Annotated in this window: 62 protein-coding genes, 2 pseudogenes and 1 riboswitch (1 of these 65 running past the window's edge); of the genes and pseudogenes, 19 read left to right on the forward strand and 45 right to left on the reverse strand. The window is 31.1% G+C overall.

All coding sequences use genetic code 11. The annotated features are described in order from the left end of the window. Positions 1 to 439 (reverse strand): hypothetical protein (locus CD135_RS08410; protein WP_142382248.1); only part of this gene is annotated, 439 nt, incomplete at its 3' end. Positions 440 to 457: 18 nt separating this feature from the next. Next, the gene (locus CD135_RS08415) at positions 458 to 982 is read right to left on the reverse strand and encodes a GNAT family N-acetyltransferase (RefSeq protein WP_103269235.1); all 525 of its coding nucleotides are present in this window, start codon (positions 980 to 982) and stop codon (positions 458 to 460) included. Positions 983 to 1165: 183 nt separating this feature from the next. Between CD135_RS08415 and CD135_RS08420 the strand changes: the two genes are divergently transcribed. Further along, entirely contained in the window at positions 1166 to 2449 is a 1284-nt protein-coding gene (locus CD135_RS08420; RefSeq protein ID WP_017000987.1) for a homocysteine synthase, read from the forward strand. 225 nt (positions 2450 to 2674) lie between these two features. Continuing rightward, positions 2675 to 3430 carry an oxygen-insensitive NADPH nitroreductase gene (nfsA, locus tag CD135_RS08425; RefSeq protein WP_103269236.1) on the forward strand — a complete coding sequence of 252 codons (756 nt, stop codon included), beginning with the start codon at positions 2675 to 2677 and terminating at the stop codon, positions 3428 to 3430. A gap of 91 nt (positions 3431 to 3521) precedes the next feature. Here the strand turns inward: nfsA and CD135_RS08430 are convergent, their stop codons facing one another. Continuing rightward, positions 3522 to 4199 (reverse strand): ABC transporter ATP-binding protein, encoded by a 678-nt coding sequence (locus tag CD135_RS08430; RefSeq protein ID WP_103269237.1) that lies wholly within the window; start codon positions 4197 to 4199, stop codon positions 3522 to 3524. A 2-nt stretch (positions 4200 to 4201) separates the two neighbouring features. After that, entirely contained in the window at positions 4202 to 5254 is a 1053-nt protein-coding gene (locus tag CD135_RS08435) for an ABC transporter permease (protein WP_103269238.1), read from the reverse strand. A 202-nt stretch (positions 5255 to 5456) separates the two neighbouring features. Here CD135_RS08435 and CD135_RS08440 point away from each other — a divergent pair, with 202 nt between their 5' ends. Further along, entirely contained in the window at positions 5457 to 5873 is a 417-nt protein-coding gene (locus CD135_RS08440) for an OsmC family protein (RefSeq protein ID WP_103269239.1), read from the forward strand. A gap of 150 nt (positions 5874 to 6023) precedes the next feature. Here the strand turns inward: CD135_RS08440 and CD135_RS08445 are convergent, their stop codons facing one another. Further along, positions 6024 to 6929 carry a DNA-3-methyladenine glycosylase family protein gene (locus tag CD135_RS08445; RefSeq protein WP_103269240.1) on the reverse strand — a complete coding sequence of 302 codons (906 nt, stop codon included), beginning with the start codon at positions 6927 to 6929 and terminating at the stop codon, positions 6024 to 6026. Positions 6930 to 7031: 102 nt separating this feature from the next. Between CD135_RS08445 and CD135_RS08450 the strand changes: the two genes are divergently transcribed. After that, entirely contained in the window at positions 7032 to 7931 is a 900-nt protein-coding gene (locus tag CD135_RS08450; RefSeq protein ID WP_016998407.1) for an ABC transporter substrate-binding protein, read from the forward strand. 194 nt (positions 7932 to 8125) lie between these two features. Here CD135_RS08450 and CD135_RS08455 read toward each other — a convergent pair whose 3' ends face one another. The 3 genes from CD135_RS08455 to CD135_RS08465 form a co-directional block, all read right to left on the reverse strand. Continuing rightward, the gene (locus CD135_RS08455) at positions 8126 to 8452 is read right to left on the reverse strand and encodes a hypothetical protein (protein ID WP_016998408.1); all 327 of its coding nucleotides are present in this window, start codon (positions 8450 to 8452) and stop codon (positions 8126 to 8128) included. A 78-nt stretch (positions 8453 to 8530) separates the two neighbouring features. Next, positions 8531 to 9964: a sucrose-specific PTS transporter subunit IIBC gene (locus CD135_RS08460; RefSeq protein ID WP_064210837.1), complete on the reverse strand. Its 1434-nt coding sequence runs from the start codon at positions 9962 to 9964 to the stop codon at positions 8531 to 8533. A gap of 203 nt (positions 9965 to 10167) precedes the next feature. Beyond that, positions 10168 to 11019: a hypothetical protein gene (locus CD135_RS08465; RefSeq protein WP_103269241.1), complete on the reverse strand. Its 852-nt coding sequence runs from the start codon at positions 11017 to 11019 to the stop codon at positions 10168 to 10170. Between the two features lie 136 nt (positions 11020 to 11155). Between CD135_RS08465 and CD135_RS08470 the strand changes: the two genes are divergently transcribed. Together CD135_RS08470 and CD135_RS08475 are read left to right on the forward strand one after the other, a co-directional pair. Beyond that, the gene (locus tag CD135_RS08470) at positions 11156 to 12097 is read left to right on the forward strand and encodes an agmatinase family protein (protein WP_103269242.1); all 942 of its coding nucleotides are present in this window, start codon (positions 11156 to 11158) and stop codon (positions 12095 to 12097) included. 77 nt (positions 12098 to 12174) lie between these two features. After that, the gene (locus CD135_RS08475; protein ID WP_064210835.1) at positions 12175 to 13347 is read left to right on the forward strand and encodes an Nramp family divalent metal transporter; all 1173 of its coding nucleotides are present in this window, start codon (positions 12175 to 12177) and stop codon (positions 13345 to 13347) included. A gap of 400 nt (positions 13348 to 13747) precedes the next feature. On the opposite strand, the gene CD135_RS08480 is transcribed toward CD135_RS08475, so the two are convergent. Further along, a complete protein-coding gene (locus tag CD135_RS08480; protein WP_064205333.1) occupies positions 13748 to 14269 on the reverse strand; it encodes a GNAT family N-acetyltransferase in 522 nt (173 codons plus the stop codon). Between the two features lie 109 nt (positions 14270 to 14378). Here CD135_RS08480 and CD135_RS08485 point away from each other — a divergent pair, with 109 nt between their 5' ends. Beyond that, complete coding sequence (locus tag CD135_RS08485; RefSeq protein ID WP_016998414.1) at positions 14379 to 14822, forward strand: YtoQ family protein; 444 nt, start codon at positions 14379 to 14381, stop codon at positions 14820 to 14822. A gap of 58 nt (positions 14823 to 14880) precedes the next feature. Here the strand turns inward: CD135_RS08485 and CD135_RS08490 are convergent, their stop codons facing one another. Together CD135_RS08490 and CD135_RS08495 are read right to left on the reverse strand one after the other, a co-directional pair. Continuing rightward, positions 14881 to 15336, reverse strand: coding sequence for a threonine/serine exporter family protein (locus CD135_RS08490; RefSeq protein WP_064205335.1), 456 nt, complete (start codon positions 15334 to 15336; stop codon positions 14881 to 14883). Between the two features lie 13 nt (positions 15337 to 15349). Beyond that, positions 15350 to 16108 carry a threonine/serine exporter family protein gene (locus CD135_RS08495; protein WP_016998416.1) on the reverse strand — a complete coding sequence of 253 codons (759 nt, stop codon included), beginning with the start codon at positions 16106 to 16108 and terminating at the stop codon, positions 15350 to 15352. Positions 16109 to 16332: 224 nt separating this feature from the next. Here CD135_RS08495 and CD135_RS08500 point away from each other — a divergent pair, with 224 nt between their 5' ends. After that, positions 16333 to 16770: a MarR family winged helix-turn-helix transcriptional regulator gene (locus CD135_RS08500; protein WP_070045511.1), complete on the forward strand. Its 438-nt coding sequence runs from the start codon at positions 16333 to 16335 to the stop codon at positions 16768 to 16770. A 117-nt stretch (positions 16771 to 16887) separates the two neighbouring features. On the opposite strand, the gene CD135_RS08505 is transcribed toward CD135_RS08500, so the two are convergent. The 3 genes from CD135_RS08505 to CD135_RS08515 form a co-directional block, all read right to left on the reverse strand. After that, entirely contained in the window at positions 16888 to 17013 is a 126-nt protein-coding gene (locus tag CD135_RS08505; RefSeq protein ID WP_070045510.1) for an alcohol dehydrogenase, read from the reverse strand. 14 nt (positions 17014 to 17027) lie between these two features. Beyond that, on the reverse strand, positions 17028 to 17915 hold the full coding sequence (locus CD135_RS08510; protein WP_082894565.1) for a permease: 888 nt from the start codon (positions 17913 to 17915) through the stop codon (positions 17028 to 17030). An 82-nt stretch (positions 17916 to 17997) separates the two neighbouring features. After that, entirely contained in the window at positions 17998 to 18318 is a 321-nt protein-coding gene (locus CD135_RS08515) for an ArsR/SmtB family transcription factor (RefSeq protein ID WP_016998420.1), read from the reverse strand. Positions 18319 to 18521: 203 nt separating this feature from the next. Here CD135_RS08515 and arsC point away from each other — a divergent pair. Continuing rightward, positions 18522 to 18924, forward strand: a pseudogene (gene arsC, locus CD135_RS08520) (arsenate reductase (thioredoxin)). A gap of 44 nt (positions 18925 to 18968) precedes the next feature. Here arsC and CD135_RS08525 read toward each other — a convergent pair. Next, positions 18969 to 19319, reverse strand: a complete 351-nt coding sequence (locus tag CD135_RS08525; protein ID WP_064205337.1) for an ArsR/SmtB family transcription factor — start codon at positions 19317 to 19319, stop codon at positions 18969 to 18971. Positions 19320 to 19337: 18 nt separating this feature from the next. Next, a complete protein-coding gene (locus tag CD135_RS08530; RefSeq protein WP_070045508.1) occupies positions 19338 to 19955 on the reverse strand; it encodes a CadD family cadmium resistance transporter in 618 nt (205 codons plus the stop codon). Between the two features lie 246 nt (positions 19956 to 20201). Here CD135_RS08530 and CD135_RS08535 point away from each other — a divergent pair, with 246 nt between their 5' ends. Next, on the forward strand, positions 20202 to 21491 hold the full coding sequence (locus CD135_RS08535) for an oligosaccharide MFS transporter (protein ID WP_016998422.1): 1290 nt from the start codon (positions 20202 to 20204) through the stop codon (positions 21489 to 21491). Positions 21492 to 21625: 134 nt separating this feature from the next. On the opposite strand, the pseudogene CD135_RS08540 reads toward CD135_RS08535, so the two are convergent. The 4 genes and pseudogenes from CD135_RS08540 to CD135_RS08555 form a co-directional block, all read right to left on the reverse strand. Continuing rightward, positions 21626 to 22186, reverse strand: a pseudogene (locus CD135_RS08540) (DNA-3-methyladenine glycosylase I). 133 nt (positions 22187 to 22319) lie between these two features. Next, positions 22320 to 22682, reverse strand: a complete 363-nt coding sequence (locus CD135_RS08545) for a DUF1648 domain-containing protein (RefSeq protein ID WP_245942530.1) — start codon at positions 22680 to 22682, stop codon at positions 22320 to 22322. Positions 22683 to 22777: 95 nt separating this feature from the next. Beyond that, positions 22778 to 23992: a NupC/NupG family nucleoside CNT transporter gene (locus tag CD135_RS08550; RefSeq protein ID WP_070045517.1), complete on the reverse strand. Its 1215-nt coding sequence runs from the start codon at positions 23990 to 23992 to the stop codon at positions 22778 to 22780. Positions 23993 to 24178: 186 nt separating this feature from the next. Further along, on the reverse strand, positions 24179 to 24397 hold the full coding sequence (locus CD135_RS08555) for a hypothetical protein (protein ID WP_016998426.1): 219 nt from the start codon (positions 24395 to 24397) through the stop codon (positions 24179 to 24181). A gap of 233 nt (positions 24398 to 24630) precedes the next feature. Between CD135_RS08555 and CD135_RS08560 the strand changes: the two genes are divergently transcribed. The 3 genes from CD135_RS08560 to CD135_RS08570 all read left to right on the forward strand — a co-directional run bounded on the left by CD135_RS08560 (position 24631) and on the right by CD135_RS08570 (position 27762). Then, a complete protein-coding gene (locus tag CD135_RS08560; protein WP_070045503.1) occupies positions 24631 to 25461 on the forward strand; it encodes an aldo/keto reductase in 831 nt (276 codons plus the stop codon). Positions 25462 to 25605: 144 nt separating this feature from the next. Beyond that, entirely contained in the window at positions 25606 to 26538 is a 933-nt protein-coding gene (locus CD135_RS08565) for an aldo/keto reductase (protein ID WP_103269244.1), read from the forward strand. A 183-nt stretch (positions 26539 to 26721) separates the two neighbouring features. Continuing rightward, the gene (locus CD135_RS08570; RefSeq protein ID WP_103269259.1) at positions 26722 to 27762 is read left to right on the forward strand and encodes an NAD(P)/FAD-dependent oxidoreductase; all 1041 of its coding nucleotides are present in this window, start codon (positions 26722 to 26724) and stop codon (positions 27760 to 27762) included. A 122-nt stretch (positions 27763 to 27884) separates the two neighbouring features. On the opposite strand, the gene CD135_RS13005 is transcribed toward CD135_RS08570, so the two are convergent. The 3 genes from CD135_RS13005 to glpT form a co-directional block, all read right to left on the reverse strand. Next, positions 27885 to 28055: a hypothetical protein gene (locus tag CD135_RS13005; RefSeq protein ID WP_016998430.1), complete on the reverse strand. Its 171-nt coding sequence runs from the start codon at positions 28053 to 28055 to the stop codon at positions 27885 to 27887. A gap of 15 nt (positions 28056 to 28070) precedes the next feature. After that, complete coding sequence (locus CD135_RS08575; protein ID WP_070045500.1) at positions 28071 to 29000, reverse strand: AraC family transcriptional regulator; 930 nt, start codon at positions 28998 to 29000, stop codon at positions 28071 to 28073. Between the two features lie 200 nt (positions 29001 to 29200). After that, entirely contained in the window at positions 29201 to 30559 is a 1359-nt protein-coding gene (glpT, locus tag CD135_RS08580; protein WP_016998432.1) for a glycerol-3-phosphate transporter, read from the reverse strand. A gap of 277 nt (positions 30560 to 30836) precedes the next feature. Here glpT and CD135_RS08585 point away from each other — a divergent pair, with 277 nt between their 5' ends. Continuing rightward, entirely contained in the window at positions 30837 to 31379 is a 543-nt protein-coding gene (locus tag CD135_RS08585; RefSeq protein WP_070045496.1) for a hypothetical protein, read from the forward strand. 213 nt (positions 31380 to 31592) lie between these two features. Continuing rightward, positions 31593 to 32237, forward strand: a complete 645-nt coding sequence (locus CD135_RS08590; protein ID WP_064211160.1) for a FusB/FusC family EF-G-binding protein — start codon at positions 31593 to 31595, stop codon at positions 32235 to 32237. 284 nt (positions 32238 to 32521) lie between these two features. On the opposite strand, the gene CD135_RS08595 is transcribed toward CD135_RS08590, so the two are convergent. The 9 genes from CD135_RS08595 to CD135_RS08630 form a co-directional block, all read right to left on the reverse strand. After that, positions 32522 to 33124 carry a response regulator transcription factor gene (locus CD135_RS08595; protein WP_103269245.1) on the reverse strand — a complete coding sequence of 201 codons (603 nt, stop codon included), beginning with the start codon at positions 33122 to 33124 and terminating at the stop codon, positions 32522 to 32524. Positions 33125 to 33130: 6 nt separating this feature from the next. Next, entirely contained in the window at positions 33131 to 34228 is a 1098-nt protein-coding gene (locus tag CD135_RS08600; RefSeq protein WP_084819078.1) for a sensor histidine kinase, read from the reverse strand. Next, positions 34229 to 34960: an ABC transporter permease gene (locus CD135_RS08605; RefSeq protein ID WP_103269246.1), complete on the reverse strand. Its 732-nt coding sequence runs from the start codon at positions 34958 to 34960 to the stop codon at positions 34229 to 34231. A 6-nt stretch (positions 34961 to 34966) separates the two neighbouring features. After that, on the reverse strand, positions 34967 to 35827 hold the full coding sequence (locus tag CD135_RS08610; protein ID WP_103269247.1) for an ABC transporter ATP-binding protein: 861 nt from the start codon (positions 35825 to 35827) through the stop codon (positions 34967 to 34969). Positions 35828 to 35998: 171 nt separating this feature from the next. Continuing rightward, a complete protein-coding gene (locus tag CD135_RS13200; RefSeq protein WP_239738752.1) occupies positions 35999 to 36436 on the reverse strand; it encodes an FTR1 family protein in 438 nt (145 codons plus the stop codon). Beyond that, a complete protein-coding gene (locus tag CD135_RS08615) occupies positions 36403 to 37692 on the reverse strand; it encodes an FTR1 family protein (protein ID WP_245942532.1) in 1290 nt (429 codons plus the stop codon). Before CD135_RS08615 ends, CD135_RS13200 begins: the two co-directional genes overlap by 34 nt. Next, positions 37667 to 38866 carry an iron uptake transporter deferrochelatase/peroxidase subunit gene (gene efeB, locus CD135_RS08620; protein ID WP_103269248.1) on the reverse strand — a complete coding sequence of 400 codons (1200 nt, stop codon included), beginning with the start codon at positions 38864 to 38866 and terminating at the stop codon, positions 37667 to 37669. The genes CD135_RS08615 and efeB overlap by 26 nt, the downstream gene beginning before the upstream one ends. A 44-nt stretch (positions 38867 to 38910) precedes the next feature. Continuing rightward, positions 38911 to 39762, reverse strand: a complete 852-nt coding sequence (efeO, locus tag CD135_RS08625; RefSeq protein WP_070045488.1) for an iron uptake system protein EfeO — start codon at positions 39760 to 39762, stop codon at positions 38911 to 38913. Positions 39763 to 39946: 184 nt separating this feature from the next. Next, positions 39947 to 40591 (reverse strand): PepSY domain-containing protein, encoded by a 645-nt coding sequence (locus CD135_RS08630; RefSeq protein WP_103269249.1) that lies wholly within the window; start codon positions 40589 to 40591, stop codon positions 39947 to 39949. A 130-nt stretch (positions 40592 to 40721) separates the two neighbouring features. Further along, positions 40722 to 40822, forward strand: a riboswitch (SAM riboswitch). A 74-nt stretch (positions 40823 to 40896) separates the two neighbouring features. On the opposite strand from CD135_RS08630, the gene CD135_RS08635 reads away from it, so the two are divergent. Then, entirely contained in the window at positions 40897 to 41106 is a 210-nt protein-coding gene (locus CD135_RS08635; protein WP_103269250.1) for a hypothetical protein, read from the forward strand. A gap of 96 nt (positions 41107 to 41202) precedes the next feature. Here CD135_RS08635 and CD135_RS08640 read toward each other — a convergent pair whose 3' ends face one another. Both CD135_RS08640 and CD135_RS08645 read right to left on the reverse strand, forming a co-directional pair. Further along, positions 41203 to 42114, reverse strand: a complete 912-nt coding sequence (locus CD135_RS08640; protein WP_103269251.1) for an NAD(P)/FAD-dependent oxidoreductase — start codon at positions 42112 to 42114, stop codon at positions 41203 to 41205. Between the two features lie 72 nt (positions 42115 to 42186). Continuing rightward, positions 42187 to 42567, reverse strand: a complete 381-nt coding sequence (locus tag CD135_RS08645) for an RrF2 family transcriptional regulator (protein WP_064204800.1) — start codon at positions 42565 to 42567, stop codon at positions 42187 to 42189. 238 nt (positions 42568 to 42805) lie between these two features. Here CD135_RS08645 and CD135_RS08650 point away from each other — a divergent pair, with 238 nt between their 5' ends. Genes CD135_RS08650 through CD135_RS08660 form a run of 3 tightly spaced genes read left to right on the forward strand, consistent with a single transcriptional unit; the run spans position 42806 to position 45807 of the window. Further along, positions 42806 to 43798, forward strand: a complete 993-nt coding sequence (locus CD135_RS08650) for an ABC transporter substrate-binding protein (protein ID WP_070045481.1) — start codon at positions 42806 to 42808, stop codon at positions 43796 to 43798. 18 nt (positions 43799 to 43816) lie between these two features. After that, on the forward strand, positions 43817 to 44812 hold the full coding sequence (locus tag CD135_RS08655; RefSeq protein WP_070045480.1) for a FecCD family ABC transporter permease: 996 nt from the start codon (positions 43817 to 43819) through the stop codon (positions 44810 to 44812). After that, entirely contained in the window at positions 44809 to 45807 is a 999-nt protein-coding gene (locus tag CD135_RS08660) for a FecCD family ABC transporter permease (protein WP_070045478.1), read from the forward strand. The genes CD135_RS08655 and CD135_RS08660 overlap by 4 nt, the downstream gene beginning before the upstream one ends. Before the next feature lie 106 nt (positions 45808 to 45913). Here the strand turns inward: CD135_RS08660 and CD135_RS08665 are convergent, their stop codons facing one another. The 11 genes from CD135_RS08665 to adcA form a co-directional block, all read right to left on the reverse strand. Further along, positions 45914 to 47638: an ABC transporter ATP-binding protein gene (locus CD135_RS08665; RefSeq protein ID WP_026023582.1), complete on the reverse strand. Its 1725-nt coding sequence runs from the start codon at positions 47636 to 47638 to the stop codon at positions 45914 to 45916. A 368-nt stretch (positions 47639 to 48006) separates the two neighbouring features. Continuing rightward, positions 48007 to 49362: a PTS cellobiose transporter subunit IIC gene (gene celB, locus CD135_RS08670; RefSeq protein ID WP_016998448.1), complete on the reverse strand. Its 1356-nt coding sequence runs from the start codon at positions 49360 to 49362 to the stop codon at positions 48007 to 48009. Between the two features lie 20 nt (positions 49363 to 49382). Continuing rightward, positions 49383 to 49886: a hypothetical protein gene (locus tag CD135_RS08675; protein WP_016998449.1), complete on the reverse strand. Its 504-nt coding sequence runs from the start codon at positions 49884 to 49886 to the stop codon at positions 49383 to 49385. Between the two features lie 13 nt (positions 49887 to 49899). After that, positions 49900 to 50223 carry a PTS cellobiose transporter subunit IIA gene (locus CD135_RS08680; protein ID WP_016998450.1) on the reverse strand — a complete coding sequence of 108 codons (324 nt, stop codon included), beginning with the start codon at positions 50221 to 50223 and terminating at the stop codon, positions 49900 to 49902. 16 nt (positions 50224 to 50239) lie between these two features. After that, entirely contained in the window at positions 50240 to 52231 is a 1992-nt protein-coding gene (locus CD135_RS08685; RefSeq protein WP_016998451.1) for a BglG family transcription antiterminator, read from the reverse strand. A gap of 35 nt (positions 52232 to 52266) precedes the next feature. Further along, positions 52267 to 52584: a PTS cellobiose transporter subunit IIB gene (locus CD135_RS08690; protein WP_016998452.1), complete on the reverse strand. Its 318-nt coding sequence runs from the start codon at positions 52582 to 52584 to the stop codon at positions 52267 to 52269. Positions 52585 to 52602: 18 nt separating this feature from the next. Continuing rightward, a complete protein-coding gene (locus tag CD135_RS08695; RefSeq protein WP_064204794.1) occupies positions 52603 to 54033 on the reverse strand; it encodes a 6-phospho-beta-glucosidase in 1431 nt (476 codons plus the stop codon). A 295-nt stretch (positions 54034 to 54328) separates the two neighbouring features. Beyond that, a complete protein-coding gene (locus CD135_RS08700; RefSeq protein ID WP_103269252.1) occupies positions 54329 to 55243 on the reverse strand; it encodes a DUF7916 family protein in 915 nt (304 codons plus the stop codon). A 64-nt stretch (positions 55244 to 55307) separates the two neighbouring features. Continuing rightward, on the reverse strand, positions 55308 to 56039 hold the full coding sequence (locus tag CD135_RS08705) for a class I SAM-dependent DNA methyltransferase (RefSeq protein ID WP_103269253.1): 732 nt from the start codon (positions 56037 to 56039) through the stop codon (positions 55308 to 55310). A gap of 108 nt (positions 56040 to 56147) precedes the next feature. After that, on the reverse strand, positions 56148 to 56906 hold the full coding sequence (locus tag CD135_RS08710; RefSeq protein ID WP_070045469.1) for a class I SAM-dependent methyltransferase: 759 nt from the start codon (positions 56904 to 56906) through the stop codon (positions 56148 to 56150). Between the two features lie 133 nt (positions 56907 to 57039). Then, positions 57040 to 57671, reverse strand: partial view of a zinc ABC transporter substrate-binding lipoprotein AdcA gene (gene adcA / locus CD135_RS08715; protein WP_103269254.1) — the final stretch only. Its footprint extends 964 nt past the window's final position; only the last 632 of its 1596 coding nucleotides appear in the window; the start codon falls outside the window, past its right edge; its stop codon occupies positions 57040 to 57042.

The raw sequence follows: 57671 nt of genomic DNA on the forward strand, positions 1-57671 counted from the left end.
AGATGTGTATAAGAGACAGACTTATTAATATAATGATGCCTAATAATATATTAGCATTTTGAATTACGGTGATGCCTAACAATAATAACCATATTACTTTAAATATATTTGCAATCATTTCTATAGGATCTGATGCGATTTTAAATATTTTTTCTATATACTTTTCACTAACAAGTTGCGTGTTAGACAATATATTACATATAACTTGAATAAACATCGAAAAACTAATCAGAAATATAAAGACTAAGCCGATAGTTAATGCGGCGGTATTTAATGTGCTATTTAATTTTTCATAATACATAATTGGCACTTGGCTGAAACTAAGAAATATAAGAACAAATGTAAAATGTATCGTTGTATATTTCTTTTTCTCAAGTAAAAATTTATATGTTGCAAACAGCATCAAGTATAATATCAAACCAATTAATACAATATTCAATATGTTTCTATCCCTTCCTTAAAACTTATCGTTGACGATAGCGTATAAATAATGATCTTTCCATTCACCTTTAATACGTACGTTAGCTCGGTTTAAACCTTCTCTTTTCATTCCTATTTTTTCTACCACTCTGACTGAAGCGATATTAGATGGTTGGACGCCCGCTTCAACACGATGAAATCCTAATTCTTCAAATGCGATTCTTATAACTTCTTTTGCAGCATATGTCGTATAACCTTTGCCACTATATGCTTCATCAATTGCATACCCTATCATACAACTTTGAATATTATGTCTGACCACGCTAAATAAATCAATAGTCCCTATAACCTCATCTTCGTCACTAACAATGACATAGTGATACCCTTCGTCATTTTTCATATTTTGTAATTGCTTATCAACCTTTTTTCTATAGTTATATAAACGATAATCCGAGTCTTTTTTATCTGCTGCTGAAAATGTTTCAAACAAAGTTCTATTTCTATAATCCATATTCAAAATTTCTTCTGCATCATGGATTTCAACCCTTCTAATGGCTACCATATACTCTCCCCTTCAATCACTACATTTATAATTATTATACACTTGTTAATATAAAATCTAAAAAATTAACCTATCTATAAATTATTAATATTTTGTTATTTTCTTATCTTTTTACTCAGAATTGATTGAAACTTTTGAATTATCTGATTATAATGGCAGATATAACTAAAGGAGGTTAACACAATGACTCAAGAAAATTGGAATAAAGAAACATTAGCAATTCATGGGGGTCAAGAACCAGATCCTGTTACAGGCTCAACAGCCGTTCCTATCCATCAAACGACTTCATTTACATTTAAATCTACAGAACACGCTCAAAATTTATTTGCGTTAGCTGAAGAAGGCAATATATATTCTCGTATTATGAATCCAACAAATGATGTATTCGAAAAAAGAATCGCACTTTTAGAAGGTGGTGTTGGTGCGCTAGGTGTTGGTAGTGGACAAGCTGCTATTACATTAAGTATTTTAAACATCGCTGAAAGTGGTTCTGAAATTATTGCTTCTACTAATTTATATGGTGGTACTTATAATTTATTTGCAGTTACATTCAAAAAATTAGGCATCAAGGTTAATTTTGTAAATCCGGATGATCCTGAGAACTTTAAAGCTGCAATTAATGAAAATACAAAATTAATTTTCGCCGAAACAATTGGTAACCCTCGTATAGATGTTTTGGATATAGAAGCTGTATCTAACATCGCGCACGAGAATGGCATTCCTTTAATTGTTGATAATACATTTGCTACACCACATTTATTACAACCTATAAAACACGGTGCTGATATCGTAGTTCATTCTGCAACAAAGTTCATTGGTGGACATGGTACTTCAATTGGTGGAGTTATCGTAGACAGTGGTCAATTCAATTGGGACAACGGTAAATTCCCAGGTTTAGTTGAACCTGATCCTAGTTATCATGGTGTTTCATATGCAAGAGATGTAGGTGCAGCTGCATACATAACAAAAGCACGTGTTCAATTGTTAAGAGACTTAGGACCTGCTTTATCACCTTATAATGCACATCAATTTTTATTAGGTTTAGAAACATTACACTTAAGAGTAGAACGTCATTCTGAAAACGCTCAAAAAGTAGCTGAATTTTTAGAAGCACATGACAAAGTAAGTTGGGTTAATTATCCTGGATTAGAATCTAATCCATATCATGAATTATCCAACAAATATTTACCAAAAGGACAAGGCGCTATTCTAACATTTGGTGTTAAAGGCGATGTTGATTCCATAGCTAACTTTGTAGAATCATTACAATTATTCTCACACTTAGCTAATGTTGGAGATTCGAAATCACTAGTCATTCACCCAGCGAGCACAACACATCAACAACTCTCAGACGAAGATCAAATAGCTTCAGGAGTAACGAAAGACTTAGTACGTTTATCAATAGGTACAGAATCTGTTGATGACATCATTAATGACTTGGAAAAAGCATTAAATCAAGTTTCATAATCAATATTTAAGGGTGGGACATTGAATGATGTCTTACCCTTATTTCAATTTTGCGGTTCGATAATTTCATTTTATCGACCTGTATTTTTCATTTGCGGTTCGATAATTTCATTTTATCGAACCGCATTTACCTATCTACAAAAAACGCTGAGCTACTTAGTATGAGTTTCTTTATTATTTTTGCTAAAATTTAATTATATAAAATATTAAAGGAGTAACTTACGTATGAAGCAATCAGTGTATGATTTAACACAACAACATCGTTCTATTAGAAACTTTAAAGATGAACCATTATCAGATGAAACAGTAAAACAATTAGTAGAAGCTGGGCAAATGGCTTCAACTTCAAGCTATGTTCAAGCTTATTCAATTATAGGTATTCGTGACCCAGAAATTAAGAAATCTTTAAAAGAAGTATCCGGACAACAACACGTAATAGACAATGGCTATTTATTTGTATTCGTCATAGATTATTATCGTCATAGCCTAATTAATGAAGAAGCAGAAGAAAATATGCAAGATAGTTTTGAATCTGCTGAAGGTTTATTGGTCGGCACAATTGATGTTGCTTTAGCTGCTGAGAATGTCGCATTAACCGCAGAAGATATGGGCTACGGCATTGTATTCTTAGGTTCTTTAAGAAATAACGTTGCACGTGTAAGCGAAATTTTAGACTTACCTGAGCATGTCTTCCCTCTATTTGGAATGGCAATCGGTGTACCTTCTGAAGATGATCAAGGTTCACCTAAACAAAGATTACCTTTTGAACATGTGTTCCATGAAAATAAATACAACGCAGATAAAGTTCAACAGTTGAATCAAATTAAAAACTACGACAAAGATATACAAACATATTATGAACAACGTACGAATGGACAACGTTCTGAATCATGGTCACAACAAATTGCTAAAATGATGAGTAAAAAATCACGCCCAGATATTTTAGAACGTTTAAATCAAAAAGGATTTATCAATAAGTAATATAAATATTAAAAACGCCCAATCCAAAGTTTGCGGATTGAGCGTTTTATTTTGAATGCTTGTTTTTTACATTTTCTTCAATTATAAAATATTATGAAACTTGTTCTTCAATTTTTCCATCACTTAGTTTTATTACTTTATCAGCGAATTCAAAACTTCTTTCATCATGAGTAATCATAATTCCTATTGATTGATTATTTTTAACATTATCTCTAATCATTTTAACCACTTCTATTGCCCGGTTAGAATCTAGACTTGCTGTTGGTTCATCAGCTAAGATTAATTTAGGTTCATTCATCCAAGCTCTCATGATAGCTACACGTTGTTTTTCTCCGCCTGATAATTCATTCGGATAAGATTTCAATCTATGTTCTAACCCTATATCTATTAATAATTTCTCAGCTCTTTTTTTAGCTTCATTCTTACTCATTCCGGCCATTTGTCCAACGTACATAAGTTGATCAGTAACGTTTAAATAAGGTATTAAATGTGACGATTGAAAAATAAATCCGATTTGATTTAATCTCATATCTGTTAATTTTTTATCTGATAAATCAACATAGCTTAAATCATCTAAAGTTATATCTCCAGAACTTTTATCTAATAAGCCACCTATAATAGATAATAATGTTGATTTTCCAGAACCTGATGCACCATTTAATACAATGAGTTCACCTTTGTTTGCTGTAAAATTAATATCATTCAATACTTGAGTTTTTGCGTCTTTTTCACCAAATGATTTTGTAACATGTTCTACTACTAATCCCATTATTATTCTCCTCCTATAGCTTCTAGTGGTTCTATTTTCATTACTTTAATAAGTGATAATACTGCACCGATTAATGAAACAATAATAAATACACCAACCATCAATAACATTAAGTTTGTATTTAAGTAGAATGGCATTGTCACTGGCATTACAGTATTTAGTCCTAAGATAATTGCAATAGCTAATGCCACACCTATTAACGTTATGATTAAAATTTGAATCATTAATGATGAAATAAGTTGTTTGTTCTTAGTACCTATTGCTTTCAAAATACCAAACTGGCTTGTTTTTTGAATTGTCATAACATAGAAGAATGCTGTAATCACAATCGCAGAAATTACGAATAAAAATACAATCATAAGATTTAAAGGTTGTTGCTCTGCATTATAACTTGGTATTGCATCCATCAAATCAGATTGTGGAATGACTTTTACATTTTCTAAATCATTAATTTGATTTTTTTGATTACTATTTAAATTATCATAAGCGATTAAAGCAATATGATTGCCTTTCAAATCATTCATTCCCGCTTCATTCACATAAGCCATTGAAGTATGTGAATACATTAAATTATCTGCAAATCCTACAATTTTAAACGTTTGATTCTCATCAGATAATTTAATTTTGTCACCAATCTCAAATCCTTCAGCTTTTAATTTTTCATTTAATAGAACTTCGTTACCGTTACTAGGTAATTCTCCTTCTGAAGGTTTAGGCTGAATGTTATTTGTAAGTTGTGTAAACATGATGTCTGCTTTACCATCATCTGTATTAATTTTTTGCATTGCAGTTCTAATCGTGTCACCTTTTGCAATGTTTTGTACTTTTGCTTCATTTTTACCCGAAATGTCAGATTGTCCTAAATTATTATCCGCATCGTTAGCAATTACATATTCACTTTTTTTCCATTGTTCTACTCCAGAAACGTTCTCTTTAGCTAACCCTTGTGCTAAAGCTGAAATAAATAACACTAAAAATGCTAATAAGAATAAAATCAATGTTACAAGTAAGTATTTAAATTTGTAATACTTAAGTTCTTTTAATGCTAGTTTCATGCTTATCCGTCCTTCTCTCTTGAATTTATATATATATATCATATCTTCGCAATGTGAACTGAATATGAACAAATGAGAGAAAAACAAAAAATAAATAATTAAATTAAAAATCGTCATAACTAGCTAAACCTTTAGTCAATTTGTTAGTGTAGTTACACGCCTCTTGATACAATGAAGTTAAATATTACGAGGAGGACTTAAGATGATTAAATCTATATGGAAAGGCAACAAAACATTTACAGCACAATCTAATTTCGGTCATGATATCATTTCAGATGCACCAGCCGCATCCGGTGGCGATGATAACGGGCCATCTCCAGTTGAATTGATGTTAAGCGGATTAGCAGGATGTACTGGAATTGACGTGACAAACATAATGAAAGAAAGATTAGCAGATGTAACAAAATTTGAAATCACAGTAGATGATGAACGAGAAGACACTACATCCCGTGCAGTAAAAAACGTTACACTTACTTTTGATGTTGAAGGAGAAGTAGATTTAAAAAAATTAAAACGCGCAATCTCTTTAAGTGTCGAAAAATATTGCACAGTTGCACACTCACTTAAAGCATCTATAGATCCAAAATTATTTTATAATGGTACAGAAGAAGAACTTTAAATAAAAACTTCTATATTTTACTACTCTCAAAATATAAAATATCGAAATCATATATATTTATAAAATAAAAAATAACCATTCTAGGTAACTGTCAAAGCATTAACTAGATGGTTATTTTTTGATTATTATTACTAATTTACGCTAAATACCCTATTTAATATTCCTCAAATATGGCGCTCTCCAAATGTAAAATGTTGCATAAGAGCTCCACTTTTCCCAATCTTTATTAAGTTCTATCATAAATTCTTTAGAAGGTTTCTGTTCTAATTCTAAAATTAATTTTAAAGCATTTTGCAAACCAACATCTCCTACAGGATAAGCATTTTTTATACCTAATGATCTCATCATGACGTAGTGTGCTGTCCATGGTCCTATACCTCTTAAATCTGTTAGAGCTTTCTCTATTTCTTCTTTATCTGTTAGATTTAACAACATTTTTTTCGTTATAATTTGTGATTGAATTTTATTTGCAATATCTATAAGATATTCTGCTTTTCTACGTGAAAATTTTAGCTCCATTAATTCTTCAATTGTGACATTTGATATTTTTTCTGGTGATGGATGAATGTAATATTGTCTGTCTTTATATGGTATTGATTCACCATATTTTTCAACTAACCTTCGTTTTAATTTATAAGCAAATGATAAATTGATTTGTTGTCCTATGATTCCCCATGTAATAGCTTCGAAAAATTCTGGAATTCTAATTATTCTTAATCCATATAACTCTTCAGTTAATGGTGCTAATATTTTATTATCTTTAACATCATTATAAAATGAAGATAAATCTGTTGAGAAATCAAACCATTCTTCTATATATGAAATAAGTTTTTCTACGATTAAAGGCGTAATCAAATCTTGATTTAAAATTTCTACTTTTAAGTAATGTGGTACGTATGATACGTGTATTAATATATTAAGGTTATTTATTTTAACTGCTTTATAAATTTCTTGATCAACTACGCTAAATAAAATTTCATTTTCATTTCTTTTAAAGTATTCTAAACATTGTTCAAAATCGAAAATCTCTGGACATTCTATTCGAATTTCTTCCACTTCAACCCAGCCCCTTTTATTTAACAAATACTAAAGTTTTAAATCTTTGTTTTTGGAAAATATGTTATAATCGAAATCTATTATCAATTAGGAGAGATACATATGTCTAAAAAATTACTTGTTTTCTTAGCTACCATTTTACTGATTTTAGCTGGATGTAACAACAAAGATGACGATTCATCGAGTAACGAAACTCATAAATATAAAACAGACGAAGGTAAAACAATCAAAATTCCAAATAATCCAAAACGTGTTGTCGTATTAACAACTAACCAAGGAAACTTCCAAAAACTTGGTATAGATCCAGTCGGTGTGGATGCAGATTTTCCTAAATCTAAATTTGTAGATGATAAAGATGCTAAACGCGTAGGTTCGGAAGATATAGAAGCAGTAACGAAATTGAAACCAGATTTGATTATCACATATAATGCAAATCCTCAAATTAAAAAGTATGAAAAAATTGCACCTACAGTTCCTTTCGACCATAGTAAACGTACTTTTAAAGAAGTTCACGTTGAAATAGGTAAATTGTTAGGTAAAGAAGACAAAGCTAAAGAACAAGTAAAAGAACTAGAAGATTTAATGACTAAAGAAGGAAAAGACGTAAAAGAAAAATTAGGCAAAGATAGCACAGTTTCTATAATGGAAGTCGGGCCTAAAGAATTAACGTTAATCGGAAATAACTTTGGTCGTGGTTCGGAAGTTATCTATCAAGGCTTTGGGTTTAAACACCCTAAATCAGCAGAAGAAGATATTCCTAAAGAAGGTTGGTTATCAACTTCATTAGAAAACTTTAGTAAATATTCTGGAGATTATTTATTAATCCCTACCGAAGATGGTAAAAAACCAAAATCTTCACTAATTGACGGAAGCATATGGAAAAATACTAAAGCTGTCAAAGAAGATCAAGTTTACTATTATCCAAAAAACTTGTTTATGTATTCTGACCCGATATCTATAGAAAAACAAACGAAATATTTAAAAGACATGCTTACAAAATAATAAAAATTTAAAGAGTTCGAGACATAAATCATTGTCTCGAACTCTTTCTTTATATTGGCAGTAATGGACTGGATAATTATGTTACACGTGGAACTCGTCTTGCAACATCTACGATTTTATTTATTAAAACAAAAAAAGGGTGGAACTACGAAATCTTTTTATCAAAATAAGATTTCTGTCCCACTCCCCAATTTTTATTGTACGCGCTCGTTTACGTAATCTTTGAAAGCTTCTACGTCGCCTTCTTCAATATCGATCATTGCTACTTTTCCTTCTGGAAATTCGATAAATAATACACCTTTGTCTTCAATCGTTACCGCTTTAATATCTTGGTAACTGAAAACTCTTCTGTATGGTTCACCGTTCATATCGACACTCATTATTACGCGTTCATTTGTAGTAATATAAGCACCTTTAAATTGTGATTGTTCTCCTACTTTATAAATAATTGTACCAAGTACACTTGGTCCTAATTTTTCAGTAGGATATAATTCATTTACATCTATTTCATTTAATTTCATGATTTATACCTCCATTTTATCTTCAGTACCATTGTACGAGAATACATGACCATGAAACAAATATTATGTTTACAAACTTTAATTTTCTAATTCTTTGTATGCTTTTCTTCTTGAAAGTACAATCGTTACTACAAATGCAACAATTATAGCTATTGCCATACCTATAATATAGTTTAACCAACTACCTGTCGCAATTGAAATAAATCCAGGTAACCCAGCTGTACCTAAAGCAATTGCCTTTACTTTAGTCGCTGCAATATAGCACGCTCCTGCTCCTGAACCAACAATAGCTCCTATAAATGGATAACGTAGTTTCAAGTTAACACCAAACATAGCAGGTTCTGTGATACCTAATAATGCTGAAATACCAGCAGCTGATGCTACACCTTTTAATTTTTTATTCTTAACAATAAAGAAAGCTGCTAACGTTGCTGCCCCTTGAGCCACATTCGACATTGCTGCAATTGGGAAGATAAATGATCCGCCAGTTTTTGCAGTATCAGCTATCAATGTAGTTTCAATTGCAATAAAACTATGGTGCATACCAGTTATTACAATCGGACCATATAGTAGACCAAATAACAATCCTCCAATTGCTCCACCTGATTCGTACAACCAAGTTAAGCCATCAGATAATAAGTAACCACCTGAACGCGTGATTGGTCCTACTGCAGCAAAAGTGATAAATGCAGTAAAGAATATTGATAATAACGGTGTTAATAGATTATCTAATGTTGAAGGAATGACTTTTCTAAACCCTATTTCTAATTTAGCAAGAATATATGAAGCTACCAATATCGGTAAAACTTGTCCTTGGTAACCTACCATTTTAATAGATAAACCGAAAAATTCCCACGTCGGAATTTTTTCGCCTTTCGCTAAAGCTTCTGGGTACTCATAACCGTCCATTAAACTAGGATGTACCAATATCATACCTAAAGCAGCACCTAAGAAGGCATTACCTCCAAACCGTTTTGCAGCACTAAACCCGATAAGTACTGGTAAGAATACAAATGGCGCATTAGCAAACACGTTAATCATACTTGCTAAACCTGAAAATTGATCATGTACTTCTATAAAAGATTGATTATCATAAAATAAATCTTTTGCTGTTAAGATATTGTTGAGTCCCATCAATAAACCACCAGCAACTATGGCTGGAATAATTGGAACAAATATATCTGATAACATTTTCACGAATTTTTGTATTGGATTTAACTTTTTAGAAGACTGATTTTTCACTTCTGAAGATGTTGAAGCTTCAAGTCCTGTTAATTTTTCCATTTCATTAAATACTTTATTAACTGTTCCTGAACCAATAATGATTTGATATTGTCCACCCGTTGAAAAAGTCCCTTTTACAACTTCCAGATTACTTAACTTATCTTCATCTACTTTACTTTCATCTTTTAATACTAATCTTAACCTAGTCGCACAATGTGCAATAGCATCTATGTTCTCTTTACCGCCTATCGCATCAATTATGCTTTCAGCTTCCTTTTTATAATTCATTTAATTCACTCCTCTATAATGGTACCGGTTCCCAAAGCTTATAAAAAATAAAATATTCACTTTTGATTGTAACCGGTTCCATTCATTTTGTCAATATCCAAATAATGCATTATTTGGCATCTCCAATAACTACAAGATAAAAAAGGCACTGCTTCTTTAGTTGATTTTTTTCAACCTTGCAGTGCCTTCAATAAATTATTATTTTAGTCGTTAAGATTTATATAGCCGGCTCTTATTTTATTACCTTTTTCATCAAAAGATTCCACATATCCATCTTCTCTAACGTTGTAAGAACCTAATAATTTTCCGTTCTTATCAGTATATGAGAATCCAAAAGTATCATCTTTTTTCTCAGGTTCTTTCCAAATTGTTTTATCAGTATCTACTTTATCAATACCTTCAAATGCTTCTACTGCATCAAAGACATTATCTCGAGTGATGACTGTATTTTCATCATTGCTTGAATTTGAGAATTCAAAGTCATCAGGATATTGCATAATATATCTTATTTCATCATCTTCATTACTGCCTTCTGTATAAACTGCTATTTGATAACCGTTATTCGGCGTTTTATTGTAAATAACGAATGAGTGTCCTTGCCCTCTTCTTAAGTCTTGTGTAGGTTCGCCATGAAAATCAACAAACTCTTTATAAGACACATTCTGATTCGGTATAATACTATATTGTTCAATTGGATTCCCTGCTCCTAAGTAATACATAACCATAAAGTTTCCATAAACGTAGCCTTCTCTTCCTAAAAAGTTTCTTATATAATCTTCTTCACCATATTTTTGTTGAACTTCTTTTTTATTCATATTTTTTATTAGACCTTTGTAGCCTGTAACATGATTAGCATTCATATAATTATCGGAAAAATCTTGTGACAATATATCAATATTAGGAGTAGATTGTTTGTTGTTTTCATTATTTGTGTCATTATTCTCCGATTTATCCTCCTGTTTAGCATTATTATCTTTGGCTGGTTCGCCTATCGTAATACTACAACCAGATAAAATTATTATTGATGCAAATAAAAATGACACTTTATTTTTCATCTCGTTAAATACCTCCGAATCTTTATTAATATTTAATTTATTATTCCCATTATACCAAATAATATTCAGAAAAATTTGATAACTAGTGAATACTTTTATATAATTACCATTATTAAGAGAAAGGAGTATTATTACAATGAGTGAACGAATTTATGGCAATACACCTTGTTTTTTAGGATCACAAAATTTATCAAAGAGTAAAGATTATTCAACTGATGTATTAGTTTATGGTGTTCCATTTGAAGGCCCGTGTACTTGGGGAGACTACACAGGTTGTGAATTAGGTCCTAAGCAAATTAGGCTGTCTTCAGCAAGATACAGTGGTTATCTTCCTGAATTGGATCATATTGATGTACACGAACATTTAACAATCGGTGATGTAGGCGATGTTTCAACAGTACCTCATGACGTTGATGAAACTGTACAAAACATAGAGAAATTTGCCGAAAATTTATGGCGTTCTGAAAAGTTTCTAGTAGGTTTAGGCGGGGATCATGGTATAACTTATCCAATTTTAAAAGCCTTAACTAACACTGGAAAACGTGTAGGTATCATCCATTTAGACGCACATTATGATAATATGCCGAATTATGAAAATGAGCAATTCGCTCGTAATACACCTTTCATGAGACTTTATGAAACTGAAGGTATTCGTAATGAAAGCCTTATTCATACAGGAATACACGGTCCAAGAAACCATCCTGAAACAGGAAAGTTCGCTAAAGAAAATGGAGCAGTTACGATTACAATCAATGATATACGTGAAACTGACGATTTACGCAAGTTCGCTAAAGATATATATTTGCAAGCAAGTAATGATGTAGATGTTGTATATTTAACGATTTGTAGTGATGTGTTGGACTTTGCTTTTAATCCAGGAGGACCTGTAGATGGCAATGGTTTAACAAGTTATGAATTATTAACAATGATTTATGAATTTGGAAAATTAGGTTTAGTTGGTATGGATTTTGTAGAAGTCTATCCAATGCAAGACGCTAATCAAAATTCATCTCACTTTGTATCTACAGCTGTGCTTTACGTATTAGCAGGACATATAAAACATTTAAATAAAGCTTAATGTTTTTGTAAACGAAGGGAATGGTTTAAATCGTAGAAAATAAAAGGAAAAGTAACTTTGGTATATTCGGACCAGGTATGATTATAACCGCTTCTTTCATAGGTCCTGGAACTGTTACAACGATGACTCAAGGGGGTGCAGGCTTTGGATATAGTCTGCTTTGGGCAGTCTTATTCTCTATTATCGCGACCATTGCGCTTCAAGAAATGGTTGCACGTTTAGCACTCGTTACCAATGAAGGCTTAGGTGAAGCAATCCGGGATATATTCAATCATCATTTACTAAAACTCATCACAGTATGGTTTAGTATGATAGCTGTTGCTGTTGGTTGTGCTGCATACATATCCGGAGATTTGCTAGGAACTTCTTTAGGTGCCGCCTATTTAATAGGAGTGCCTGAAAATGTTATCGCACCTATTATTGGCGTTATCATTTTATGCATAGGTTTAATTGGTAGTTACGATTTAATCGAAAAAGTCATGACTGTTCTTGTATTAGTAATGGGCATTATATTTGTTACGACAGTTATTGTTATACAGCCAGACTTTGGTGCAGTACTCAAAGGAGCATTTGTACCAAGTATACCTAATGGCTCTTTATTAACAGTTATCGCGTTAATAGGTACAACTGTCGTACCTTATAACTTCTTTATACACGCGAGTTCTATTCACGAACGATTTAACGGTATTAAAGATTTAAAGGCAGTACGTATAGATACAATCGTTGCGATAGGTTTAGGTGGTATCATATCCGCTGCAATACTGATCACAGCTGGTACATTAATTGAAGGAGATGAAGTATCAAGTCTTGTTCAACTATCTGAGCCTCTTAAGCCAATTCTCGGAGATTTTGCACCATTATTTATGAGTATCGGACTATTTTCAGCCGGATTATCCTCAGCAATAGCCTCTCCAATGGGCGCAGCAGCAACAATAAGCAGTTGCTTACGTTGGAAAGGTGGCGTTAAAAGCAAAAAATACCGCTTCGTATTCGCTGTTGTTATATTTATCGGTATTATAACTTCAGCGCTAGGATTTGAACCACTTGAAGTACTGTTACTCGCACAAGCTTTAAATGGCGTTATTTTACCAATCATTGCGATTTTAATATTTATCATTTTAAACAAGAAAAATATGATGGGAAAATTCGCAAATGGTATCGTGTTGAATATTATCGGGCTGTTTGTAGTACTTGTAGTATCATTCTTAGGTATTTACAGTCTAGTCGATGCTATTCAAAGTTTATTATAATATGGCTTATTGAATTTTTAGAGGCTGAGACATAAATACATGTCTCAACCTCTATTTTTATTGTCATTTCTTGCAAAACCTGTCAATAACGGTAGTCTTGTTGTCTTTTCTCGTAAAACGTGTCAATAACGATAGCCTTATTGCCTTTTCTCAGTAGTCTTGTCAATAAGGAGTATGTTATGTTGCACGTGGAACTCGTCTTGCAACTTTCGGAGGCATTATGTTGCACGTGGATCTCGTCTTGCAACTTTCGGAGGCATTATGTCGCACGTGGACTTTCTCTTGCAACATATCTACCTTTTCATCAGTGAAAATCTGATCTCAAATTATAAAAATATAATAAAAACACCTCCGTATTGGTTCATACTACATGAATCTATACGGAAGTGTTTTTCTATAATCAACTTATATTTGTTTCTACTATATAATCTGTAGATATGTCATTCCCTGCATAAAATTGATGTGATCCTGTTATTTTATAGCCATGTCTTTCATAAAATTCTATAGCTCTGTGGTTATTTTCCCACACGCCTAGCCATAATTTTTTCTTTCCATTGTCACGCGCAATTTCAAATGCTTTTTCCATAAGTATGCTACCTATACCTTTGGATTGAAATTCGCGATACATATACAATCGCTGTACTTCCAAATAGTCTTCACCTTTTGGTTCTGTTTGAGCGTCTCCAATGTTTAATTTCATATAACCTGCTACTTCTCCATTATATCTGGCAAAAAAGTACCATGATTGTTTATTACTCATTTCATCTAGTAATGCCTCTGTACTATAAGCCTCTTTGAAAAATGTTTTTAAATCTTCTTCAGACATTGTATGTTTAAAAGCATCACTAAAAGTTTGTTTACAAATTTTAGATAAAATCGTAACTTCTTCATTTTTAATTTTATCAATTGTTACTGAACACATATTTAGGACCCACTTTCATAATTTTTGAACTATTATATTTTTTACAATCATATCAAATATGTAATCCTTTTGCATATGTTAAACTTAGTTAAAAGGATGATTTTATTATATGTTAAATTTAACTGTTTATTTAGCAGGTCAAATTCATGATGATTGGCGTGATGAACTTGCACAAAAAGCTAAGCAACAAGACTTACCACTAACATTTGTCGGTCCACAAACAAACCATGATCGTTCAGATAACATTGGTGAAGATATCTTAGGAGAGCAACCTAACAATTATTATAGAGATAACGCTGCTTCTGATATCAACAACTTACGTACACAAGTATTGATGAATAAAGCAGATATTGTTATCGCTTTATTTGGAGAAAAGTATAAACAATGGAATACAGCAATGGATGCGTCTGCTGCGATTACTCTAAATAAACCATTAATTATTGTGAGACCTACAGATTTAATCCATCCACTTAAAGAACTATCTAATAAAGCAAATGTTACAGTAGAAACAATTGAGCAAGCATTGGAAGTTATACAGTACATTTATGAATAATATATTTCCTAGGAAATGATAAAATCAGGCGAGATGATTAACTATCTTGCCTGATTTCTTAGTTTCTTTTTAATTTTATTTGTTTACCATAAGTAAAATATAATTTAGATAACAAGTCAGATATTAATAACCCTAGAGCTATAGCGCTAGATATTAAAGCAACTTGTATCATTGTGACTAATGCTTCATGATAATTGTTAAGCACTAAATTTCTAATTGCTTGATAAGCTGTACCACCGGGAACAAGTGGGATAATCCCTGGGATAATAAAAAGGATGGCAGGAGAGAAAAATTTTCTCGACATATAATGACTCATGATACCAACAAAAAATCCACCAAAGAATGATGCCTGAATATCTGAATAATCATAGAATATACTAATTTGAAACATTCCCCAGCCAACAGCTCCAACTAGACCAGCTGGTACAAGTAAATATTTTGGCGCGTTAAACAATAATCCAAAAAAACAAGATGCACCAAAACTAAATACTATATTTAAGATTATTGTTATCAACGTACCTCACCTCTCAAAAGAAAATTAATAATATAATACCTACACCTGTTCCGATAGCAATAGAGGTAAAGGTCGCTTCTAACCCTTTAGAAATACCTACCAACAGTTGTCCTAGGAATAAATCTTGTATTGCACAAGTTATTAATACACCTGGTACAATTGGCATGACTGCTGATATGATAACGATATTAAGTGTATCTCCACCTAGCCACATTTGATTATAGATGGCAATTAAGGCAATTGCGGCGGCTGCAATAATCTCTGCAATAAATTTCACTCTCGTCCAAGAGTGCACTAATTCTACTATAGTATAACCTATAGCACCTGCTAAAAAGGTAGCCAATATATCTTGCATATCCCCACTATATAAATATAGAAAGAACAGTGATATAAATCCCGCTATAAAAAATTTAAGTTTCAGTGAGTAAGGTAAAGGTGAAGCATGTATTTTATTCAGTCTTTCCAATGCATCTATAGCAGTAATTTGTTCGTTCACGAGCATTCGTGATACATTATTCGCACGATGAATATCTCCCAAATTTGTATCTCTTTTACTAACACGATATACCCTAATATTATCGTTTACGTCTAAAGCAAAGTTGATGAATGTGGAACTAACATAACACTGGTTATTTGGATAGCCTAGATGTTTTGCCATTCTATACATCGTATCTTCTACTCTGAACGCTTCTGCTCCAGCTTCCAAAAGGACACGACCAGCTTTCATTACAATTTCTTGAACTAACTCTTCAGGAACATTCTGTTTATCCATCCACCCACCACCTCACTTTGCTATACCTATAAGAATATCAAAAATTCAGCTGTAATTTAACTGAAAATTCAATATTTATTTATTTTCTATCTTATTTCCAAAAAATTCATATAAATAGTAAATTGAGCACCATAATTTATGCAATTTTATGAACATTTTTGTTACAACTTGACTTTGAACCCATTTCATAATAGGCTTAATTTTGACGTAAGGAGGATGATAAAATGGGTTTACCACCTATTGATAAACAAATTGGTTTCTTATTATATGTTGCGTCAAAAGAATTAATTAAAAAGTATACACCGTTATTAAAGAAATATAATTTAACTTATACTGGATATATCGTTCTTGTAGCTATAGATGAAAAAGAAGTGATCAATATCAAGACGTTAGGTGATAGATTATACCTAGATTCAGGTACTCTAACACCACTTTTAAAAAAATTAGAAGAAAAAGGATTCATTAACAGAGAAAGAGCGGTTAATGATGAAAGAAATTTACGTGTTTCTTTAACTCAACAAGGTATTGAAACACAAAGTGCCATTTTAGACGAAGTCGTCACTTCATTTAAAAAATTAGACATGGAAAATGAACAATACACAGAATTAAGAGACTCATTAGAGTGCTTTATTGATAATACTTTAAGCAAAGATATTCAATAGAAAATTCACATCCACTAATTATTAAAACGCCCTTCAAAGTATACACTAAAAAAGTGAAAACTTAGAGGGCGTTTTTGTATTGAAAGAGAAACATATTAAGTAAAAATTACTATACCTTTATTCATTAGATTGATCATTGTTATCTTCTTTGTTATCTTTACTATCATTTTTTTCCTCGAATTCTACAGAACAACACTCTTGTTCTTTAGGTTTTATCTTTTTAAACATATCTTTAATACTCAATTATCTCACCTCCTTTAAATAATAAGGTTAACGATTAAACCTGTTCCTATAGCTACTACTAAGATTGCCATAATAAAAGAAATTACAAATTTCTTCTGAAATAATTTAGATAGCAAAATGACTTCCGGAATACTAGCTCCTGCACCACCTATTATTAAAGCTACTACTGTGCCTACAGACATGCCTTTAGAAACTAACGCTTCAGCTATAGGGAGCATCGTTTCTGGTCTTATATACATCGGTATACCGATTACAGAAGCAATAATGACAGAAATAATACTGTCGCCACTCGCATATTGAGTAATGAATGCGGCTGGTATAAAACCATAAATGAAAGATCCTATAAACACGCCTATTAATAAATAAGGGAGCATTGGGTATAAAAAAGCCCATGCATCATTCAATGCTTGCTTAAAACGAGACCCTGTTTTATTAGCAAAAAATCCATCACCTTTTACATTTATACCTTTATAACTATTCGCTAATTTCATTTTTGAAAATACAAATCCTGTTAAAATACTCAAAATCGCTATTACGATTAAATAAACAATCGCAACTTGCCAACCTAATAACACCCATAACATAAATATCATAAGCGGATTCATTAAAGGAGAAGCTATCAAAAAGCTAATCGCTGGTCCAAAAGATACTTTTGAGTTCAATAGTCCCGCAAGTATAGGAATTGTAGAACAAGAACAAAAAGGTGTAATAGCACCAAATATCATCCCATATATGTAATTAATGGTTTGATTAGGCTTACTTAAGAAATTTTTAATCTTTTCTTCTGAAACTATTTGTTGAATCAAACTCACAATGAAACTAACTATTATAAATAAAGTCAATAGTTCTAAAAATAACATTACAAATGTTTTCAAAAATTCTATTATTTGCTCCACTTTCACATCTAACCTCCATTTTAATTAATCAATTTTTATTGATATATAAATCAAGAAAAATTGATTAATTGTTTTTAAAAGAAGATACTTAAAGTATCTTACAACAAGTATCTTCATTTAATACTACCTGTATTTGTTTTTCATTAATTTTATAATAATTCCAAGTACCATGCTTTTCAGCAATTAGAATATTCGCATTCACTAATTTCTTTAAATGATAAGAAAGTTTAGATTGTTTCAAATTCAATAATTCCTCTAAATCACAAACACATAAAGATTTGGAAGTACTTTGACTTATAGATTTCAATATTTTAAGTCTAATCTTGTCAGCAAGAGCGTTAAACAAATTTTCATAAAAATCTAATTGTTCTTCGTCATCTAAATTTGAATTGGTTTTAATAATTTCCATAAAACACACTCCTCCCTTATATATATTTAATATAGCTATTACATCAACTTTTTTTGATATAATAACTATAAATTAGATTTTCCAACATTGCAAGTCAAACAATTAACATAGACCTATACCTATATAGATGGTACTCTATTAATAGTTTAGGTTATATATTTATACCTAATGTTTACTATATACTAAAAATGAGGACAATAATTATGACTAACAAAACAATTTATTTTATATGTACTGGTAACTCTTGTCGTAGCCAAATGGCTGAAGGTTGGGGTAAATCTTTACTAGGTGAAGGATGGAATGTATATTCTGCTGGTATAGAAACGCACGGTATAAATCCTAAGGCAATTCAAGCTATGAAAGAAGTAGACATTGATATTTCAGAACAAACGTCTGATTTAATTGATAATAATATCCTGAAACAATCTGATTTAGTAGTAACATTATGTAGTGATGCAGATAATAACTGCCCTACTATACCAGCCAGTGTCAAAAAAAGAACATTGGGGATTTGATGATCCAGCAGGTAAAGATTGGTCAGAATTTCAACGCGTCAGAGATGAAATTGGCGACAGAATAAAACAATTTAAAGAAGTATCGGAATAATAATCTTGTTTATAACTAAAGGCTGAGACATATGTCTCAGCCTTTTATTTTATAATTATTAAATGTTGTAATAACAATGATTTTATTTCGTTATCTTTAATAAAATAGTAAGCCATCTTCCCCTTTTTATAAAAATTAAGTACATCATTTTTATATAAACTTCTCAAATGATGAGAGGTAGATGCAATACTCATATTTAATGTTACCGATAAATCGCATACACACAACTCTTTTTCTTGAATTAAAGCTAATATAATTTTCAATTTGTTTTCATCACTTATCTTTAGTAATGTATTAATTAATTTTTGTGATTTATCTTCATTTATAAACTTCATAGCATTTTCAACTTTCTCTTCATGAATACAAATCACATCACAAGTAATTGTTTTATCCATTTAAATCACTATCCTTTATCATAATATAAAGCTTAACAATGTTGAAATAGTTTTATTTTCAATAACAATAAATACTCCCAAGGCTATATAAATAACAGCCATAATCCAACGACTAAATTTCTCTACAACTTCACCAATTCCAGGTATATTTGCTAAATTCTGAGCTGTGAATACTAAAATAAAAATTAATGTCACAAATACTAACAAAGTGGTTAACAATTCAATACTATTTAACGTTACAAAATATGGAACAAAAAGCCCGATATTATCAGCACCACAACTTGCTACCGTAACTAAAACTACAGTACCAACTAATTTTGATAAACCTTTTTTATTTAATTCTTTCTTGGCTCTTTTTTCTCCCTCACAATCATCATAAATAGCTACTTTAATACCTAAATATATAGGAATTAGACCCAGCAAACCTAAAATCCATTTTTCTGGAACATAATTTAATACAAATGCTAAAAATAAACTCACAATTATTAATATGAGAGAACCTAAATATTGTCCAATATAAATATCTTTATATTCATTTTTAGTGTTTGCCTTAGCAAAATAAATTAAAAGAATTACTAATAAATCAACTGCAGTAGCAACATAAAGCACTGTAGCAGTTATTATTGTCTGAAACATAACACACCTCATTCAAATATATATTTGAATGTATTATAACACTATCCATTGTAAAATCATAAACCGCTATACTCTATTCCCTCTTTAACCCCCTTCTTACTCACTCCTTTTATACATATATCCTCTTTACTATTTGGAATCAAGGCTAATATTATATTTATGTCAACCGGTTGACATTAGATTATTGTAAATATATAATACTTTTAACGAAAACGTTTTCAAATAAAGTTAAAGAGGAGAACTGGTATGAACAAGTATTTTCAAAACTTCCAAAATGTTTCTTATTTACAAAGTTCTATGACAATGTTTTTATATTTTGCATCATGGTCTATTTGGTGGTCTCTATTCCAAATTTGGCTTGCATCAGAAGATAATGGTTTAGGATTATCAGGTAGAGAAATCGGTACAATATATTCAGTAAACTCATTTGTAACAATTTTATTTTTATTTGGTTATGGAATAATACAAGACAAGCTTGTTATTAAAAGAACATTAATTATTTTCTGTGCTTCTATGTCTGTATTAGTTGGTCCATTTTTTACTTTAGTATATAAAAGTTTGATTCAAAATCATTTCTTTATTGGTGTAATAGTAGGTTCTATCTTCCTTTCTGCTGGATTCCTCTCTGCAACTGGTGTTTACGAAACAGTTTCAGAGAAACTAAGCCGTTTATTTAATTTTAAATACGGTCAAGCTAGAGCTTGGGGTTCTGTTGGATATGCGATATCAGCTTTAGTTGCAGGTCATTTGTTTGTTATAGATCCTGAGCTTAATTTTTGGTTAGGTTCTTTAATAGCTTTAGTACTATTATTAATTCTTATTTTTTGGAGATCTAAAAGTGAGAAGGTTAAAATTAGAAATTTACGAGATAATCCTGGGGACGATGCTATACCATCAGCTCGAGACTTCATGAGGACACTTAAAATGAAACATCTGTGGATTGTAATGTTGTTCATTATGTTTACAGCTACTTTCTACGGTATTTATGATGGGCAAATGTTCCCAGATTTCTATACAAAACTATTTGATGATCCAAAAACTGGGCAAACTATGTATGGTAATTTAAATGCTATTCAAGTGTTCTGTGAAGCTTTAATGATGGGGGTTGTTCCTATTATCATGATGAAAATAGGAGTAAAACCTACATTGATGCTTGGCGTTTCAGTCATGTTTCTTAGAATAGGTTTAAGCGCTGCTACCGATAGTACTGTTTTAATGTCTATGATTAAAATGATGCATGCGTTAGAAGTACCATTATTTATGTTACCGGCATTTAGATATATCACATTACACTTCGATCCAAAGTTATCAGCAACACTATATCTAGTAGGTTTACAAATATCTGGACAAATCGGTTCAGTAATACTTTCTACACCATTAGGTATGTTAAGAGATGCTGTTGGTTACAATTATACATTTATCATTATTTCTGTCATCGTAATGGTTGCAGGTATATTCGGGCTGTTTATGCTGAAAAATGATGATGAAATGGTCGATGGAGATGCGTTTATTAGAAATGCTCAAATAACGAATTAATATAGTTCTTCTTTTCTCTTGGAAACAAAAAAGATAAATAAAACGAGTCTGGAACATTTTTAATGTTTCAGACTCGTTTGTTATATTGTAAGAACTGTTTTTTTAAAATAAGGTTTCTGTCCCACTCCCTAATTTTATCTATTATAAGTATGGAAAGGACAAGTTATAATATGATCATCAATTATGCCTATGCTTTGTAGAAAAGAATATACGATTTTTGGGCCGACAAACTTAAATCCACGCTTTTTCAAGTCTTTACTAAGTTGAATGGATAGTTCTGATTCTGCAGGTACTTCATTAATATCCTTCCATTCGTTTATTATAGGTTCATTTTTTACATAAGACCATAAAAAGTTAGATAAACTGCCCCACTCTTCTTGAAGTTTTATCACTAGCACTGCATTGTTTCGAACGGACTTTAACTTTCCCATATGTTTTATGATATTATATTGTTCTTTAATGTCTTCAATTTCTTTGTCTGTTAGTTCGGAACATTTTTTTATATCGAAGTTATGAAAGGCTTCTTGATAATCTTTTCGTTTTTGAATGACAGTTTCCTATGACAATCCTGCTTGAGCGCCTTCTAGCGATAGCATTTCAAATATATATTGGTCATCTTTACTCACCCTACACCATTCATTTTTGTGATAATCTTTCATTAAGTCGCTTTTAGGCCAAGTGCATTCTTGAATCATTCCATCACCTATTCTTCTTTTTTCTTCTTATCTAAATCATAGTTATGTATCATAGATAATAAAATTGTTACACCAAATATACCCAATATAATTATTGCTTCCCACATTCCTAGGTTAAATGGCTTACCGTATGCTATATATATATATCTTTAATAGCTAGATATGAAAATAAGGCTACTGTTTCAAATTTCAGAACATCTATTAAAAACTTAGCACTTGAAATCTGCTCGTTACTCGGTGGACCATATAATGTAGAAACATTTATATACCGATCCAATTTAGTCCCACGTGTTATGAAATGTAATACTCCCCAGATTATTAGACCTAAAGTTGGTAAAAAGAAAATAAAGGCTTTTATAGCCCAAGCATCCGCTTCGCCTGAGACATTATAATGACTTGGAATTTCACTAGGCAACGAAGGATAATTAATCAATATAATTAATAGAGTAGCAATCCATAAACATATACCAGAAATATCTAAAATACGTTTAATCACGGTTTGTCCTCCTTATTAAAAAAAGCAACAAGTACACTATAAGTGCTTGCTGCTTTTAAAATTAACTTATTAAATAGATTATCGCTTATTTAAGTTTACCAAGCAAATAATCCGACGAATGCTGCTGTTAATAGTGATACTAATATACCTGATAACAACATCATTGGCACATATTTAGAAACAAAGTTAGATACATCATCTTTAACGATACCTTTTAAAGTACCAATTATCATTCCAATTGTAGAGAAGTTAGCAAATGATACTAAGAATGTACTGATAACTGCAGCTCTATGTGTAGAATATTCACCTATTTCTTTACTGATAGTGCTCATAACTACGAACTCATTCGTTACAATTTTGAGCGCCATTTGTTGTGCTACAACCCAAGCTTCTCCGAACGGCAAGCCTAATAGCAATGCAAATGGATACATAAAGATACCAAGTATATACTCTAATCTTATTTCTGGTAAATATGGAATAGGATCCATAATGCCTAATAATTTATTTATCAAGTCTGCTATTGCCACAAATGCAATAACGAATGCGATAATGATTAATACCAATTTACCGGCGTTAATAACTGAATCTCCTAAGAATGAGAAGAATGGTTGTTTTTCTCCTTCGTCTATTTCAGCTACCACATCCTCTTCTGGATCTAAATCAAATGGATTTAATATTGTTGTAACGATGATTGCATTAATGATGTTTAATGGAATCGCTGTTAATACAAATTCTCCCGGAATCATTTGTATGTAAGAACCAACAATTGCACCTGAAACGGAACTCATAGACATCATTGCAACTGTTAATACTCTCACTTTATTCATAGATGTTAATTGTTTAGATGATACTGCTAAAGCTTCTGTGTTTCCTAAAAACATCATTTCAATTGAGAAGAATGATTCAAATTTAGGTTGTCTTGTTATTTTTGAAATGACTAAACCTAAGAATGAGATGAATTTAGGTAATATACCTAAGTACATTAAAATATCAAATACTGGTACTACAAGTAGAATTGGTAATAAAGCAGAAACTGCCATATCCATTTTTCCTGGTCCCGGTGCTACAAAACTGTCGAATGCAAACCCAATACCTGAGAATGCAGACTCTAATAACCATGACACGCCATCTGCCGCACTTTTAACAAATTTTGCCCCGAATGAAAATTGAGTGAAGAACCATGCTAATACTAAGTTAATAACAATAAGTATTAAAACCGATTTCCAATCAATATTCTTCTTATCCCTAGAAAAAAGAAAAGCGACTCCAATGAATATTAACAAACCAATTATATTGATGATTAAAAACATCGTTATTTGTCCACCTTTATGATTAATTAAAAACAACATCATTATACCATGCATAACCTATGTATGTTACTAGATTTAAGAAAGAATTTTACAAATTTTTAATAAATTATGACATATAAAAAGCAATTGAGCACAGTGGCTCAATTGCTATAACTTTTAATCATTATTTGCTTTATATTCTTTTTGTTATTTGTATGTTTGGTCAAATTGATCAAATTGATTAATAGATTGATCGCATTTCATACTTATAGCTAAATACACTATATAACCAGAAACCAGTACCATGATTAAAGTATAAACTGTTAACACATAAATATTTGAAATAATAAATGTATTAAACAGCAACAACATGAGTATCAATATCGCATCTATAATGCTTAATGAAATGACACATACGCGTTCCATACTAACCCTTCTTTACTTCATAATATGACCTCTAGCTCATAGCTATACTGTCTTACGCAATGAGATACATGTTACTACAAAGTTATAGTGAATTCAATACGTTTTCAAGAAGTTTTTTTAAAAGAATTTTACCGACTTTTATTTATTTTTGAAATCTAAAAATTCAATCTATTTATTATAATATGATATAGTTTGATATATAGTAAACATAAAAATATTGGAGGCGTTTTTTCATGGAAAATTATAATTTAATTGATGGACACGTAATACCTCAAGTCGGTTTTGGTACATATAAATTGAATGGCGCATCAGGTGTTCATGCAATTGTAAATGCACTTAACAATGGTTATAGAGTATTAGATACTGCATATAACTATGAAAATGAAGGTACTGTAGGTAAAGCGATGCAGCAAAGTCATGTTAGTCGCGATCAAATTATTGTTACCTCTAAATTACCTGGTCGCTATCATAGTTATGAGCAAGCAGGTAGAACAATTCAAGAATCTATATACCGTCTTGGCGTTGAGTACATTGATTTATATTTAATTCATTGGCCAAATCCTAAACAAGGTTTATACGTAGAAGCTTGGAAGGCATTAATTGAAGCTCAAAAAATGGGACTGGTAAAATCAATTGGTGTTTGTAACTTCTTACCAGAACATCTTGAAACTTTAGAAAAAGAAACAGGTGTACTACCGGCTGTTAATCAAATTGAACTGCATCCATACTTTAATCAAAAAGATGCTATTAAATATCATGAAGAAAAAGGCATCATAACTGAAGCATGGAGCCCGTTAGGTCGTGCATCAGAAGTTATTCATGATAAAAACATCGAACAAATCGCAGAAAAATATAATAAAACAATTCCACAAATTATATTAAAATGGCATGTGCAAAATGGTGTAGTTCCAATTCCTAAGTCGACATCAAATGCAAGACAAATACAAAATCTTGATATTTTCGACTTCTACTTAGAATCAGAAGATTTACACACTATAGACAATTTAACTAAATCTGATGGTAGACTAAAAGACCAAGATCCAGCAGAATACGAAGAGTTTTAATAACAAAATTAATTAAAGGAGTCTGGGTCATAAATAATTGTTCCAGACTCTCTTTTTGTATTGGCAGTAGCTTTAAGCATTAACCTTTAAATAAGTCTTAGTTAAATGATAAGGTATATATATAAAAGATAAGGAGTGATTTTTGTGACAGAGCTTTCAAAATTAGGTAAAACAGATATCAAAGTTAATCCAATTGGTTTAGGTACAAATGCTGTTGGTGGGCACAATTTATATCCAAATCTTGATGAAGAACAAGGTAAAGATGTTGTGAGAGCAGCAATTGAAAATGGTGTTACCCTTCTAGATACTGCGTTTATATATGGACCAGGTCGTTCTGAAGAACTCGTTGGAGAAGTTGTCAAAGAATACAATAGAGAAGATGTTGTAATCGCAACTAAGGGTGCTCATTATTTTGACGGCGATGAAACAAAACTCTCCAATGACCCTGAATTTTTAAAAGAACAAGTGGAAAATAGTCTAAAAAGATTACAAACTGATTATATAGATTTATATTATATACATTTTCCAGATGAAGACACACCAAAAGATAAAGCAGTAGCAACACTACAAGAATTAAAAGAACAAGGTAAAATTAAAGCAATTGGTGTTTCAAACTTTAGTTTAGAACAATTAAAAGAAGCAAATAAAGATGGACATGTTGATGTCGTACAATTAAAATATAACTTATTAAATAGAGAAAACGAAGAAATTTTAAATTATACAGCAGAAAACAATATTACTTTTATCCCTTACTTCCCATTGGTTTCTGGACTATTAGCGGGTAAATATGATGAAAATACAACATTTAATGACTTAAGAGCAGATAATCCAGAATTCCAAGGTGAACGATTTAAAGAAAATCTTAAAAAAGTCGATAAATTACGTGATATTGCTAAAGAACACAATGTTGAAGTTGCACACATTGTACTTGCTTTCTATTTAACAAAACCATCATTAGATGTTATTATTCCAGGTGCTAAACGTAAAGACCAAGTCATCGATAATTTAAAAACTTTAGATGTAAAATTAACAAAAGAAAACTTAGATACAATTGAAAAATTATTCCCAGTTGAATAATTTTTAGGATTTAACTGAAAATAAAATATTATATATTCGAAATTACCCACCTAAATTATAACTTTAGTGGGTAATTTTTTATTTATTAAATTATTACAATCTATTCAATGATATTGATTATCATTTGCAGATGTAGGATAATACTCGTAAGTAGAAAAATAGGAGGAATCATGATTTATGAATATAACAGACGTTACGATTATTGGCGGGGGTCCAGCAGGTTTGTTCGCAAGCTTCTATTCGGGATTAAGAGGAATGAGCATAAGAATTGTTGATTTCCAAGATAAATTGGGTGGGAAAATGCATGTGTATCCAGAAAAAGTTATATGGGATATTGGTGCACTTGCTCCAAAACCTTGTTATGAAGTTATACAAGATCTAGTAGAACAAGGATTACATTTTAATCCTGAAGTATGTTTAGGGGAAAAAGTAGTAGACATTCAAAAAGTAGAAGAACAACATTTCATAATATCCACAGATAAAGACAATGAATATCATTCAAAATCTATAATTATTGCTGTCGGTGGCGGAATTATTAAACCACTTACACTTGATATAGAAGGTGCAGAGCGTTTTGAACTATCAAACTTAAACTATGTTGTACAATCTATCCAAAAATATAAAGATAAACATATATTAATTTCAGGTGCTGGGAACTCAGCTCTAGACTGGGCTTGTGACCTATCTGAATATGCTAAAAGTGTTACAATCTGTTATAGAAAAGAAGAAATATCAGGTCACGAACACATGAAAAATCTCCTAGAAAAATTAGACGTTATTAAGAAACCTAGTATGGTCATCAAACAGTTAAACAGTCAGCCAGATAAACCTGTTATTTCAGAAGTTGTGTTAGAACATGTTGAAACGAAAGAACAAGAAGTGATTCCAGTTGAAGAAGTGATTATTAGTCATGGTTTCGATCGTGAATCTGAATTGCTACACAATGCACAAACAAAAGTTAACTTAGTAAATGATTTCTTTATTGAAGGCTTAGGTAATACACAAACGTCAGTACAAGGTATCTTTGGTGCTGGAGATATTCTTAAACACGATGCAAAAGCACACCTTATCGCATCATGTTTCAATGACGCAGCTAATGCAGCAAACTTAGCTAAAAGTTATATAGATCCTGAAGCACAGGCAGGCGGCCGTGTATCAAGCCACAACGATATTTTCAAAGAAAAAAATAAAGAAGTTATTAAAAAATATATTTCACAATCATAAATGTATAGCAAACCACCGATTCATTAGTTGAATCGGTGGTTTTAATTGGACTGAGTATGTTAAAGGGAAATCAAATGTTGCACGTGAACCTCGTCTTGCTACATAGAACTTCATATATGTGTTCAACTCAAATATACTAAACTATAAACAAGCATGATAATACCTCCAAGCAACATAGCTATACTTGGTAAAAGGTTCTTTTTCTTATTTTCATTATTATCTGTTATGTCTTTTATTATAGAAGTCACCGCTATGATAATTAACATTATCATAGCAATATATGCTACTATCATCTTCTTGTCTCCTTTTTATTTTAACAATAACATTTCTTTATCTTGTTGAATATCTGTATTTATATATGTTGTTTTAAAATATTTTAGATACGATTTAATTTCATCTATACTTAGTTTCTTTTCGTAGTCTATTTCGTTATAAAAATTTTGTCTTGCAAATTTCGTGTTTTCACTCTGAAACATTGTTCGATACTTTTTATGTGTTATACCATAATGTAATTTAAATGAGCTAATGTATGCTGACACGTTATAAAATCCATGTTTTTCTGATATATCAATGACTTTTTCATTTGTATGAATCAAATCGTAAATACTATTCAATAACCTAATATCCGTTAAATAATCTTTAAAATTCATACCCATTTGTTCTTTAAACATTTTTGAAAAATAAGACTCCGATAAATGATATTTAGATGTAAAAGTGTTCATAGTGATTTTCTCATTATAGTTAATATAAATATAGTTCTTGATTTCTTCGATGACAGGGTGTAAACCTTCAGGAGAAATTGTGTCCATATCATAAGAAAATTCGAAACTCGTTTTTATATTCTCTACTATATATAGTAATGTTTTTAATATTTTAATATTTTTATCGTCATCTTTTGTTAAATATATACTGCAAAGTTGAATTAACTGCTCTCTCAGTTGAATCGTTTCTGATTGGTTTTTCAATTGGAATTGATTAGTTAATAATTCAGGAATAAGGTTATCAAGTAGTGATTCATAAAAATGTATTTGTACAACGATATTTCCTTCAGAAACATCCAACTTATAACATTCATTATGCTTCAATAAAAACATTTCTCCTTCTCGATAAGTTGTACTTTCAGAATTGATGGTCAACATAACTTGCCCTTTTAACACCACAAAGAAAGATAATCCATTATGATTTCTATATTTAGTTGCAGAGTATTTAAAGTATTTGATTTCGTATATATTTTTCATACCAAAAACTCCTAATAAAATATTTTTTTATTTTTAAAAGCATTGCTAAATTTAGCATTAATATTTTAACTTGTTTTACAATAAATTGAAATTAAATTCTTTATATTTTTTGAATTTTTTGTTTTATTAGATAATGAAAAATACACTCTAAAAAATGAAACCATTCATCTTTTAGAGTGTATTATATATTTTATAGTATTTTATTTTACAATTTCTTGTCCACGTTTATTCCATGTGAATATAAAGCTTAACATTGCTAACACACTTACAATTGTTAACAATAAGAAACCAGAATCCCATCCTAAGTTATCTACAACAAGACCCATGATAATATTAGCCATAACTGCACCACCTAAATAGCCAAACAAACCTGTTAGTCCTGCTGCAGTACCTGCCGCTTTTTTAGGTACATAGTCTAATGCTTGTAAGCCAATTAACATTACTGGTCCATAGATTAAAAAGCCTATTGCGATTAAAGCAATATTATCCACCAATGGATTTCCAGGAGGATTTAGCCAATAAATAACAACGGCTATTGTTACACCTAACATAAATATAAAGCCAGCTGGTCCCCTTCTACCTTTAAATACTTTATCTGAAATATATCCACATAATAATGTACCTGGTATACCTGCCCATTCATATAAGAAGTAAGCCCAACCAGATGCATTTAAATTAAAATCTTTTTCTTCGCTTAAATAAGTTGGAGCCCAATCAAGCACACCATACCTTACAAAATAAACAAATATATTTGCAATTGCTATCATCCAAACCCATTTATTATTTAGTACATATTTAAACAATATTTCTTTAGTTGTCAGTTCTACTTCTAATGTTTCTCTGTTTTCATTTGGATAATCTTGTCTATAATCTTCAATTGGTGGTAATCCCATCGATTGAGGTGTATCTCTAACAAGAATATATGACACTAAAGCAATAATTAGTGCGAGTATTGCTGGATAAATAAATGCCCCTTCGAATCCTTTTAAATATCCAAATGAAAGTGTACCTGTGATAGAGATACCTAATAGAGCAAGTGGAGCCATTAACCCGCCACCCACATTATGTGCAACGTTCCAAATTGCAGTCTTACTTCCACGTTCACTCACACTATACCAATGTACAAGCACTCTGCCTGATGGCGGCCATCCCATACCTTGGAACCAACCGTTTAGGAATAGCATGATAAACATAATCGTAACGCTTGATGTTAAGACAGGAATAAAACCCATCAATAAGTTAACAATAGCAGTTAATACAAGTCCTAAAGTTAAAAATATTCTCGCATTACTCCGGTCACTAATGGTTGCCATAACAAATTTACTAAATCCGTAAGCGATTGAAATAGCTGATAAGGCAAAACCTAATTCTGATTTACTAAATCCTTCATCAATTAAAGCAGGCATCGCGAGTGAAAAGTTCTTACGTAATAAATAATAACCTGCATACCCTAAGAAGATCCCAATAAATACTTGGAGTCTCAGTTTTTTATACGTATCGTCTACCTCTTCTTTAGGTAAAGGTTCAATATGTTTAGCTGGCTTTAGAAAATTGAACATTCTTTAAACCTCCTCGAATATTATTTTTTTGTAAAGTTTGTTAAGAAATTGTAAAATCTCGTTTCTTAACCCAATAATAGATATTGGTATTACTAAAGTCAATGACATTTAAACTATTTTATTTTGATACTTTTATTGTATACAGCTATGTTAAAATGTTTTATATATGGTCAAAATACGTTAGATGATGATTTGTACATACTTTCTAATAAAACGATATTGAAAAAATTATTCGTACTGAAATACATATTTTAACGAATACGAAGGAGGACAAATCATGAACTTTATTGTCTGGCTTATTATCTTCTGTGAAATCGCATTTTGGGTAGTTATCTTATTAGGTTTGGTTACAAGATATATATTTAAACGTAAAAATCTCGGTTTATTCTTCTTAGCATTAACACCCGTGCTAGATTTAATATTGCTTGTTTCAACAAGTTTAGATTTATACCACGGTGCTACCGCAGAACTACCTCACGCTATTGCAGCAGTGTACATTGCAGTTTCAATTGTATTCGGTAAAAGTATGATTCAATGGGCGGATGAAAGATTTCAGTATTTTATTATGAAAGAAGGTCCAAAACCTTATAAGCCAAAAGGCATTGCTTATGCTAAACAATACGGAAAAAGCTGGGTTAAACACTTAATATCTTATATTTTAGGAACTGGTATATTACATCTTATTATTTTTATCATTCACGACCCCAAACGTACAGAAGCAATGGATGATGTCATTAATTTATGGACAATTGTAATTATAATAGATTTAATCATCGCAATAAGTTACTTCATATGGCCACCACGCGATAAAAAAGCTTAAAATTATAAGCGTCAAAAAATTTAAAACAGATAAAGTATATGGCAAAATACTTTATCTGTTTTTTTCTTTCTCCAATTTTGTATGTTGAAATGCTAACTAATAAAGACTATACTTGTTTCTGATAAGGAGGGATCTCAAGATGCTATTAAATGTGTCATGTTCTCTACAATTATTCATACCCAAAGTTCAAATTAAAATAAGAAGGGATTAATTATGAATAATTTTATTCAACCATATCAATATGTAAGTATTAAAGAACATTCAGAAAAACTATTTAACGTATATAAATCAGTCAATGACCCAAAAACAATCGATACTTTTCAAGCAATAACAAACGATCATATAGAACAACTTTTCACAGAAAAATATTCTGAAGTAGATAATTTCATAAACATCATTATGAATCCAAAAATCAATCGTTCACAAATTGAAAAAGTATTGCTTGGCTTAAAAGTTTATGTCATTCCTTTTCAACAACCGTCATCTAAACAAATAGAAAAAGTCTTCAAAAAGACTAAAAAACTTAAACAACCAGATTGGGATAACATTGATTTAAAAGAAACATCATATATCGGATGGAACGATTCTGGAAAACAGAAAAAATATATCATCATGTATGAAGATGATAAATTGACTGGTGTAGTTGGTGATTTATCTACAACTATTAAACCAGGTGTATGTAGTATTTGTAAGAAAGAATCTAATGTTTCCATGTTCTTATCAACTACGAAATCTAAAGGCGATGGCACATATACAAAGAACGGCAATTATATATGTCACGATAGTATTCGCTGTAACCAACAATTAGATCAACTAGAAGGTCTATACGATTTCATACGCACAGTTAAAATGAAATAATGAATGAAAACAAAGGATCCAGGACAAATTTATGTTCTGGATCCTTTGTTATATATGAGGGTATTATAGTGACTCTAACGGGCAAGAAATTTCAGTCTAGCACGTTACATTTTCTTACGGGCTAGTCGTTGTAAACAAGCACGTTAACGCTTGATTCTTCATCACCTTAATGTAATTTTATCCTAAATTCATTGGATACTCTGCTCTTACGGGCTTGTGGTTGTAAACAAGCACGTTAGCGCATTATTCTTCATCGTTATTTGGATTTATATACTAAACTCTTTTTATATCCAACCTTTTTCTATAGCAATTTGCCAAGCGTCGAAACGGTTTTCCGCTTCTAATTTTTCTATGATTGTCGATGTGTAATTTCTTATCGTCCCATCTGACAAAAATAGTTCTTTAGAAATCTCTTTGCTCGATAATCCTTTTCCAATCTTTTTAAGTACTAGTTGCTCTTTAGGATTTAAAGGGTTTTTATATTTAAGCATAGTAGTCATTAATGTTTCGCTATATTCCTTTTTACCATCCATTACATTTTTTATAGTTGTAACTAATTCATCTATTGAACGCTCTTTAAGTACGTATGCATCAATATCATTTGCAACTGCACTTTCAAAATATCCGGGGCGCTTAAATGTAGTCACGATAATAACTTTCGTATCCATATTAGACTCTTTAATTGCTTTTAATACTTCTAGACCTGTCATTTTCGGCATTTCTACATCTAATATCGCTACATCTGGTTTCTTTTCTTTTATTAATGTGAGTGCACTTTCTCCATTTGCAGTATCACCCAAGATTTCTAATTCATCGTTTAATTCCATAAGCTGTACCATGGCTTTTCTCAACATTTCTTGATCTTCAGCTATGACAATTGAAATCATAATGTATCATCCCCCTTTTGGTAAGCTAATTGTCATTTTAAAGCCATCATCTATATTATTCACTTCCAAATCCCCATTAAATACATTGATTCTTTGCTTAATGCTATTAAAATCATTATCGTTTATTTTTTTCATACCTTTGCCATCATCTTCAATAACCATAATAATATTTTGATCATTTTCTATAATTGTCCCTGTTACTTTTGTTGCTTGAGCGTGTTTTATCACATTATTTATTGCTTCTCTTAAAACCATAGATAATGCTGATTGCTTTGTAGGGCTGAGTATACTAGCACGAATTGCATGATTAAATTCAAACGATAAATTTGCATTTTTTAATAATGTGTCCATTGTTTCTACTTCTTCTTCAAAAGATTGAAGTTTCAAGTCATCAACTATCGCTCTTACTTTTACTAGAGCTTCCTTAGATAATTCATTAACTGATGCCATTTCTTCTTTAGCTTGTTCGATATCATTATCAGCTAACTTCATCGCTAATTCAGACTTAATACTTAAACTAGCAAATACATGACCTAAAGTATCATGTAAGTCTTGACCAATACGATTTCTTTCTTGTTCAGCAATTAATATATTAATATGTTCGTTTTTACTATTAATTTCTTCTTTTAACTTATCAGCTTCAATAGCTTTAAAGTTACCTAACAAAAGCAAAATAAAAACAATACTCATAGGAGAAAGAATAAACAAATAATCTTTATAATCAAGTACAACTATCGTTAGGCTCAATGAAAATGCAATGAAATACATAAGCACTTCAATAGAATTTAGCTTTACCTGAAAAGCATAAGGTATAATGAATGCCCCATAAAAGAAGAACATAATATCAAAAGCATGGAAAAATGCCACAAAATATATAATTCCTAAAAAGTGAATCAATAGTAATACTCTTCTTAATTTAACCTTTTCCGTTAAATCTTCATAAATCATAATCAAATAACTTAAAATAAAAAGGATGGTAACAAAAATACCACCCCATAAAGGACCTTTATAGCTTAATAGAGTTAAACTCAGTATTGGAAAAATCAAATAAACGGTGTTTGCAGTACCTATTGGATTCGCTTTAACTTTATCTAATATGGACAATTAAATCACTTCCGTTTTTTTACGTATAAATAATGCTGTACTTATAAATATTATACAATAAACTATTAAAATAAATAGAGATTCATAGTGAAAGCTACCGCTCGTTGTAAAAGAAAGTGAGAGCTCTCTTAAATTATAAGTTGGTGTTAAATAAGAAATTTCTTTTAGCCAATTTGGAAATTGGTCTGTAGGAAACCATAGTCCTCCTATTACAGCAAGACCTAAATACAGGATATTCGCTATTGCACTAGCTTTTTGAATATCTTTAATTTGTGATATGAGCACTCCTATAGATAAGAACATGCTTGATCCTATCCATAATAAAATAGCTGATCCTATCCATTCTCCTATAGACATCTCAACACCTTTATACAACGCTCCAGTTACAAATAAAGCAATTATAGACATACAAAACATGCACATTAATTTCATAATTTTACCAGCATAATAATGTATTGGAGATAAAGGTGTTTTAAACAGATTTTTAGCCCAACCTAATTTCTTATCTTCAATCATTTCAAGTGGGAAAGTCATGATACAGAAACTGCTTAAACTAAAAGTCGCCATGCTAAACATATATTCTTTGTAAAACTTTGCTTCATATTCCTTTGGTAAATCTAACATAGCTGTGAAAATTAAATAAAAAACAAGTGGTAACATATTTGAAAGTATTAAATATGCTTTCTTTCTAGACAATAAAATGAGTTCAGATTTAAAGTAAGCCCATAACATAGGACATCAATTCCTTTCTTCATCTTTTTTGAATATAGTATCCATTAATGACTCTTTCGTAATTTCAATTTCGTTAAAATCAACATTATTCTCTATCAATGTTCTTATTATCGGATTCACATCTTCAGTTTTTATATTCAAAATGTCTTTTAGTTCTTCAATTTCAATATCTTTAAGATTTTCAATGATTTTTTTGTTTTTTAAAGGAATTTGGATATTTGTTTTATGGTCACTATGACGAATTTCACGTGGCGTGCTATCGACTATAAGTTCACCTTTATTAAGTACTATGACACGGTCAGCCATTCTTTCCACTTCTTCAATATAATGAGATGTATAAAATATTGTTTTTCCTTCTTTTTTCATTTGGTCAATTACTACCCAAAAATGCTTTCTCATTTCAGTATCCATTGCACTTGTAGGTTCATCTAAGATTACAAAGTTAGGCTTTCCAATGATGGATAATGCAAAATCAAGAATTCTATGCTCACCGCCAGATAATTTGGAAGCGAATTGTTCTAATTTTTCATCATTAAATCTAGTAATTCTTTTAAAGTCTTCAATTGAAATTGTTTGTTTATAAAACGATTTATATAAATTAAATAATTCTTTTACTTTCATCACATCTAGAAATGCTGACGTTTGAAATAATATGCCCATATATTTTTTATCGAGTTGGTATTGGTCTCTTTCAATCGTTCCATTGTTTGGCTTTCTATCACCAATAATCATATCTATTAACGTTGATTTTCCTGCACCATTCGGCCCAATTAAAGCTGTACATTCACCTTTATTAATTTGAAAAGAAACATCATTCACAACTTTTTTACCATTATAAACTTTCGTTACATTTTGAACTTTAATCACTATGGCCACCACCTTTTATAAGATTGGTTTAAGTATAAATTATATTAGCTGTATGTATAAGTACAAATTGTCACGAATACACTATGACAATTGTCATAAAGTTAGTACATTTCACACTTCTCACATAAAAAACCAACCTATCGAGTGATAGATTGGGGGTTAAACTCTTATTTATTTCTTGCTCATCATATAATAAATCATAACAATCACAATTAAGATTAATTGTGGTATAACCGTCTCATATGTTGGATATAATCCTATAAGATCTATAAATGGTAAATGATTAATTGTGTGTTGAGGCAAAATATTGAGAATTTGTAGCGTGTGTACACTTACGCCTAATATTTTAAATGCTAATAGGAATATAAATAGTGACATAATAAAGAATAGTCTATGTATTGGTATCCATTTTGTAATTTGATTAAAGAATACGGCTATTAAAATTAAAATAAATACTGCTACTAATATTCCAAGTATGAGAGACCATGTTGAAATCTTACCTACTATACCTAAATAGAAAATAATAGTTTCCGCACCTTCTCTAAATACTGATAAAAATGCTACTAAACCGAATGTTAGTAGACTACCTGTAGACATTGCTTTATCCATGTTTTTATTAATAAATTTTCCCATGATTCTAAACTTGATTTTGAATGTAACCAAGCACCTACAATAACCATCAAAATAACCGAGCATATACCCACTATACCTTCTGTTAATTCACGTGTAGATCCTAAATTTTCAAATATTGCCTTAAATATGAATGCTAAAGCTATACTTAATATAATTCCTAGCAAGCTTCCACTCATTATCCATTTAGATGCTTTTGTTTGTTCTGCTTTACGAGTAACTGTTAACAAAGCCATAATAATTAGCAATGCTACTACACCTTCTCGTAAAAGGATTAAAGCTGCGTCCCAAAATGTATATCCTGCTTTAGAAATAGTTGATTTAATTTCTTGATCCAATGTCTCAAGTTCTGCTTGTATATCATCTTTATTGCTTCCATTTATTTGCCCTACATATTGTGGTATTTTCTGTTCTATTTTTGTGTACAGTTCACCATTTCTTGTGCCAATTTCATTTTCCACGTTTGGCCAAGCAACAATAAAGCTTTGTAAATCTTGTTTTGTTTTACTTAGTTTATTATTTTTGATATTTCTGATTGCTTCATCTAGATACTCATTTAAAACCGTTACATCTTGGTTGCTCGTTTTTGCATCTGACTGCTTACCTGCATGATAGTCATCAAGTTCTTTTTTGAGTTGGTCTACTTGCATTTGGGCACTACCTTGCTCGATTTTATCTTTTGTAAGTTCTATTCTAATAAACATCAATGCTGTTTCTATTTTACCGTAACGCCCAATATTTTCTTCTCTCACAATTTTTTCGTTGTTTGTCCAAGTTGAATTCAATTTATTATTAATTACCACCGCTTTGTCAAAGTCTTTGTTAGAAATAGCTGTACCCATCTCTTTAATCAACGGTTGCATTTGATTTTGCAATTTATCTCTTTTTGCTTGTTTGTCTACTGGATTTAATACTTTTTCATAATCTATCAAATCTGTTGTTAAAGTATTAAGCGATTTTATTTTTTCATCATTTGAGTTACTTTTTTCGATATTTTCTATATCATTATTAATTGTTTTAACTAATTTATGATCTTTTTTGTTAACTTTTGACCAATTTTCTTTAATATCCTTAAAGTGTGCTTCAAAAGCTTTTGTATCCTTGTCTTGGAGTGCTGTTTTGGCATCTGTCACACTAATATAAATATTACTTAAACTTATTTCCGCTTTAACAGTTATAGGGATAACTAGGCACATTAATATGGTAATACTAAATGCGATTAAATAACGCTTCACCTAAATATCCTCCTTCTTGAATACCAGGTAAACATAGAAAAATACCTGAACCTCTATGTGTGATATATTCATTCAATTTATCTTGAGCGCCCATTTTGCTTTGAATTTTAATGAATTGTTCCGGTGCTCTTTGGAATGATAAAAATAATAGCCCTGCATCAAATGCGCCAGTTTGTTCATTAATACCATCTGAGTATGAATAAGAACGTCTAAGCAAATTAGATTTCGCCTGTTTTGCTAAACTGACATGTGATTCATCCTCTATTAATTTCTCTCCATTTTTATCTTTTATATTTCTATCAAACTCGTCAAATTCTTTCTCTTTACCCAATGGAGCTCCGGAATGTCGATACCTTCCAAATGTAGCTTCCTGTTCACCAAGTGCCGTTCTATCCCATGTTTCTAACAACATTTGTATTCTTCTTACAACTAAATATGAACCGTTTTTCGCCCACCCGTCTTGAATAAACACATACTTATCTAATTCAGTTTGATTATGTATAGACGGGTTTCCAGTGCCATCTTTAAATGAAAATAAATTTCTAGGCGTTTCCATTTTTCCATTTTTTACTTTGATAGAATTAAATCCAGATTGACTCCATTTCATAGAAACTTCACCTTTAGCTACTCTTATCAAATTTCTAATAGCATGGAAATTCACTTGTGGATTATCAGAGCAAGCTTGTATACATATGTCTCCGCCAGTATATTGTTTATCTAATTGGTCTTTAGGAAAATGAGGTAAGTCTTTCAACAATTCAGGTTTATACTTTTCAAGGCCAACTTTTTCGAAAAAGGATGGACTTATACCAAAAGTTAATGATAAATGATTAGCATCTATACCGATTGTTTCACCGGTATCTGGACTTGGTAACATTTTATTTTGGCCTAACTCTTTTACTGGTTCCCCATTCATTAAATGAACGCTATAATTCGTCCAAGTTTTAAACATTTCTTTAACATCAGAAACAGACATTTTATTAATCGTTAACACTACAAAATAAATATGTTTCTGCAAATCAGTTGTAATACCTGATTGGTACTTACCATAAAATTTCACTTTATTTTTTACATCTGTTTTATCTTTTGCAAAATATTGAGAAGCTAACAAGGTTCCACCGACACCGGTAGAACCTAAAATGAGGCCAGCACCCCCAACTCCAGCAAGCTTCAAAAAATCCTTCTTGCTATATGGTTGTCCTTGTTAGTCATAAGTTATCACTCCGTAATGACTGCCATTTGACTTAATGATTCACCTAATTTATCAACTGCTTCAGATAATTTTTTCGTATCCTCTTTTGATAATTTAGTATAGTCGACATAGCCGCCATCTTTCGTTTCATATTTTGCTAATAATTTGTTAACGTTATCAAATCTTTCTTGCGTTGTTTCAGCAACTTTTTTATCTTTTTCAGTTACTTTATCTTTAAAGATTTCAAAGATTTTTTCTGCTCCTTCAATATTTGCTTTGAAGTCATATAAATCTGTATGTGAATAAATTTCTTCTTCACCAGTTATTTTTGAACTTGATACTTCATTTAATAAATCAATAGAACCTTGCAACATTAATTTTGGTGTTACGTCTACAGTATCAACTTTTGCTCTTAACTCTTTTACATCTTTAAGTAATTGGTCTGCAACAGGTCCCATATCTTTTGTAGAGTTTTCTTCCCATAAAGTTTTTTCTATTTTATGATAACCTGACCATTCGTTTTCCTTTTTCTCTTCCTTCATATCAGCTAAGCGCGCATCAATTTTAGGATCCAGTTCGCCAAAACTTTCCGCTACTGGCTCTGATCTTTCATAATACATACGCGCTTTTGGATAAATCTCTTTAGCTTTTTCAACGTCGTCAGCTTTAACAGCCTCTACAAACTTTTCAGTTTCAGTTAAAAATGTATCTAATTGTTTCGTTGTGAAATCTTTATATGCTTTTGTTTCTTTAGAAAAATCAACTTTTGTAGTTTCTTTCGTTTCTTTATCACTATTAGTTTCCTTTTTCTCATCATCATTACCACAAGCAGTTAATATTAAAGTACTTGCTAAAAGTGTTGTTGCTATTCTCTTCATGATTGGATTCTCCCCACCTAATTGATATTCATTATCACTCTTTTAATTTATTCCTATCTTTACTATTAGTCAATAAGAAATTTCAATAAAATGTAAATTAAATTGAGGGTAATCAAGGTAAAAAAGTATTAAAAAAATAGGCTGGGACATTTATTTATGTCCCAACCTGTCTAAACATTTCATATTAGTCTTGTTCTTGTTCTAATATTTCTTTCGTTTTAGCATCAATCGTAAATTCTGTTGTGTCTTTATTTCCTTCTTTTAAGTCAATAGAATAAACAAGTTTACCGTTTTCTCTACTTAATGACCATTCTTTTAAATCTCCTGATGCTTTATCTTGAGCTACTTTTAAAGCATCTTCGAATTTAGCTGCATCAGATAACTTAAATGTTTTGTCATTGTCGTCATCATCTTCTTTTTCGTTTTCAACGTTAGTAACAGAATTATCTTCTGCATTGATCAAGACTTTATTTTCATCTTGTCCATCTAATAATTCAATTTTATAACTCCACTCACCAGTTTCTTTTTCGAATGATATGTCTTTCAAACCACCTTTTTCTTCTTTTTGAGCTGTTTTAACTGCTTCTTCAGGTGATACTTTCACATCATTCCATTTTACAGTTTTTTCAGTTGCTTTATTATCAGATTTATTATCTGACATTGTAGAATCATCTTTATTGTCATTATCTTGACTGTCATTTTCTTTTTCAGTTTGTTCTGATTTTTGATCTTTTTGATCGTCTTTCATATCGTCGTCATCATTATTATTTCCGCAAGCAGATAATACTAGACCTGAAGCTAAAAGTAATGACATCCATTTAAATTTCATAATTATACCTCCTCAAGCTGATTACTATTTATATATTCACAGTTTCTTAATATTTTAAACATTTATTTATTTTATTAGACAAATATTGAATTATCAGTTATATTAATAGAAACAATAAAATAGCTCGTAAGTCTTATTAAGAGTAGGCGGAGGGAATTGGCCCGATGAAACCTCAGCAACAGGCGTAAGTACTGTGCTAAATCCAACAAGTATCAACTTGAAAGATAAGAAGATTCTCTAAACAGCTCTTCTTAATCTTAAGATGAGCTGTTTTATTGTTACTAAAACATTTAGGAGGCAATATTATGAGAACAAGAGACGACATTTTATCAGAATTAGTAGAGTTAAAACAAAACCCACCACAAAGTTTTTCAGGATCTATGCATAAAACAAATAAAAAAAATGCTTTGATTGGTGAACTGGTGGATTTAGAGAATGAACAAAATCCTGAACGCTATAAGCATAAATCACAATTCAATGAGTTCGATATTCATATTACAATCACTAAAAAATAATTAAAACCCCCGCTAGCGTATAAGCAGAAGTCTTTATACGTTAGCGAGGATTTTTTTATTTACAAAGAATTAAATAAATATTTGAAGTTACTCAGGCTAACCTTTTAATGTTTCACCTTCTGCTTCTAATATAATTTGCATTGCTACTAATTTAGCAATATGATTACCACTTGCAGCAGAATCGATAAGTTGTGAAGGCATTGCACCATTTGTTTCACCAGCTACAAATAACCCTGGAATAGAAGTTTCTCCAAAGTCATCTTTTTTAATACCTCCATTTTCATCTCTTTCAATTTGAAGTTCTTCTAAAAATGAAAATTTTGTATCCCATTCAACTGATATAATCGCACCATTCCTAGAAATTCTAGTACCATCTTCATATATCACTTCATTTATCATTCCATCATCATGTTTAAATTCCGATACTTTACCTTGAACAAGCTTTATATTTTTCTTTTTTAAAAATGATTTATCATCTTCGGTTAATTCTGAAAAGTCTTGTGAACTTATAACTAAATCATTAGTCCAATTGCTAACTAATTTAGCCATATGCATCACTAGTTCTGGAGATACATCTACGAGTAATGATTTATTTCTTAATTCATAACCGTCACACCAAGGACAGTAAAATGCAGATTTTCCGTAAATTTCTTTCACACCTTTTATATTAGGTAATGTCTCTCTTAATCCAGTACATAACATAACTTTCTTAGCTTTGTACGTTTCATTTTTCGTTTTCACTATGAAAGTATTGCCTTCTTTAGCAATCTTTTCAACTGTATCTTGCACGCGCGTTACATCTTCATATTTATCAACATCCGATTGTGCTTTTTCCCTTAATTCTTCTGGTGTTACACCATCTTGTGTTAAAAACGCATGTGAAGTCTGTGTCACTTTATTTCTCGCATTATCATTATCTATTACCAATGTTGTTTTTAAAGCTCTTCCTAAAGTTAAAGCACTCGCTAATCCAGCTGGACCTCCACCTACTACTATACAATCAAACATATTTATACCACCTTTTCCACATATATTAAAGAGTCTTAATATCTATGATTAGCTGTTAAAAAAAGATTTAATTTACATTAAATCTTTTAACGTCTTCGATTTTAAAGATTTCGTCATTTCATCCTCCGCAGAGTTTAAAATAGACTGAACTTTACATTCCGGACCATGATTAAAACTATCTTCTATCATGCTTCTATGACCATCGATTGCAGTAATGATGTCATATATTCTAATGGTTTCCCAATTATTCACTAAATAATAACCACCCTTAGCACCAGAAGCCGATTTAATCACACCAGCTTTGACAAGTTGAGTTAAAATTTTAGATAAATACGTAACAGAAACATTTAGCACGTCAGATAACCTCTTTACAGTTACAGGCTGATTATCACCATTGCTTATTAAATATAGTAATGAATGTAAAGCATAATCTGTACCTTTAGATATCTTCATGTTACACCTCTGTATTATAGATATTGTGTGTCTATAATATCATATATATTATTATTGTCTATAGATAAGCTTAAGGATTTAAAATTTATATTTTATTCTAACTATATGAGTCCTCTAATAAAAACCAATTTTTAGCGTAATATAGCAAAAAATTTTATTGACATACGAGTAAAGCTGTTACATATTTATATATAGTAATGATAATGATTATCATTAACGAAGGAGGATATTATATAATATGAAAAACCTAACTAAATTATTTATAGTTACACTAGTATCCATCATATTGATGGCAGCTTGTGGAAGTAACAACTCAGAAAAATCTTCTGAAGCTAAAAAAGATAATGAGACAGTAAAAATCGAACACGCTATGGGAACGACGGAGATTAAAGGAAAACCAAAACGTGTTGTTACGTTATATCAAGGTGCAACAGATGTCGCCGTTGCTTTAGATGTTAAGCCAGTGGGCGCTGTTGAGTCTTGGACTCAAAAACCAAAATACGATTACATAAAAGAAGACTTAAAAGACACTAAAATTGTTGGTCAAGAGCCATCACCTAACTTAGAAGAAATTGCTAAATTAAAACCTGATTTAATAGTAGCTTCTAAAGTAAGAAACGAAAAGCAATATGAACAACTTTCTAAGATTGCACCGACTATAACTCATAATACCGTATATAAGTTCAAAGATACTCTTGAAATGATGGGTAAAGCTCTAGGTAAAGAGAAAAAAGCAGATGAATTATTAAAAAATTATAATGAGAAAGTTACACAATTCAAAAAAGATGCGAAAGGAACATTCGGAGATAAATGGCCTGTTTCAGCTTCCGTTATTAACTTCAGAGCAGATCATGCTCGTATTTACGCAAGTGGTTATGCTGGCGATATTTTACATGATTTAGGTTTTAAACGTCCCGAAGAACAAGAAAAACAAGTTAGTAAAGGAAAAGATATTATTCAGTTAACGACTAAAGAAAGTATTCCACTAATGGATGCAGATCATATCTTCATATTTAAAAGCGACACATCTGCTAAGGATGAGAAGTTGGCTGAAAAAACAAAGGAAGAATGGACTTCTAGTAATCAGTGGCAGAATTTAAAAGCAGTCAAAGAAAACCATGTTTCAGATAATATCGATGAAATTAATTGGAACATGGCTGGTGGTTACACATCTTCACTTAAATTAATAGATGATTTATACGATAAATTAGACATTAAAAAACAATCTTAACTTTTAAGGAGCTTCATTATGTTACTTAAACCGCAGTACAAATTATTGCTCTCTAGTTTATGTCTGATCATTATAACAATTTTAAGTTTAACAATTGGAAATACGCTTGTATCACTACCTCAGTTGATACAAGCGTTGTTCCACTTTGATAGTAAAAACGATATTCATACTCTAGTTTTTGAATCACGTTCTTCTAGAACTATAATTGCTTTATTAACAGGAGCTTCGTTAGCAGTATCAGGATTGTTTATGCAAGTATTGACCCGTAACCCGATTGCATCGCCAGGACTTTTTGGAGTTAATGCTGGGGCTGTATTTTTTGTTATTGTTGGTTTAACTCTATTTAGTATACAATCCTTTCAATTCTTAATTTTTCTATCTTTCTTCGGTGCAATTTTAGTTACTATAATTGTGGTTACCCTTGGTATGTTTAAACAAGCACGCTTTTCACCCAAGCGAGTTATTTTAGCAGGAGCTGCCATTTCTGCATTATTCAGTGCTTTCACGCAAGGTATTATGATAATGAATGAAAGTAATTTACAAAGTTTTTTATTTTGGTTAAGTGGTTCCGTATCAGTTCGTAATATATGGGAATTTCCATGGGTGATACCAATTATCTTTATTACGCTTTTAATTGCGTTTTTTATGTCCGCACACTTAAATATTTTAATGACTAGTGATGATATTGCTAAATCGCTTGGACAAAAAGTTATATTAACAAAACTCACTATAATTTTAATCATCAGTATTCTTGCTGGAATATCAGTAGCAATTGCCGGTTCTATCATGTTTGTTGGTCTAATAATACCTAATATCAGCAAAAAATTATTGCCACTAAACTATAAATATTTAATACCATTCAACGCTATAAGTGGCGCTATACTCATGTTGTTATCAGATATCGTTTCCCGTATTATCATTGCACCATTAGAACTACCAATTGGTGTTATCACAGCAATAATCGGCGCGGTTACACTTATATATATTATGAGGAAGGACGTACAAAACATATGAATGAGACACTATCTAAACAAGACACAAATCGTTTAATCAGCGCATTAATAATATTATTAATACTGTCATTCATAAGTTTAATGTCTGGATCAACATTCATTTCACCCATAAAAATTATATCTTATATCTTTAATCCTATTGAAAGTCCAGACCAATTCACAATAGAAGTACTACGTTTACCACGTATCATTCTTGCTATAGTTGCGGGTGCTGCTTTAGGTGCAAGTGGTCTTATTTTACAAAATATTTTAAAGAATCCAATTGCATCACCTGATATCATTGGGATTACAGGAGGGGCCACTCTTGGTGCAGTATTGTTCGTCGCCTTTTTAACTCATATAAGCATCATATGGTTACCGTTATTTTCTTTAGCAGGTGCCACGCTGACTATGATATTACTTCTCTATTTTCAACAAAAAGGAAACATTCAAGCTACAACTCTAATCATAGTCGGTATAGCTTTACAAACATTGTTTGCTGCACTCGTTAACGGAATCCTTGTTATGACTAAACAACTTTCAGCATCGAAAGCTTATACTTGGATTATTGGTAGCTTATCTGGTGCGACTTTTGAAAACAGCTTAATGTTAGGGACATTTTTACTCTGTATACTACCTTTACTAATCATTATTATTCCGAGAATGAAAATCTCTCTGTTGCATGATGATATTGCAACAGGTTTAGGGCTTAGAGTCAATCAGACAAAATTATTACAAATGTTAATCAGTACAATTCTCGCTGCATCTGCTATTAGCTTTGTAGGTAACATAGGGTTTGTAGGTTTAATTTCTCCACATATAGCAAAAACATTAATAAAAACCAATTACTTTAAACGATTATTAATGTCAGCAATTTGTGGGGCAATTTCTATTGTTATTGCCGATTTAATAGGTCGAACAATTTTTATACCGAATGAAGTACCCGCAGGTGTTTTCATTGCTGCATTCGGGGCACCTTTCTTTATATATTTATTATTAACAACAAAAAAATTATAAATTAAATTTGATATTATAATTTATAAAAACCCTTAAAATCATTTGATTTTAAGGGTTTTTATTACAGGCTATACTCTTTTAATATTATAGATATGAAGTTCTCTCACTAAAAATCTTCTAATTGTTCAAATTGCGACATATATAAGTCTTTATATTTACCACCTTGTGCCATCAGTTCATCATGGCTACCCATTTCCTTAATTTGTCCTTGTTCTATAAATACAATTCTATCTACGTGTCTAATCGTACTTAATCTATGTGCAATGATTAATGATGTTCTACCTTGTGATAGATTTTTGAATGCTGACTGTATTTTATTTTCTGTTTCTACATCTAGAGCACTTGTTGCTTCGTCTAATATAATGATTGGTGGGTTTTTCAAGAACATTCTCGCGATTGAAATACGTTGTTTTTGTCCACCTGAAAGTTTCGTTCCTCGTTCTCCGACAACTGTATCTAAGCCAGCTGGTAATTCATCTACAAATGATCTTAACTGCGCTTGGTCGACAGCTTCATTGATTTCTACTTCTGTCGCGTTTAAGTTACCATATATTATATTATCTCTTAACGTTCCACCAAATAAGAATACATCTTGTTGAACAACACCAATTTGTTTTCTTAAAGATTCTAATGTATAAGATTTAATATTTTTATTATTGATTTTAACTGCACCTTCTATAGGATCATAGAACCTTGGTAATAACGAACAAATCGTTGTTTTACCTCCCCCACTCGGTCCTACAAGCGCTATTTTTTCACCTTGTTCAATTTTAATTGATAACTGATCTAGCACTAACTTTTCACCGTATTTAAATGATACATTTTCATATTCTATGATGTCCGGTTCATCAGTAAACTCTACAGCATCCTCACTATCTTTAATTTCAGGATCCATATTTACGATTTCTTTAAAGTTTTTAAACCCTGCAATACCTTTCGGGAATAACTCAATAATCATATTTATAGCTTCTAAAGGTTTAAATAGTAAATTCGTAATCATAATAAAAGCTACGAAACCACCGTATGACAATGAACCATTTAACACGAAATAGCTTCCCATAATCAATACGAAAATCATAGTTAATTTTTGTGCAATATGACTGATTGTTATATTCCAAGACATGAACGAATATGCTTTTAATTTAGTTGCTCTAAAATTATCATTAACTTTTTTAAATCTTGATAGTTCATAACCTTCATTTGTAAAAGCTTGAACAAGTCTCATTCCACCAACATTATCTGAGATTAATTCGTTAAATCTAGATACGTTACTAAATAAACTTTTAAAAGCTCCAGACATTTTATGGTTGAAATAAATAGTCAGTACAAAAATAATCGGTATAACACAGAAAGTAATCAATGCTAATTTCACATCAATTGTTAACATGATAACAAATGAACCAATCAACGTCATAAGTGCTACGAATATATCCTCAGGTCCATGATGGGCTACTTCCCCAATATCCATCAAGTCATTCGTTAAACGACCAATAATTTTACCCGATTTCTGGTTATCAAAAAATCCAAAATTCATTTTTTGAATATGTTCATACAGTTCATTACGAATGTCTCTTTCAATATTAGTCCCCAGTTTATGCCCCCAATACGTTACGATGAATTTTAATACAGATTCAACAACGTATATGAATAATAAAATAAAAACAAATATTACAATCCAACTCCAATTCTTAGTTGGTAGCAAACGGTCTATAAATATACTCGTAATTAATGGAAAAATGAGTTCTAATATACCTACAAACACAGCTGAACCAAAATCTAAGAAAAATAATCCTTTATAGGGTTTATAATATTGGAAGAATTCCTTCATAATTAACCTCCTATGAATAAATTTAATCAAAGACCATTATACTATAATTTTAAAATTTTACTTTAGTTTTCTAAAAATAAATAAATTTAATTATTATTGCAAACTAAAATAATATATTATTGATTAATTAAAAGAAGATATTGAACATATAGAGAGTTGGTTAGACAAATCAGAATTTTTTGTGGATGCTTGTTGCCTTTTCTTATGAGTCTTGGCAATAAGGAAAACGCTAAGTACATACTCCCTTCGTCTTGCAACTTTTATGAGTCCATTCCTAGCGCTTATACATAAAAAAACAATCCAAGGCATATATAAATGTCTCGGACTGTTTCATTATAATGAGATTCCTGTCACGCTACCTCGTTCATCTATTAAATTAAAGCATCATTACCTTTTTCTTGTTCTACTAATTTACTGTCATATATTTTAATGAATGGTAACCAAATTAAGAATGCGACTATAGCGCATATTATTGATACAAATACTGCCATTAAACTACCTGCTGTGCCTATAAATGCGCCAAAACCAATTGGAGACGGCCATGGTACTTGTGCAATGATTGGTTTTACAAGTTCTAATTTAATTGTCCAATATCCAATTGATGCTGAAACCATAGGTGCTAAGAAAAATGGTATCGCTAAAAACGGGTTATAAACTATTGGCAATCCAAACACGAGGGGTTCATTAATATTAAATATGCCAGGAACTAATGAAGCTTTACCCAATACTTTTAATTGTTCTGACTTTGCTAACAATGCAATAAAGAGACATAAACCTAGTGTTGCACCAGATCCACCTATAATTACAAAAGTATTTTGGAACTCACCTGCAAATGGTATATTCGCACCATCAATATTTAATTGCATATTTGATAATACAATTGGTGTAATAAAAGCACCAATAATGTTTGCTCCATGTATGCCTACTATCCAAAGTGCATGTATTAAGAAGTAAATGACTAGTATACCAGCCCAACTACTCGTTAAGTTAACTACGAAACCAAAGGGAACTGCAATAATTTTAAAAATATCTGTATTAAATGCTACTAGTATACCTGTAAAAGTTAATATGACAAACGCTACTAAAAATGCTGGAATAAGCGCTGTAAATGATCTTGAAACACCTTCTGGTACTGCTTCTGGCATTTTAATTATCCATTTACGTTTCACACATAACCTATACAATTGTACTGCAATAATAGACATAATAATTGCTGTAAATATCCCAGTTGTACCTAGTCTAGTCACACCATCTGCAGACATCTCCCAACCTTTAAATATATTCATATCTTTATTCGCAATATTAACCAAAACCATTTTGCCATCTTCCATCACTAATTGTGGGATGGCCATAAAATAAGCAAACATTGATAACAATGCTCCGTTTAATGGGTTAACATTTAAATCTTCTTCATCAGCATAAATCTTCGTATATTCATATCCAATAACTAAACAGAAATATAATGCTAATATTCCCATTGTCGCTTTATTGGCTAACATGTATAAATCGCCAATCTTAAAAAACGTACTGTTCCAGAATCCTTCTAAAAACGTAAAAGTCTGTGGTATAACATTTAATACTAAAAACATAGATCCTACAATTGTAAAAGGTATACACGCCATCCCAGCGGCCATAATCGCTCTTACTATTCTAAACGAAGCTACTTTCCCCATCGGACCCATCAAGTATTTCTCTAAAAATGCGAATACTTTATTTTCTGATTCCATAAAAAGACCCCTTTTCTATGTTAATTCATAGCATTTTCAAATTTTTTCAATCGTTTATAGTGCCAATCTTTGTCTTGTCTAATATTGTTTAATCTAAATAAAATAAATCCACTTATTAAAATACCAACTGCTAAAACACAAATAATGAGTAATCTTGATGCGTATTGATTAATCATAAATGGATATAACTGTTCAAACATCGGTGTAAATAAAACAATTGGTATGATCAATAAATTCACGCCAGTTAAAATCCTAAAACAATAAAACGTATACTTAGCATTATTAGAGTGATTTCCATACATTTTCACTTGTTCTGCTACGCTAATTAAAATGATAATCATCATTAGAAGAGGTATAACAAATGTCCATGAACGACTCGTTATAAGATAGAAAAACCAATATAAATTAGAAAAGAAAAATAGTGCTGAAGCGTATCTCACCAATAAGTATCGATTGAAATACATAGACTTTATACTCGTCTCTTTTCTATTCTTTTCAAATGTTGCTTTTGTCTTTTTATTCATTTTCATCCCTCATTTAAGCAGTTTCATTTACTTTTTTATAAAGGTGTAACATTTCAGATGCAACTTCTTTTAAAGTCATCGTCGTCATGAGATGATCTTGTGCGTGAACCATTATTATTTCCATATTGATAGATTCACCAGACGCATACTTCTGTAATAACTCAGTTTGCGATTGATGTGCTAACGTAATCTCTTCATTAGCATCTTCTAACTGTTCAAATGCAATTTCATATTTTTCTTCACGCATATTTTTAAATGCGTCATGTATCGTCGTTCGAGCTGTTCCACTGTGTAAAATAATCTCAAACGCAACTACTTGAATATCTTCCTGTTCCATAAGCTAATCCCCTTTATTAACGATATTGATTTATCATAAAATCTTTAAACATTTGATAAGTTTTACATTCCATCAGCTTCTGTATATTTTCTTCAGAGTCGATCAAATTTACTATGACATCGATAATCGTTTTTAATTCATTATCATTATATTTTGAAGGAGAAAGCATGATGACCACTTTAATGTTCTGATATGCATCATTCCAATATATACCTTCAGGAATAATTGCAACTGCAATACTCGAATAATCTCCTACAGGTTGGGCAGTATGCGGCACTGCTACTGCCTCACTAAATAACACCGTACTTAATTCTTCTCTATAGGCAAGTTGATTTCTCAGCTTACATTCAAAATCTCTATCTTCTTTAATACTTAATTGTTGAATTAGGCGATTATAAATACTTTCTTTGTCTATTGATCCTTCAATATAATTAAATAAATAATCGCTACAATATTGGTCAAAATAATAACTATATTGCTGTAACTGCACGTTATCTTTATCTTCCAATTGATGACTCTGCAATCGTTTCGTGTCTTGCTGTTGAATGTATGTATTAATATTTCTTATATCTACTTCATTTAACAATACATTCACTTGAATGACAGGTACTTTAAATACAATTGTTGATAAATCAATAGAAGATATAATTAAATCTATTGATTCTAGCTTTTTATCCGTTATTTCATAATAACTAATGACATCTACAATGTTCATTTGCATGTTAAATTCTCGTGCAACACGAACTTTTAATACTTGTGCACTTCCATATCCAGTCGCACAAATTATCAATACATTTAATTTTTCTCGCTGTTCATATTTTTCTATAGCTGCTAGTAAGTGAAGCGTTAAATATGCCCACTCGCCATCGCTCACATTTTGGTCCTTTAATTCTTGTAATTGACTAAAATATTGCCTTGTCATTTCAAGTACATCATTATTTTGATTTCGTATATCATTCAAAATAGGATTCTCTAAATGTATTCCATTTTGAACTCGCTTCAAAAGTGGTTCTAAATGAGTAACAAGTCCATATAATAATTGATTGTCTGAAGACATTGGATAGTCGAAATCTGTTTCAATCTCTTTCAAAATCTTTTCAACACGTTTAGACAAATTACTTTGTGAGTGACTTTGTAACTGTTTTGTACCTTTACTCATAATATGCAAACTTATATATTTCGCTTCTTCTTCAGGAAAAGAAATTTGATAAATCCTTTCGACTCTAGAAAGGATTTTTTTAGCTACAATCATCTCTTTTTCTGTTAATACTTCTTCATTAGATGTGATAGTATTTAAAGAATATCCATCCAAAAGCCTTCTAATCATCAAACCTAAATGTAATACTAAGTTTTGCAATATATAATCTGACAAATAAACTTTTGATTCTCTCGTCTCATCCACAACAATGATTGCTAATTCTTCCATATTAATTTGTTGTAAGAGTGGTGTATCTTGAAAATACTTATTTATCGAACTAAAAAAACTATTTCCCAAGAAATAATCCATTATAAAATGTCTTTTATCTCTTTCATCACCTTTTATAACTAGACCGTTTTGCTGTTTACTAACAAGTTCTAAATTATAATGCGCAATTAATTTCTTTATACTTGAAATATCTTGTGAAATAGTAGATCGTGATATATACAATTGATTACTTAATTTCTCAATAGTCATACATTTTTTATTAAAAAGAAGTAAATTCAATATATAATACTGTCGATCTTTTGCATCATTGATATTTTCTTGTTTAGATTCATCTAAAGATAAATATTGTTTTAAAAATTTTTCAAACTCTATCACTAAATCTACCTTTAAAAAGTAACCAAATCCTTGTTTTGAGATAAGTGTGGCACCGTTCTTTTGAACTTCGGGTTTAAGTTGTTTGATGTATTTCCTAACTGTTCTATCTGATATCTCTAACATTGATGCTATTTCTGAACTTTTAACAAACTCATTGCGTCGTTGTGATAAATAACTGAGTATATCTATTTCTCTCTGACTTAGCATAAGCTCCCCTCATTTCATAGAGAATATTATACTGATTATTCTGTTTCTTTTAAAATCAGGTTTGCTAATTTTTCAATCCCCATTGGAATTGGAACATAAGCCTGTGCTGGTATATTAACAACAGGTTTATTTACTTTATCACCTGTTTCTTTTAACTTTTTATAATACATTTTTGTTTGTGGACTGACTAAATATAAATCAAATGATTGCTTTTCAATCATTTTTCCACCTTCATTTGCTGAAATTGCATCCACTTCTATTTCATGACCTTTTTCTTTTAAAAATGTTGTTGTTTTCTTTGCCATCAGTGAAGATGACATTCCTGCTGCACAAATTATTAATACTTTTTTCATATTTATTACCTCCGATTTTTATAAATTTTCACCGTTAGATTGAATGACTTTTTTGTACCAATAGAATGAATCTTTTCTAGACCGCTCTAAAGTTCCATTACCTTCATTATCTTTATCAACATGAATAAATCCATAACGCTTTTTCATTTCTCCAGTTCCTGCAGAAACTAAATCTATACATCCCCATGGTGTATAACCCATTAAGTTCACACCATCTTCTTCAACAGCTTTAATAAATTGTTCTATGTGTGCTTTCAAATATTCTATTCGATAATCATCATGTATTATGCCATCTTCCCCAGCTTCATCAATTGCACCAAAACCATTTTCTACAATAAATAAAGGCAATTGGTACATATCAGTAAACCAGTTCAACGAAAAACGTAACCCCTCTGGATCAATTTGCCATCCCCAGTCAGAAGCTTTTACATATTCATTTCTTACTAAATCTCTCGTTTCAACATAATCATAATATTCGTTAGATTGTTCATGTGAAATTGCAAATGACATATAGTAACTAAAGCCAATATAATCTACAGTTCCTTCCTGTAAATCATTCAAATCTTCTTCTGTAATATCTAAATTAAAAGACTTATTCTTGAAATATTGCTGCATGTGACTTGGATAAGAACCGTGTACATGAACATCTGTAAAATAGTATCTTTTTTGCATAGCTTTTTGAGCCATTAATATATCTTTAGGATTACACGTTGCAGGGTAAATTGGGCACATCGCAATCATACAACCTATTTCGAATTCCGGATTAATATCATGACCAATTTTTACCGCTTTAGCACTTGCAACTAGTTCATAGTGTGAAGCTTGATACATAATCTGTTCTCTATCTTCACCTTCTTTATATCTCACGCCTGAATTTGTAAAAGGCGCAAAATCTTCGTTGTAATTAGCTTGGTTGTTTATTTCATTAAATGTCATCCAATATTTAACTTTATTCTTATAACGTTTAAAACAAACTTCTGCAAAACGAACGAAGAAATCTATTACTTTACGGTTTCGGAAACCACCATATTCTGTTACTAAATGATAAGGCAATTCAAAATGAGAAAGTGTTACGACTGGTTCGATACCGTATTTTAAACATTCGTCAAATAGATCATCATAAAATTGAAGACCTTTCTCATTTGGTTCTAACTCATCACCATTTGGGAATATTCTTGTCCAAGCTATAGATGTTCTAAAACATTTGAAGCCCATTTCACTAAATAATTTAATATCTTCTTTATATCGATGATAAAAATCTATCGCTTCATGGTTCGGGTAATTTTTGCCTTCGATTACACCATTGGTAATTTCTCTATGATGACCATGAGAAGCTGCTGTCATAACATCAGCAACACTAATTCCTTTACCATCTTCTTGCCAAGCACCTTCAAGTTGGTGAGCAGCAACAGCTCCACCCCACAGAAAGTCATCGCGTAATTTAGACATTCATATCTTCCTCCTTGTGAACTTGTTATATTAGATACACTTTTATTGTAAACGTTTACAATTAGGTATAGCATCTTGGATACTTCCGTATTACTCCGGAAGTTATGTATTGAATACGGAAATATAATATTTCGAGAATAACGATGGCCTTATTGTCTTTTCTTGCCAAACGTGTCAATAACGATAAGCTAATTTGCAAGTGGACACCCACGTGCAACGTAGTTTATCCTTATTTCACAAAAAACCACCACTCAATTCTTCTTTAATTGAGTGGTGGTTCGTTTTTATTTTCTTATTAACGATTAATGGATCGTGCTATTCTTGAGACTGTATGTCTTTGTCCTCTTATCGCTTTGCTTAGTGCGTATATGTTTTCGACTGGTGCTAGACCACCGTATCCTGCATCTCCAATATGCTGTATGTCTACGCCTAATGTTTTATTTTTTATAGCCATTTCTTTAATAGTAGATTCATCTGCGCTTTCTTGTGATGTTCCAATGGCACTCATAACAAGCGCTCCGTGTTGATGTGCAACTTTTACTGCTTCACGAACTTCTTCTTCGGACACACCCCAAACTGTTCCTACTGCTGGCACAAGTATGATATCAGCACCCGCTTCTACAAATCGCGTTATAACTTCTAAATCGACTACTGCTTCGTCTACACCTGAACCGTGCATTTTACCCGCTATAATCAATCCATCAAAATGATTTTTTGCTGTTTCAATTGCTTCTAATATATTTAGGTTCGTTACACCTGTAGCTGGATTACCTGTTAAACATACAAAATCAAATCCTAGTTCATTTGCGTGCTTAAATGTTTTTTCTGTTGCTTTTCTACCGTACGATATTTCTAATTTCGATTCGGCCATTTTGGCTTCGTCATCTACAGGTTCTAAGTTAACGCCAATAGGTCTGCCTACTAGATTTTTTAAATCTTTAATTGGCTCTCCGGTACCTTGATATTCTTTGTTATATAATCCCTTTATTTCTGGGTTCACGACATCAAAAGCATTTAATAAAATCATATCCGCACCAAAAGCAGTTGCCATTTCTGCATTTGTAACATCTAGTACAAGCGCTGGATCGTGTACAACAATGTTCTCACTTAACACTGTTCTACCTTCACTAGCTTTAATGCTTTGTTTTAGTTCTTCTTTCGAAAACTTTGAAATATCAGATGCATTAGCACTTATCAAACGTTTTACCACACAATCACCCTTCCGCATTTTATACAGTTTAACGATATATAGAAACACATGGTTAGTCAAATAATTATTGTTTCTTAGCTTTAACCATTAAAAATGGAGGAAATTGCTTTAATTTATTAATTCGTTTCTCATCAAAATATTGAAAAACTTCCTCTGATTGACCTAAATCTTTAACATATTGAATTTCAAGACCATGCTGAATTAAATTATTAAAAATTGTTTCGATTGTATGATGATATTTTTTAACATTTTGATCCAACCAATATGAAGTTCGACTTGTTTCATCAAAGTAATGTTCCATTCTTAAATAAACACCATCACTATCCTCTTTCTTTACTTCCGGATCCATTGTAGCCGTTTGTATAGGATGCTCCATTGTGAATAATAACGTCCCATCTTTATTCAACAATTCACTGATTTTTTGACAACATAAATTAAAGTCTTCTATATAATGTAATACGAGTGACGAGACAACAACATCAAAAGTTTCTTCGCATTTAAAATCCATAAAATTTGTACAATGAAGATCCACTTGTTCAGTGTTAAAATGTTCCCGACATTCGCTTATCATCTTTTGAGACTGATCTATACCTACTACCCTTGCAGGTTCATAATCCAAAATATATTGAATTAAATTCCCCATACCACATCCAATATCTAACACTGCTTTACCTTTTATCACAGGCATAGCACGCTTTACTTCAGGCATCTCGACTACTTCATTGTAACTCAAATCATTTTGTCTTTTTTTCTTATAACTTTCAAAGAAATCAGGATGGTCATATATATTATTCACATTTAAAGCCCCCTTTCAAATATTAATTATAATGGATACACCAATCCCCTCATTATTGATGATTGTAGTCATGATGTGACCAATGATTTCCTTCAAATTCCGGTGTCACTATTTATTAGCAGTAGCTTCAAATGTTATAGTTTGTGTTGAACTTGTAGGATATTTTCCATGTTCATAGTCAGCTGAAATTATTATGTTTTCAAATCCGATATGTTCAAGTATCATTTTAAATTCTTCAATTCCATACCAACGAATCGAAAATTGTTCTAATTCTGTCTGTATCAATTCACCATTACGCCATTTTTCATATCTATTATGAGATGTTGTATGTTGATGGATATAATCAATCTCAATTAATTTACTCTCTAATGTGATTTTTTCGGAATTCTGATTTTCCCAAACTCTAGTTGAGGTATTGTCAACCTTTAAGTCCGTTTGTAAAAATATATCTACAATCAACTTACCACCATCAGTAAGATGATTATAAAAATTATTTAAAGCATTAAAGGAATCTTCTCTTTCATGTAGTAATAAAAATGTTCCTGTAGGCACAATTATGGCTTCATATTCTGCATTTAATAAAAATGATTCCATTTTTCCTTTAAATATCTTAGGATTCAATCCTTGTTTTTCGCAGTTTTTTCTACATATTTCTAACATTTCTTCCGAGAAATCCAAGCCAGTAACTTTCAAACCTTCTTCTAAAAGAGGAATGAGTAGCCTCCCAGTACCAACTCCCGGTTCAAGAATAGGTCCCGTACAAGATTTTAATCTATCTTTATAAAATTCTACATCACCAAATGAGTGTCCGATATATTTATCAATATCATAGACTTCTGAAGAAAGTTTACTATAATAACCAAACATACTATCTATCCCCTTTTTGGGTTATTTTACTATTAGTTTAAAACATTATTCTAAACTTGTCACAATATAATCAAATACCAAAAATAAAAAACAGAGAAACCTCAATTCAATAAGGTTTCTCTGCTTTTTGTTATTAATGAGCTAACATTTCTTCTTTAACTTCATCTTTAGACAGTTTTGAAGGGTAATATGTTGGCCAGTTGTCTAATTCTTTTAATACTTTATCTTTGTCATTTCCAGTAAAGATATGGAAGTGAGCTGATTTTTTAGGATAGATATTGTGATCGCTAAATTGTACATATTTAGGTAAGTCATCGTTTGAGTCACCTTTTAATTTAAAGCTATATCTTACGCCTCTATTTCCTTTTTCGTATTTAAGAATGTCGTAACCATCATATTCATATTCACCAGTTGATGTTTTTCCATCTTTAGTGAAACTGATTTGATTACCTTCGATTTTAATGTTTTCTACGTCTGTTTTATATCCTTTGTCATAGTACTCTTTGTATTCTTTAGCTGACATTTTACCGTCTTCAGCTTTATGTTTAAATACTTCATCTAGTGTACCGTCTTTTAAAAGTGGATAAACTGATTGCCAGTCACCTTCGTAATCTGATAGTTCACGATCTTTAACTTGTTTATCTTTGAAGTAGCCATTTTCAATTGCTTTATCGTGTGCTGCTTCTTTTTTCTCGTCTTTAGTTTTAATTTTATCATTTAAAGCTTTCTCGATGTTTTTAATGTTTTCTTTCATAAATGATTGAT

The organism is Mammaliicoccus lentus (assembly GCF_002902755.1).
Lineage (GTDB): Bacteria > Bacillota > Bacilli > Staphylococcales > Staphylococcaceae > Mammaliicoccus > Mammaliicoccus lentus.

Excerpts from the sequence above, each read along its gene's own strand:
- CD135_RS08420 (WP_017000987.1), top strand. The coding sequence starts at position 1,166 with ATGACTCAAGAAAATTGGAATAAAGAAACATTAGCAATTCATGGGGGT.
- CD135_RS08530 (WP_070045508.1), bottom strand. The coding sequence starts at position 19,955 with ATGTTTCAGACAATAATAACTGCTACAGTGCTTTATGTTGCTACTGCA.
- CD135_RS08675 (WP_016998449.1), bottom strand. The coding sequence starts at position 49,886 with ATGAATAAAAAGACAAAAGCAACATTTGAAAAGAATAGAAAAGAGACG.
- CD135_RS08415 (WP_103269235.1), bottom strand. The coding sequence starts at position 982 with ATGGTAGCCATTAGAAGGGTTGAAATCCATGATGCAGAAGAAATTTTG.
- CD135_RS08465 (WP_103269241.1), bottom strand. The coding sequence starts at position 11,019 with ATGAAAAATAAAGTGTCATTTTTATTTGCATCAATAATAATTTTATCT.
- CD135_RS08660 (WP_070045478.1), top strand. The coding sequence starts at position 44,809 with ATGAATGAGACACTATCTAAACAAGACACAAATCGTTTAATCAGCGCA.
- CD135_RS08470 (WP_103269242.1), top strand. The coding sequence starts at position 11,156 with ATGAGTGAACGAATTTATGGCAATACACCTTGTTTTTTAGGATCACAA.
- CD135_RS08430 (WP_103269237.1), bottom strand. The coding sequence starts at position 4,199 with ATGGGATTAGTAGTAGAACATGTTACAAAATCATTTGGTGAAAAAGAC.
- CD135_RS08555 (WP_016998426.1), bottom strand. The coding sequence starts at position 24,397 with ATGGAACGCGTATGTGTCATTTCATTAAGCATTATAGATGCGATATTG.
- CD135_RS08560 (WP_070045503.1), top strand. The coding sequence starts at position 24,631 with ATGGAAAATTATAATTTAATTGATGGACACGTAATACCTCAAGTCGGT.
- CD135_RS08575 (WP_070045500.1), bottom strand. The coding sequence starts at position 29,000 with ATGAAAAATATATACGAAATCAAATACTTTAAATACTCTGCAACTAAA.
- CD135_RS08460 (WP_064210837.1), bottom strand. The coding sequence starts at position 9,964 with ATGAATTATAAAAAGGAAGCTGAAAGCATAATTGATGCGATAGGCGGT.
- CD135_RS08595 (WP_103269245.1), bottom strand. The coding sequence starts at position 33,124 with ATGATTTCAATTGTCATAGCTGAAGATCAAGAAATGTTGAGAAAAGCC.
- CD135_RS08535 (WP_016998422.1), top strand. The coding sequence starts at position 20,202 with ATGAACAAGTATTTTCAAAACTTCCAAAATGTTTCTTATTTACAAAGT.
- CD135_RS08635 (WP_103269250.1), top strand. The coding sequence starts at position 40,897 with ATGAGAACAAGAGACGACATTTTATCAGAATTAGTAGAGTTAAAACAA.
- CD135_RS08695 (WP_064204794.1), bottom strand. The coding sequence starts at position 54,033 with ATGTCTAAATTACGCGATGACTTTCTGTGGGGTGGAGCTGTTGCTGCT.
- CD135_RS08495 (WP_016998416.1), bottom strand. The coding sequence starts at position 16,108 with ATGGATAAACAGAATGTTCCTGAAGAGTTAGTTCAAGAAATTGTAATG.
- CD135_RS08685 (WP_016998451.1), bottom strand. The coding sequence starts at position 52,231 with ATGCTAAGTCAGAGAGAAATAGATATACTCAGTTATTTATCACAACGA.
- CD135_RS08640 (WP_103269251.1), bottom strand. The coding sequence starts at position 42,114 with ATGTTTGATTGTATAGTAGTAGGTGGAGGTCCAGCTGGATTAGCGAGT.
- CD135_RS08690 (WP_016998452.1), bottom strand. The coding sequence starts at position 52,584 with ATGAAAAAAGTATTAATAATTTGTGCAGCAGGAATGTCATCTTCACTG.
- CD135_RS08710 (WP_070045469.1), bottom strand. The coding sequence starts at position 56,906 with ATGTTTGGTTATTATAGTAAACTTTCTTCAGAAGTCTATGATATTGAT.
- CD135_RS08485 (WP_016998414.1), top strand. The coding sequence starts at position 14,379 with ATGTTAAATTTAACTGTTTATTTAGCAGGTCAAATTCATGATGATTGG.
- efeO (WP_070045488.1), bottom strand. The coding sequence starts at position 39,762 with ATGAAGAGAATAGCAACAACACTTTTAGCAAGTACTTTAATATTAACT.
- CD135_RS08630 (WP_103269249.1), bottom strand. The coding sequence starts at position 40,591 with ATGAAATTTAAATGGATGTCATTACTTTTAGCTTCAGGTCTAGTATTA.
- CD135_RS08550 (WP_070045517.1), bottom strand. The coding sequence starts at position 23,992 with ATGTTTTTAATCATCAATATAATTGGTTTGTTAATATTCATTGGAGTC.
- CD135_RS08655 (WP_070045480.1), top strand. The coding sequence starts at position 43,817 with ATGTTACTTAAACCGCAGTACAAATTATTGCTCTCTAGTTTATGTCTG.
- CD135_RS08455 (WP_016998408.1), bottom strand. The coding sequence starts at position 8,452 with ATGAAATTAAATGAAATAGATGTAAATGAATTATATCCTACTGAAAAA.
- CD135_RS08605 (WP_103269246.1), bottom strand. The coding sequence starts at position 34,960 with ATGTTATGGGCTTACTTTAAATCTGAACTCATTTTATTGTCTAGAAAG.
- CD135_RS08515 (WP_016998420.1), bottom strand. The coding sequence starts at position 18,318 with ATGGAAATTATTAAAACCAATTCAAATTTAGATGACGAAGAACAATTA.
- CD135_RS08475 (WP_064210835.1), top strand. The coding sequence starts at position 12,175 with ATGATTATAACCGCTTCTTTCATAGGTCCTGGAACTGTTACAACGATG.
- nfsA (WP_103269236.1), top strand. The coding sequence starts at position 2,675 with ATGAAGCAATCAGTGTATGATTTAACACAACAACATCGTTCTATTAGA.
- celB (WP_016998448.1), bottom strand. The coding sequence starts at position 49,362 with ATGGAATCAGAAAATAAAGTATTCGCATTTTTAGAGAAATACTTGATG.
- CD135_RS08480 (WP_064205333.1), bottom strand. The coding sequence starts at position 14,269 with ATGTGTTCAGTAACAATTGATAAAATTAAAAATGAAGAAGTTACGATT.
- CD135_RS08440 (WP_103269239.1), top strand. The coding sequence starts at position 5,457 with ATGATTAAATCTATATGGAAAGGCAACAAAACATTTACAGCACAATCT.
- CD135_RS08680 (WP_016998450.1), bottom strand. The coding sequence starts at position 50,223 with ATGGAACAGGAAGATATTCAAGTAGTTGCGTTTGAGATTATTTTACAC.
- CD135_RS08585 (WP_070045496.1), top strand. The coding sequence starts at position 30,837 with ATGAACTTTATTGTCTGGCTTATTATCTTCTGTGAAATCGCATTTTGG.
- CD135_RS13005 (WP_016998430.1), bottom strand. The coding sequence starts at position 28,055 with ATGATAGTAGCATATATTGCTATGATAATGTTAATTATCATAGCGGTG.
- CD135_RS08590 (WP_064211160.1), top strand. The coding sequence starts at position 31,593 with ATGAATAATTTTATTCAACCATATCAATATGTAAGTATTAAAGAACAT.
- CD135_RS08525 (WP_064205337.1), bottom strand. The coding sequence starts at position 19,319 with ATGGATAAAACAATTACTTGTGATGTGATTTGTATTCATGAAGAGAAA.
- CD135_RS08435 (WP_103269238.1), bottom strand. The coding sequence starts at position 5,254 with ATGAAACTAGCATTAAAAGAACTTAAGTATTACAAATTTAAATACTTA.
- CD135_RS08650 (WP_070045481.1), top strand. The coding sequence starts at position 42,806 with ATGAAAAACCTAACTAAATTATTTATAGTTACACTAGTATCCATCATA.
- glpT (WP_016998432.1), bottom strand. The coding sequence starts at position 30,559 with ATGTTCAATTTTCTAAAGCCAGCTAAACATATTGAACCTTTACCTAAA.
- CD135_RS13200 (WP_239738752.1), bottom strand. The coding sequence starts at position 36,436 with ATGGATAAAGCAATGTCTACAGGTAGTCTACTAACATTCGGTTTAGTA.
- CD135_RS08450 (WP_016998407.1), top strand. The coding sequence starts at position 7,032 with ATGTCTAAAAAATTACTTGTTTTCTTAGCTACCATTTTACTGATTTTA.
- CD135_RS08645 (WP_064204800.1), bottom strand. The coding sequence starts at position 42,567 with ATGAAGATATCTAAAGGTACAGATTATGCTTTACATTCATTACTATAT.
- CD135_RS08500 (WP_070045511.1), top strand. The coding sequence starts at position 16,333 with ATGGGTTTACCACCTATTGATAAACAAATTGGTTTCTTATTATATGTT.